The organism is Stenotrophomonas oahuensis (assembly GCF_031834595.1).
GTDB classification, from domain to species: Bacteria; Pseudomonadota; Gammaproteobacteria; order Xanthomonadales; family Xanthomonadaceae; genus Stenotrophomonas; species Stenotrophomonas oahuensis.
Window position 1 is genome coordinate 57429 of sequence record NZ_CP115541.1, and the last position, 55324, is coordinate 112752.

57 protein-coding genes and 2 tRNA genes (2 of these 59 only partly in view) are annotated in these 55324 nt (G+C 63.2%); 18 read left to right on the forward strand and 41 right to left on the reverse strand.

Going from position 1 to position 55324, the window contains the following annotated elements; all coding sequences use genetic code 11:
* Together PDM29_RS00245 and PDM29_RS00250 are read right to left on the reverse strand one after the other, a co-directional pair.
* On the reverse strand, window positions 1–2192 hold the 5' portion of the coding sequence (locus tag PDM29_RS00245; RefSeq protein WP_311193855.1) for a TonB-dependent receptor. Its footprint begins 85 nt before the window's first position; the window shows 2192 of its 2277 coding nt (coding positions 1–2192); the start codon lies at window positions 2190–2192; its stop codon lies off the left edge, out of view.
* A 311-nt stretch (window positions 2193–2503) separates the two neighbouring features.
* Complete coding sequence (locus PDM29_RS00250; RefSeq protein ID WP_311191923.1) at window positions 2504–5053, reverse strand: Cache 3/Cache 2 fusion domain-containing protein; 2550 nt, start codon at window positions 5051–5053, stop codon at window positions 2504–2506.
* Between the two features lie 364 nt (window positions 5054–5417).
* Between PDM29_RS00250 and PDM29_RS00255 the strand changes: the two genes are divergently transcribed.
* Window positions 5418–5493 (forward strand) — tRNA-Ala (locus PDM29_RS00255).
* A 322-nt stretch (window positions 5494–5815) separates the two neighbouring features.
* On the opposite strand, the gene PDM29_RS00260 is transcribed toward PDM29_RS00255, so the two are convergent.
* Entirely contained in the window at window positions 5816–6100 is a 285-nt protein-coding gene (locus tag PDM29_RS00260) for a type II toxin -antitoxin system TacA 1-like antitoxin (RefSeq protein WP_311191924.1), read from the reverse strand.
* A 536-nt stretch (window positions 6101–6636) separates the two neighbouring features.
* Window positions 6637–7752: an alpha/beta fold hydrolase gene (locus tag PDM29_RS00265; RefSeq protein WP_311191925.1), complete on the reverse strand. Its 1116-nt coding sequence runs from the start codon at window positions 7750–7752 to the stop codon at window positions 6637–6639.
* A gap of 176 nt (window positions 7753–7928) precedes the next feature.
* Between PDM29_RS00265 and PDM29_RS00270 the strand changes: the two genes are divergently transcribed.
* Window positions 7929–8069, forward strand: coding sequence for a hypothetical protein (locus PDM29_RS00270; RefSeq protein ID WP_311193866.1), 141 nt, complete (start codon window positions 7929–7931; stop codon window positions 8067–8069).
* Between the two features lie 87 nt (window positions 8070–8156).
* Here PDM29_RS00270 and PDM29_RS00275 read toward each other — a convergent pair whose 3' ends face one another.
* The 17 genes from PDM29_RS00275 to PDM29_RS00355 form a co-directional block, all read right to left on the reverse strand.
* A complete protein-coding gene (locus PDM29_RS00275) occupies window positions 8157–11534 on the reverse strand; it encodes an XVIPCD domain-containing protein (protein ID WP_311191926.1) in 3378 nt (1125 codons plus the stop codon).
* 26 nt (window positions 11535–11560) lie between these two features.
* Window positions 11561–12205, reverse strand: coding sequence for a DUF1629 domain-containing protein (locus tag PDM29_RS00280; protein ID WP_311191927.1), 645 nt, complete (start codon window positions 12203–12205; stop codon window positions 11561–11563).
* Between the two features lie 254 nt (window positions 12206–12459).
* Window positions 12460–13095, reverse strand: coding sequence for a DUF1629 domain-containing protein (locus PDM29_RS00285; RefSeq protein WP_311191928.1), 636 nt, complete (start codon window positions 13093–13095; stop codon window positions 12460–12462).
* Window positions 13096–13125: 30 nt separating this feature from the next.
* Complete coding sequence (locus PDM29_RS00290; RefSeq protein ID WP_311191929.1) at window positions 13126–13770, reverse strand: DUF1629 domain-containing protein; 645 nt, start codon at window positions 13768–13770, stop codon at window positions 13126–13128.
* A 228-nt stretch (window positions 13771–13998) separates the two neighbouring features.
* A complete protein-coding gene (locus PDM29_RS00295) occupies window positions 13999–14640 on the reverse strand; it encodes a DUF1629 domain-containing protein (RefSeq protein WP_311191930.1) in 642 nt (213 codons plus the stop codon).
* An 18-nt stretch (window positions 14641–14658) separates the two neighbouring features.
* Complete coding sequence (locus PDM29_RS00300) at window positions 14659–15294, reverse strand: DUF1629 domain-containing protein (protein ID WP_311191931.1); 636 nt, start codon at window positions 15292–15294, stop codon at window positions 14659–14661.
* A gap of 102 nt (window positions 15295–15396) precedes the next feature.
* Complete coding sequence (locus tag PDM29_RS00305; RefSeq protein WP_311193856.1) at window positions 15397–16035, reverse strand: DUF1629 domain-containing protein; 639 nt, start codon at window positions 16033–16035, stop codon at window positions 15397–15399.
* Between the two features lie 315 nt (window positions 16036–16350).
* Complete coding sequence (locus tag PDM29_RS00310; protein WP_311191932.1) at window positions 16351–16995, reverse strand: DUF1629 domain-containing protein; 645 nt, start codon at window positions 16993–16995, stop codon at window positions 16351–16353.
* A 75-nt stretch (window positions 16996–17070) separates the two neighbouring features.
* Window positions 17071–17703, reverse strand: a complete 633-nt coding sequence (locus tag PDM29_RS00315) for a DUF1629 domain-containing protein (RefSeq protein WP_311191933.1) — start codon at window positions 17701–17703, stop codon at window positions 17071–17073.
* Between the two features lie 113 nt (window positions 17704–17816).
* Entirely contained in the window at window positions 17817–18227 is a 411-nt protein-coding gene (locus PDM29_RS00320; protein WP_311191934.1) for a hypothetical protein, read from the reverse strand.
* A complete protein-coding gene (locus PDM29_RS00325; RefSeq protein WP_311191935.1) occupies window positions 18221–18565 on the reverse strand; it encodes a HigA family addiction module antitoxin in 345 nt (114 codons plus the stop codon). Before PDM29_RS00325 ends, PDM29_RS00320 begins: the two co-directional genes overlap by 7 nt.
* Window positions 18566–18783: 218 nt before the next feature.
* Window positions 18784–19092: a hypothetical protein gene (locus PDM29_RS00330; protein WP_311191936.1), complete on the reverse strand. Its 309-nt coding sequence runs from the start codon at window positions 19090–19092 to the stop codon at window positions 18784–18786.
* Window positions 19089–19439 carry a hypothetical protein gene (locus tag PDM29_RS00335; RefSeq protein WP_311191937.1) on the reverse strand — a complete coding sequence of 117 codons (351 nt, stop codon included), beginning with the start codon at window positions 19437–19439 and terminating at the stop codon, window positions 19089–19091. Before PDM29_RS00335 ends, PDM29_RS00330 begins: the two co-directional genes overlap by 4 nt.
* Window positions 19440–20057: 618 nt before the next feature.
* The gene (locus PDM29_RS00340; protein ID WP_311191938.1) at window positions 20058–20888 is read right to left on the reverse strand and encodes an alpha/beta fold hydrolase; all 831 of its coding nucleotides are present in this window, start codon (window positions 20886–20888) and stop codon (window positions 20058–20060) included.
* A 92-nt stretch (window positions 20889–20980) separates the two neighbouring features.
* A complete protein-coding gene (locus tag PDM29_RS00345) occupies window positions 20981–21343 on the reverse strand; it encodes a response regulator (protein WP_311191939.1) in 363 nt (120 codons plus the stop codon).
* A gap of 100 nt (window positions 21344–21443) precedes the next feature.
* A complete protein-coding gene (locus PDM29_RS00350; RefSeq protein WP_311191940.1) occupies window positions 21444–22067 on the reverse strand; it encodes a response regulator transcription factor in 624 nt (207 codons plus the stop codon).
* The gene (locus PDM29_RS00355) at window positions 22064–23506 is read right to left on the reverse strand and encodes a PAS domain-containing sensor histidine kinase (protein ID WP_311191941.1); all 1443 of its coding nucleotides are present in this window, start codon (window positions 23504–23506) and stop codon (window positions 22064–22066) included. Before PDM29_RS00355 ends, PDM29_RS00350 begins: the two co-directional genes overlap by 4 nt.
* Window positions 23507–23750: 244 nt before the next feature.
* Between PDM29_RS00355 and PDM29_RS00360 the strand changes: the two genes are divergently transcribed.
* The 4 genes from PDM29_RS00360 to PDM29_RS00375 are packed head-to-tail and all read left to right on the forward strand — an operon-like array spanning window position 23751 to window position 26464.
* Window positions 23751–24284: a Dps family protein gene (locus PDM29_RS00360; RefSeq protein ID WP_311191942.1), complete on the forward strand. Its 534-nt coding sequence runs from the start codon at window positions 23751–23753 to the stop codon at window positions 24282–24284.
* 31 nt (window positions 24285–24315) lie between these two features.
* Entirely contained in the window at window positions 24316–24912 is a 597-nt protein-coding gene (locus PDM29_RS00365) for a peroxiredoxin (RefSeq protein ID WP_311191943.1), read from the forward strand.
* On the forward strand, window positions 24909–25427 hold the full coding sequence (locus PDM29_RS00370; protein ID WP_311191944.1) for a DsbA family protein: 519 nt from the start codon (window positions 24909–24911) through the stop codon (window positions 25425–25427). Before PDM29_RS00365 ends, PDM29_RS00370 begins: the two co-directional genes overlap by 4 nt.
* Window positions 25427–26464, forward strand: coding sequence for a cupin domain-containing protein (locus tag PDM29_RS00375; RefSeq protein WP_311191945.1), 1038 nt, complete (start codon window positions 25427–25429; stop codon window positions 26462–26464). Before PDM29_RS00370 ends, PDM29_RS00375 begins: the two co-directional genes overlap by 1 nt.
* On the opposite strand, the gene PDM29_RS00380 is transcribed toward PDM29_RS00375, so the two are convergent.
* A complete protein-coding gene (locus PDM29_RS00380) occupies window positions 26367–27332 on the reverse strand; it encodes an AraC family transcriptional regulator (protein WP_311191946.1) in 966 nt (321 codons plus the stop codon). The two genes, PDM29_RS00375 and PDM29_RS00380, sit on opposite strands and share 98 nt — an antisense overlap.
* A gap of 73 nt (window positions 27333–27405) precedes the next feature.
* On the opposite strand from PDM29_RS00380, the gene PDM29_RS00385 reads away from it, so the two are divergent.
* On the forward strand, window positions 27406–28584 hold the full coding sequence (locus PDM29_RS00385) for a YbfB/YjiJ family MFS transporter (protein WP_311191947.1): 1179 nt from the start codon (window positions 27406–27408) through the stop codon (window positions 28582–28584).
* Window positions 28585–28765: 181 nt separating this feature from the next.
* Window positions 28766–28841 (forward strand) — tRNA-Phe (locus tag PDM29_RS00390).
* Window positions 28842–28986: 145 nt separating this feature from the next.
* Here the strand turns inward: PDM29_RS00390 and PDM29_RS00395 are convergent.
* Window positions 28987–29892, reverse strand: coding sequence for an ADP-ribosylglycohydrolase family protein (locus PDM29_RS00395; RefSeq protein WP_311191948.1), 906 nt, complete (start codon window positions 29890–29892; stop codon window positions 28987–28989).
* Window positions 29893–30555: 663 nt separating this feature from the next.
* Window positions 30556–30819: a DUF1902 domain-containing protein gene (locus PDM29_RS00400; protein ID WP_311191949.1), complete on the reverse strand. Its 264-nt coding sequence runs from the start codon at window positions 30817–30819 to the stop codon at window positions 30556–30558.
* Between the two features lie 206 nt (window positions 30820–31025).
* On the opposite strand from PDM29_RS00400, the gene PDM29_RS00405 reads away from it, so the two are divergent.
* The 5 genes from PDM29_RS00405 (at window position 31026) to dxs (ending at window position 36828) form a co-directional block, all read left to right on the forward strand.
* A complete protein-coding gene (locus tag PDM29_RS00405; RefSeq protein ID WP_311191950.1) occupies window positions 31026–31562 on the forward strand; it encodes a lipocalin family protein in 537 nt (178 codons plus the stop codon).
* Between the two features lie 135 nt (window positions 31563–31697).
* Window positions 31698–32183, forward strand: coding sequence for an LEA/WHy family protein (locus tag PDM29_RS00410; protein ID WP_311191951.1), 486 nt, complete (start codon window positions 31698–31700; stop codon window positions 32181–32183).
* 51 nt (window positions 32184–32234) lie between these two features.
* Window positions 32235–34025, forward strand: a complete 1791-nt coding sequence (locus tag PDM29_RS00415; protein WP_311191952.1) for an acyl-CoA dehydrogenase C-terminal domain-containing protein — start codon at window positions 32235–32237, stop codon at window positions 34023–34025.
* A 131-nt stretch (window positions 34026–34156) separates the two neighbouring features.
* Window positions 34157–34816, forward strand: a complete 660-nt coding sequence (locus PDM29_RS00420; RefSeq protein WP_125359521.1) for an HNH endonuclease — start codon at window positions 34157–34159, stop codon at window positions 34814–34816.
* Window positions 34817–34929: 113 nt separating this feature from the next.
* Window positions 34930–36828: a 1-deoxy-D-xylulose-5-phosphate synthase gene (dxs, locus tag PDM29_RS00425; protein WP_311191953.1), complete on the forward strand. Its 1899-nt coding sequence runs from the start codon at window positions 34930–34932 to the stop codon at window positions 36826–36828.
* Window positions 36829–36848: 20 nt separating this feature from the next.
* Here dxs and PDM29_RS00430 read toward each other — a convergent pair whose 3' ends face one another.
* The 6 genes from PDM29_RS00430 to PDM29_RS00455 all read right to left on the reverse strand — a co-directional run bounded on the left by PDM29_RS00430 (window position 36849) and on the right by PDM29_RS00455 (window position 41904).
* On the reverse strand, window positions 36849–37382 hold the full coding sequence (locus tag PDM29_RS00430; RefSeq protein WP_311191954.1) for a DUF3011 domain-containing protein: 534 nt from the start codon (window positions 37380–37382) through the stop codon (window positions 36849–36851).
* A 131-nt stretch (window positions 37383–37513) separates the two neighbouring features.
* The gene (locus PDM29_RS00435; RefSeq protein WP_311191955.1) at window positions 37514–37717 is read right to left on the reverse strand and encodes a hypothetical protein; all 204 of its coding nucleotides are present in this window, start codon (window positions 37715–37717) and stop codon (window positions 37514–37516) included.
* 293 nt (window positions 37718–38010) lie between these two features.
* Complete coding sequence (locus PDM29_RS00440; RefSeq protein ID WP_425508769.1) at window positions 38011–39063, reverse strand: linear amide C-N hydrolase; 1053 nt, start codon at window positions 39061–39063, stop codon at window positions 38011–38013.
* A 35-nt stretch (window positions 39064–39098) separates the two neighbouring features.
* The gene (locus PDM29_RS00445) at window positions 39099–39812 is read right to left on the reverse strand and encodes a hypothetical protein (protein WP_311191957.1); all 714 of its coding nucleotides are present in this window, start codon (window positions 39810–39812) and stop codon (window positions 39099–39101) included.
* Between the two features lie 83 nt (window positions 39813–39895).
* Window positions 39896–41233 (reverse strand): sensor histidine kinase, encoded by a 1338-nt coding sequence (locus PDM29_RS00450; RefSeq protein ID WP_311191958.1) that lies wholly within the window; start codon window positions 41231–41233, stop codon window positions 39896–39898.
* Window positions 41230–41904, reverse strand: a complete 675-nt coding sequence (locus tag PDM29_RS00455) for a response regulator transcription factor (RefSeq protein WP_311191959.1) — start codon at window positions 41902–41904, stop codon at window positions 41230–41232. Before PDM29_RS00455 ends, PDM29_RS00450 begins: the two co-directional genes overlap by 4 nt.
* Window positions 41905–42018: 114 nt before the next feature.
* Between PDM29_RS00455 and PDM29_RS00460 the strand changes: the two genes are divergently transcribed.
* The 3 genes from PDM29_RS00460 to PDM29_RS00470 are packed head-to-tail and all read left to right on the forward strand — an operon-like array spanning window position 42019 to window position 43468.
* A complete protein-coding gene (locus tag PDM29_RS00460) occupies window positions 42019–42795 on the forward strand; it encodes a MipA/OmpV family protein (protein ID WP_311191960.1) in 777 nt (258 codons plus the stop codon).
* A gap of 2 nt (window positions 42796–42797) precedes the next feature.
* Window positions 42798–43022: a hypothetical protein gene (locus tag PDM29_RS00465; protein WP_282298244.1), complete on the forward strand. Its 225-nt coding sequence runs from the start codon at window positions 42798–42800 to the stop codon at window positions 43020–43022.
* Between the two features lie 23 nt (window positions 43023–43045).
* On the forward strand, window positions 43046–43468 hold the full coding sequence (locus PDM29_RS00470) for a hypothetical protein (RefSeq protein ID WP_311191961.1): 423 nt from the start codon (window positions 43046–43048) through the stop codon (window positions 43466–43468).
* 35 nt (window positions 43469–43503) lie between these two features.
* On the opposite strand, the gene PDM29_RS00475 is transcribed toward PDM29_RS00470, so the two are convergent.
* The 3 genes from PDM29_RS00475 to PDM29_RS00485 all read right to left on the reverse strand — a co-directional run bounded on the left by PDM29_RS00475 (window position 43504) and on the right by PDM29_RS00485 (window position 45416).
* Window positions 43504–43677, reverse strand: a complete 174-nt coding sequence (locus tag PDM29_RS00475; RefSeq protein WP_311191962.1) for a DUF1328 family protein — start codon at window positions 43675–43677, stop codon at window positions 43504–43506.
* Window positions 43678–44013: 336 nt separating this feature from the next.
* Complete coding sequence (locus PDM29_RS00480; protein WP_311191963.1) at window positions 44014–44418, reverse strand: response regulator; 405 nt, start codon at window positions 44416–44418, stop codon at window positions 44014–44016.
* Window positions 44415–45416, reverse strand: a complete 1002-nt coding sequence (locus PDM29_RS00485; RefSeq protein WP_311191964.1) for an HWE histidine kinase domain-containing protein — start codon at window positions 45414–45416, stop codon at window positions 44415–44417. Before PDM29_RS00485 ends, PDM29_RS00480 begins: the two co-directional genes overlap by 4 nt.
* 149 nt (window positions 45417–45565) lie before the next feature.
* On the opposite strand from PDM29_RS00485, the gene PDM29_RS00490 reads away from it, so the two are divergent.
* The gene (locus tag PDM29_RS00490; protein ID WP_311191965.1) at window positions 45566–46039 is read left to right on the forward strand and encodes a DUF2442 domain-containing protein; all 474 of its coding nucleotides are present in this window, start codon (window positions 45566–45568) and stop codon (window positions 46037–46039) included.
* A gap of 25 nt (window positions 46040–46064) precedes the next feature.
* Here the strand turns inward: PDM29_RS00490 and PDM29_RS00495 are convergent, their stop codons facing one another.
* Together PDM29_RS00495 and PDM29_RS00500 are read right to left on the reverse strand one after the other, a co-directional pair.
* The gene (locus tag PDM29_RS00495; RefSeq protein ID WP_311191966.1) at window positions 46065–46397 is read right to left on the reverse strand and encodes a low molecular weight protein tyrosine phosphatase family protein; all 333 of its coding nucleotides are present in this window, start codon (window positions 46395–46397) and stop codon (window positions 46065–46067) included.
* Window positions 46394–46594, reverse strand: a complete 201-nt coding sequence (locus PDM29_RS00500) for a hypothetical protein (protein WP_311191967.1) — start codon at window positions 46592–46594, stop codon at window positions 46394–46396. The genes PDM29_RS00495 and PDM29_RS00500 overlap by 4 nt, the downstream gene beginning before the upstream one ends.
* A 182-nt stretch (window positions 46595–46776) precedes the next feature.
* On the opposite strand from PDM29_RS00500, the gene PDM29_RS00505 reads away from it, so the two are divergent.
* Window positions 46777–46965: a hypothetical protein gene (locus PDM29_RS00505; RefSeq protein WP_311191968.1), complete on the forward strand. Its 189-nt coding sequence runs from the start codon at window positions 46777–46779 to the stop codon at window positions 46963–46965.
* Window positions 46966–47101: 136 nt separating this feature from the next.
* Here PDM29_RS00505 and PDM29_RS00510 read toward each other — a convergent pair whose 3' ends face one another.
* The 6 genes from PDM29_RS00510 to PDM29_RS00535 all read right to left on the reverse strand — a co-directional run.
* Window positions 47102–47518 (reverse strand): hypothetical protein, encoded by a 417-nt coding sequence (locus PDM29_RS00510; protein WP_311191969.1) that lies wholly within the window; start codon window positions 47516–47518, stop codon window positions 47102–47104.
* A 1120-nt stretch (window positions 47519–48638) separates the two neighbouring features.
* On the reverse strand, window positions 48639–49937 hold the full coding sequence (locus tag PDM29_RS00515; RefSeq protein ID WP_311191970.1) for a PAS domain-containing sensor histidine kinase: 1299 nt from the start codon (window positions 49935–49937) through the stop codon (window positions 48639–48641).
* A 389-nt stretch (window positions 49938–50326) separates the two neighbouring features.
* Window positions 50327–51352, reverse strand: coding sequence for a hypothetical protein (locus PDM29_RS00520; RefSeq protein ID WP_311191971.1), 1026 nt, complete (start codon window positions 51350–51352; stop codon window positions 50327–50329).
* Window positions 51353–52142: 790 nt separating this feature from the next.
* A complete protein-coding gene (locus PDM29_RS00525; protein ID WP_311191972.1) occupies window positions 52143–52529 on the reverse strand; it encodes a hypothetical protein in 387 nt (128 codons plus the stop codon).
* Window positions 52530–52532: 3 nt separating this feature from the next.
* The gene (locus PDM29_RS00530; RefSeq protein ID WP_311191973.1) at window positions 52533–53525 is read right to left on the reverse strand and encodes a hypothetical protein; all 993 of its coding nucleotides are present in this window, start codon (window positions 53523–53525) and stop codon (window positions 52533–52535) included.
* Window positions 53522–55324: the final stretch of a hypothetical protein gene (locus tag PDM29_RS00535; protein ID WP_311191974.1), read on the reverse strand. Its footprint extends 1803 nt past the window's final position; only the last 1803 of its 3606 coding nucleotides appear in the window; the start codon falls outside the window, past its right edge; it ends in the stop codon at window positions 53522–53524. The genes PDM29_RS00530 and PDM29_RS00535 overlap by 4 nt, the downstream gene beginning before the upstream one ends.

Genomic DNA, 55324 nt, shown 5'->3' on the forward strand with positions numbered 1-55324 from the left:
TTCTTCTCGTTGGTGATGTTGCGCGCGAACGCCGCCACTTCCCAGGCACCGTAGTTGCCCGAATAGCCCAGCTTCAACCCACCTTCAAAGCTGCCCTTGGAATTGAACTCGGCCGAGTCATACAGCACGAAGCTGGTATAGCCCTGCTTGTTCCAGTCGGTGGACACGAAGAACACGTCGGCATCGTTCACCGGAATGTCGTAACGCGCGGCGAAGTTCAGGTTGTACTTCGGTGCATTCGGCAGCGGGTTGCCGTTGATCTGCGCAAAGGTGTTGGCCCCCACCTTGATGGTCGGGTCATACACATCGCACACCACGGCACCGTTCAGCGCACACACCTGGGCATACACGCGGTCGTCCTGGATTTCGCTGTGCAGCCAGCTGAAACCGGCGCTCAGGCTCAGGTTCGGAATCGGGCGCAGCTCCATGTCCGCTTCCACGCCGTAGGCCTTGGCCTTGTCCGCGTTGAACAGCACGCCGTTGCCGTTGGAATCGTTGCCGTTGAGCTGGATGTCGTTGACCGTGTAGGTGAACGCGGCGGCATTCAGACGCAGGCGGTTGTCCCACAGGCTGCTCTTCACGCCCGCTTCCCACGACAGGATGGTTTCCGAGTCGGCGGTGGTGAAGTCGGCATTGAACACGGCCGAACGGCCCTGGATGGTCGGGCCACGGAAGCCACGCGCGACCTTGGCGTACACGCTCACCTGCGGGTTGAACGCGTACATCGCGCTCACGTCCCAGCTGGGGGTGGTGTCGGCCATTTCCACGTCGGTGCGGCCACGGTAGGTCACCACGCCGGCAGCGGTGTCGGCGGTCTTCAGCAGACGGGTGCGCTTCTCGTCGCGGGTCTGGCGCAGGCCGGCGGTCAGGGTGAACTTGTCGGTCACGTCGTAGCTGACCTGACCAAAGCCGGCCCACGAGGTGTTGGTGTTGCGCAGGCGCACCCAGTTGTTCGGGTTGCGGGCGGTGCCCTGCAGGAACCACGCGCGCTGGTAGAAGTCGGTGGTATCGCGGCCGTCGAAGTAGAATGCGCCGACCTGCCACTTCAGGCGGTTGCTGTCGGCGTTGGCCAGGCGGATTTCCTGGGTCCACTGGTCGAGGTCACGAATCTGGCCCATCGACTGGCCGTAGCCATTGGCCACGCCATTGACCGGGAAGTCCGCCGCCGCGCCGCCGTCGGTGTCACCACGGCTGTAGCCGGAGGTGGTTTCGTAGGCGGTGATCGAGGTCAGCGAGATGTTGCCGAAGTCGTACACGGCCTTCACCGAACCGCCGTAGGTCTTGTACGCCTGCGGGTTGTTGTCGGCTTCGTCGTAAGCCACCGAATCGCGCGGCGCGTCGGTCTTGTTCGAGCCACGGGTCAGCGCGCCGCGCAGGAACAGGGTCGAGGTGCCGTCGTAGCCGCGGGCGTGGGCCGAGGCCAGCAGCGAGAAGTTGTCGCTGGGCTGCAGCAGCAGCTGGGCGCGCACGTTGCGGTCGTCGAAGCCGCCCATGGTGTTCTTGCGCGGGCTCACCGTGCCATCGGCGCTGGGGCCGGTGTAGGTGTTGTCCACGTAGTCGTCGCGGTGCTGGTACAGGGCCGACACGCGGAACGAGGCGATGTCGTTGATCGGGCCGCCGAAGCCGCCGTCCACCGCCACGCTGCCGTAGCTGCCGTAGCTGGCCTGCACGCGGCCGCTGTAGTCCTGGCTGGGCTTGATGGTGTCGAACTTGACGATGCCGGCGGTGGTGTTGCGGCCGAACAGCGTGCCCTGCGGGCCGCGCAGCACTTCAATCTGGTCCACGTCATAGACCGGGTTGGACTTCAGCACCACGTGTTCCAGCACCACGTCGTCCTGGATGATCGACACCGGCTGCGAGGCACCCAGGTAGAAGTCGATGTTGCCCAGGCCACGGATGTAGAAGCGCGGGAAGATGCGGCCGGTGGTGGTTTCCGCGTAGAAGCTGGGCACCTTGCCCGACAGCGCCAGCAGGGTGTCGTCGCCGCCGGCGGTGAAGTCACGGATCTTCTCGCCCTGCACCACGCCCACGGACACCGGCACTTCCTGCAGGTTGCGTTCGCGGTGGTCGGCGGTCACGGTGATCGCGTCCAGCGACGTGGGGGTGGCGTCCTGCGCCAGAGCGGTGCCGCTCAGGCCCAGCAGCGTGGTGCAGGCCAGCGCCAGCGCGTGCGGGCGCGGCGAATGGGTCATGCGGAAAGAGGCAATACGGGAGGTGTCGCGATGGGCAGACATGAAGGTCTCGGTCAGTGAACGGCGTAGAGCCGGGCTTGCCCGGCTGCACGTTGCGGCATCATGGAAAGTGGATGTTGCAGTTTGGTTTCTGCTGGCTGACGGCCGGGATCAATGGCGCGGATTATGCGCGCTCGCCACCCGTTGCGGAATGGCTGATTCTGTTCGTTCACCGAGGGTGATCACCAACGGTGATCACCTACCGGATTTGGCGACCTTAGATCCGGCGGTGGCGTCTGCAGCTCCCCAACCACAGACGCCACCGCACCCGATCAGGCCGCGACGCGCTCCTTGCGCGCGGGCTGCGCGTCGGCCAGGCGGAATTGCCCGACCGATTGCTGCAGCTCGGACGACTGCGCGTTGAGAGCACGCGCAGCGGCCGAAGCCTCCTCGACGAGGGCAGCGTTCTGCTGGGTCACACCATCCATCTGCACGATGCTCTGGTTGACCTGCTCGATCCCTGCCGCCTGTTCCTGGCTGGCGTTGGCGATCTCTTCGATCAGCCCACCCAGCTCGCTTACCGAGGCCACCACGCGCTGCAGGGTCTGCCCCGCCTGGCTGGCCAGTTCATTGCCGTCGGCCACCTGGGCCACCGAGGCCTCGATCAGCCCCTTGATTTCCTTGGCCGCGCTGGCCGAACGCTGCGCCAGCGCGCGCACTTCCGAGGCCACCACCGCAAAGCCGCGGCCTTCTTCGCCGGCACGCGCGGCTTCCACCGCTGCGTTCAGGGCCAGGATGTTGGTCTGGAAGGCAATGCCGTCGATCACTGCGGTGATGTCGGCGATGCGGTGCGAGGAGGCTTCGATACCCGCCATGGTCTGCACCACCTGCGCCACTGCGGCACCGCCCTGGGCGGCCACGTCGGAGGCTTCAGCAGCCAGACGATCCGCACGGCGGGCATGGTCGGCGTTCTGCTTCACCGCGCTGGTCAGTTCTTCCAGCGACGCCGCCGATTCTTCCAGGCTGGCGGCCTGCTGTTCGGTACGGCGCGACAGGTCGTCGTTGCCAGCCGCGATCTCGGCCGAGGCCGTGGCCACCGACACCGCCGCCTGCTGGATGCCGCCGACAATGCGGGTCAGCTGCGCGACGGTGGCATTGGCGTCGTCACGCATGGTGGCGAACACGCCCTGGAACTGCCCTTCGATGCGGCCGCGCAGGTCGCCCTCGGCCAGCGCCCGCAGCAGGCCTGACAGCGCGGCCAGGTTGCGGTCGGCGGTGATCATCAGGGTGTTCAGGCCCTGCACCATTTCCTTGAAATCGTGGCGGTACGCATCGACGTCGCCGCGCACGCTGAAGTCGCCGGCGGCCGCCGCATCGACCAGGCGCTTGATCTCGCCATTGATGTCCTGCAGGCGACCGCGCACGCCGTTCACGGCTTCTGTGATGCGGGCCTTCTCGCCCGGCAGCGGCTCCATCTTCTGCGACAGGTCGCCTTCGGCGTACTGCGCGATCAGCGCCACCACGCGCATCTTCACCGCGATGTGAGCATCCACCAGTTCGTTGGTGCCCTCGACCATGGTACGGAATTCACCGTCGAAGGCGCTGGCGTCGATGCGATGGCTGATGGTGCCTTCGGCGTGCAGCGCGCTCATTTCATTCTGTGCGGCGATGATCTCGCGCAGCTTGTCCTGCATCTGGCGCAGCGCGGTCATCAGCTGGCCCACTTCGTCCTGGCTCTTCACCGTGATGGTGCGATCCAGGCGGCCTGCAGCGACGTCGCGCGCCACCTGGCCCGCTGCTGCGAGCGGCACGGTCAGCATGCGACGCACAACAACGATGAGGGCGACGATGACGGCCAGCAGGCCCAGGCCGGAGACAAGTGCGGTCTGCAGCATCAGCTTGTTCAGCACGGCGGCCAGCACCGAGGTCGGCTCCAGGCCCAGCACGGTCCACTTCCACGGGCCGTAGGTCTGCGCGGTAACGAAGTAGGCCTGGGCCGGTGCGTCCTTGCTGGGGCGCAGGTGCAGGGTGGCCTGGCTGGCGGTACCGGCCAGCAGCGCTTCCAGCTGCGGCTTGTCCGCTTCGTCCACCAGCGCCGGCAGCTTTTCGCCTTCTCCATTGGAGGCGGCCACCAGGGTGCCGAAGTCGTCGCCCGCGCGGGTGTTCACGGCCAGGAAGTGACCTTCCTTGCCCAGCTTGGAGTCGCGCAGGCGGGCCTTCAGGGCGGCCAGGCCGTCGGTGTAGTTCTGCCCGATGAAGGCGATCGCGGTCACTTCACCGGCGGCATCCTTCAGCGGCATGTAATGGGTCATGTAGTCGACGCCGAACAGACGCGCCGGACCGGTGTAGGACTCGCCGGCGATCATCTTCGGGTAGGCCGGGCTGGCATGGTCCAGCACCGTGCCCATGGCGCGGTTGCCTTCGGCATTGCGCAGCGAGGTGGTGACGCGCACGAAGTCGTCGCCATCACGCACGAACACCGTGGCCACGCCGCCGGTGGCTTCAGCGAAGCGGTCCACCACGCCTTCCTGCAGGTTGAGGGTGTCCGTGCCCATCAACAAGCGGGGGGTGGCGCGTTCGCCGACGGTGACCGGCTTGGTCGCGTCCACGGTGATGTCGCCTGCCGGCAGCATCGCGCGGAAGGTGCCGGCCATGCGCTCGGTGCTTTCGCTGAGGCTGCGGTCGTACAGCTCGACCGAATCGCGCATCAGGTCGGTGGAGGACTGCAGACCTGCCTCGACGCGTTGCTGGTAGCTGGTGGCAGCCTGGCGATAGATCAGCACGGCCAGGATTACAAAGGCCAAGGTGGTGATCACGCCCATCAGCAGCGCAAGGCGCGCGCCGATGGAGGTTGAGAAAACGGTGGCGGCACGGGTCGTCATCGTCGGGACTCGAAAAAGTGGGTGTGAGAGATGCGTCACACTTCTTATCGGCACCACTTCGGTCCGCTTTACGTATTTTTCGCCAGAAATTAACGTATAGACACAAACGCTATCTTATTGATTTCATTGTATTTAGATCGATATCCGCGTTCACAAACCAACCCGGTCGTTCAGAAAAGTTCGGAAATAACTAAAGATCACACCCGTGCTGCCGCCTCCGGCGCTCCATCAATAAATTTATGGAAACGTTTTCTCATTTTTGAGGCATCGACCGCCTGCGTCACCCTGCCGCGCTTGGCAGGCGGGCCTTCACGGCGCTACACTCCAGTCATCGCAAGGCGGTGCCTGCGAAGCAGTACTTCGTGGGGCCATAGCTCAGCTGGGAGAGCGCGTCGTTCGCAATGACGAGGTCAGGAGTTCGATCCTCCTTGGCTCCACCACTATTCAAGCAGCCGGGCAAGCCCGGCTCTACAACAGAACGCCACCTTCGGGTGGCGTTCTGCTTTTGGGGATGGAGGTGCCGACGCCTGGGTTCGGAACACCTCCTTCGTTCAATGCTCCCGGTGCCCGAAATCTGCGATGCGCGCGGACGTGCACCGCTGCACGCGTTTGCACATGGATGCACGCGGATGCCCGCCTTGGTAGCGTCGGTCGCAAGACGACGGCCGATAACGGTGATCGGCACGGCGAACGCAGAAACCTCGCCGAAGCACATCGCCACCCCACCCTCGCATTGCCCGCCCCACCGGGCTGCTGCGCTGACTACGCCTTCTCTCGCGCTTTATCCCACACAGGGATAAGCCTGACCAACCGCTCAAGCCCGGGATTGCGCTCCAACGGCGCATCAAGGTGGTCGACAAATTGCTGGAACTCGTCACCCGACAAAGTGAAGCTCACTCGATCGATGGCGTCGCCCTCCTCCGCCAATCGCATCATGTGCACCTTTCCAATCCGTCCATCCTTGAAGGCACGCACCGCCTCCAACAGTTCTGCACCCAGGTCACGTTGACCATCGCGAATTGCCAATTCGTTTTCATTCTTCGGCATTGTCGAGCTCCTTCGCGTTGCGTAGCCAATGATTGCGGTATCCGCCGCTGAATCATCGCAGTTTCGGTCGGGTGTCGATTTCGACTGGCGCATGCTTCGCGCGCCATCGCGCCGCAGTTGCGACGTGACACCGAAGGCCAATGGCGACTTCCTTAAGCTTCTGTAGCTAACGACTCCGCTTGGTAGACGGATTCAACTGGCGGGAGACCGGGCCAGACGCGACGCCTGTGCACAGTTAGCCTCTCAGGATTCGCCATGGTTCAAGCAGCCGGGCAAGCCCGGCTCTACGTAACGTCACCAGCAAAACTTGCGTCGTGCGACGCTACTCGCCCCTGAAATGCGTGGCGTCGGCGGAAATTCGCCTTGGTAGCGTCGGTCGATAGACGACGGCCGATAACGGTGATCGGCGCGACGAACGCATCGGCGTGATCGAGATAAACGCAATTCCGTCCGGGTGCGCGACGTTAAAGCGCGGATCATTGGTATCGGTCGTCGTCTATCGACCAACGCTACCCAAGCAGCGCCAGCGAGCCGCGCTACGGCACATCCCCCGCCCGCTCGGCAATCGGCCTGACCTGCTGCACCAGCGTCAGCAGCGTCTTGCCGGGCTCTTCAATCATCAGCTCATGCGCGGACTGCTCGAACCACACCAGCTGCTTGGCCGGTGCCTCCACCTGCGTGAACCATTCGGCTGCCAGCTCGGACGACACGTTGTAGTCGTGACGACCGAGGAACAGGAACAAAGGCGTCTTCAGCTGGTGCACGCGGCTCATGTCCAGCGTCAGCACCTCGCTCAACAGATGCCGCGTCGAGAAGTCATTGGCCTTCCACACCTTGGCGAGGTCGTCGTCGGTGTACTCCGGTGACAAGCGGATGGCGGCGGCCTCAGCACTTCCCCCGGTCCGGTTGTGCACCATGCCGCCGTACTCGTTGAGCCACTTGCGCTGCTTGAACAGCTTCTCCAGCGGCACAGGTTCATTACCCTGCGCATATGGAGCCAGCGCCTCCAGCTCGGCGACCGCTTCGGCGTTGCCAGCGGCCTTGGCCTGCTGCAGGGTCCACACATAGCCGCGACGTTCGCTTTCCGGTGCGTTGGATATCTGGCCGATGCCTACATAGGCATGCAGCCATTCAGGGCGACGCTGCGCCAGTTCCAAACCCAGGTAGCTGCCCCAGGAATGGCCTACGACGAAGACCTTGTCCTTGCCGAACTCCTTGCGCAGCCAGGCCACCATCTCCTCGGTGTCGGCGATCATCCGTTCGCGGGTCATGGTCGGGGCGACGAGCGCTGGATCATTGGCTGCGTAAGTCTTGCCCGCACCGCGCTGGTCCCACTGCACTACCGTGAAGTATTCCTCCCAGCCGCGTTGGAAGTACCAGCTGGTCGGCATCGCCACCCAGCCGGGGCCGCCGTGGAGCATCAGCAGTACCGGATTGCGTGGGTCGTTGCCGCGAATGGAGACCCATTGGTCGATACCCCCGATGCGGACCGCTTCCAGACGTTCGATTCCGTTGTCGGCCACTACTTTGCGGATGTCGGCGACGATCTTCGTCGCCTCGGAGCGGCTGGTGGGTGCTGGTGCCTGTGCGTACGCGTTGGTGGACAGGGCCGCTGTGACGGCTAGAAACGCGACAAGAATCGGCTTGATCAACGTACTGCCCCTCAACAGTGTTGTTGAGGGGATTGTGGCATGGAGGGGTGATGGCGGGTCAGTGCGCCACTTGCGGTGAAGTAGATGCGTTCGCTGCGCTGATCACCGGTATAGGCAGTCGTCTGTCGACGACTCTACCGGGTGGGTTTGCTGGGGGGACGTTTGGTGTTGGCGTCATGAATCTGCTGGTCGGTCTGGGCGGGGCGGCTCTTGGCCACATCGTCCTGCTTGCGGTCCTGCTGGGATTCCTTGACGCCTTCCTGTTTGCCGGGTTGCTTTTCGGTGGTCATGGCCTGAAGCACTACGTTGGGGGTTGAGGGCAACGTAGCGCCTGCCGCGTCAGGCCTGGATGAACATCGACCTATTGCTCAAGAACCAGAGAACGCCTGATCCCAACATCTCCGTCATCCGCCACCACCACCGCCTCCGCCACCACCCATGACTATCGTTCTGACGTGCTCTTCATTGATCCGCTCCATATCCTGCTGGCGCTGCAAGGTGGCCTGCTGCTCCTGCTGGGCGTCGCGCTCCAGCAGCACATCCAACCGCTGCAAGGTTTCTTCGTGCGGCGTCTGCAACGCCTCTGCGGTGGGCATCGCTGCGCGGCGGTGGGCGGGGTTGTCCAATTCGCCCTGGACCACGAACACGTAGTATCCCGCCCCCTTGTCACCTACGGGGTTGCTCAGCACCACATGGTCCACGCGCTCCAGACCGCGCTCCTTCGCCAGCACCATCAGGCTCTCGGTCAGGCGTTCGCTGGTGTCGTCGTAGCCACGGCCCAAGCTTTCATCCAGTTTTTCCACTTGTTCGCGGACTTGGCGGTACAGGGGATGGGCGGGGTGCTGCGGGTCGCTGGGTTCCAGCCGAGCTGGAGCGGCAGGCTCTGCAGGTTCTGCCGGTGTTATCGGCTCTGCCGGTTCTGCTGTGACGGGGGCACGCTCAGCAGGTGATGCCTGCACCTCGCTCGCGCCGTGCACTGGCTGCGTTGGCGGCTGGATTTGCTGCTCCGGGGCTTCGAAGATCGGCAACTGGGATGCGAGCAGCATGGGGTGATCGTCGTTGCCCACACTGTCAGGTGCGTCTGGCACGATGGCAGGCGGCACAGCGTCGAGGATCCGCGCCTCCGGAAGCCCGCTCACCGGTGCGGCGGCCTGCGGGGTGGTGGCCTCGCTGGGATGGAGGATTGGGGCCGGAGCAGACTCTGAGCTTGGCTCGACCCTGCGTGATGGATCGGGGATCTCAGCGGGCGTAGGTGCACTCGGCTCGACTTGATGGCCGGCAACTGGCTCACGCTCGCTTGGGGGGTGCTGTACGGCGGCGGCTTCCTGCTGCGCGCGAGCTTCTTCTGCGCGAGCGTCGGTGTGTTCGCGCTGCTGGAGCTGATCTTGTGCGTTGTCGCGCGGGTCGGGGTTGTTCAGCCACGCAGGGCGTGGCTCTACGACCGGAATGGTTGGTGCTGGCAAAACTGGCTCAGGATTGGCCGTAGAGCCACGCCCTGCGTGGCTGAACTGCTCGGACACCTGAATCGCATCCGTATGCGCCCCCACCTCCCGGACATTCACCTGCACGGCGGCCAACATAGCCACCTGCTCCGCCTGCTCAAGCGACAGCCCCTGCCGGTTGGCTTCGCGCAGGGCCTGCTCATGCGCTTCCGCCTGCTGCGGCGTCAACGCCTTAATGCTCAACTCCGGCGCATTCTGGATCGGGCGCTCCTGCTGCGGCCCCTGCAGATCCTGATACGCCTTCTGCAGGTCCGCTGGGGTGGTCACCGCAACCTGACGCGCAATGCCATCCGCGCCGGTCTGGTAATGAATCATGCCAGCGCGGAAATCCAGCAGCCCCAGTTCGCTGCGCTGCGGCTCACCCACGGTGGGCCCGGAGATGCCATGGGCCTGCAGCGTGCGGGATGTTGCCAGCTCAATGGCCGGCAACCATTCCTGCGGCACGCGCACGTCGTAGGACTGGTAGCGATGCAAAATCTCGTTCTGGTTCTCCTGCGCGGCCGTCGGCGGCGGCAGCGCCTGCAGCTGCGCCAGCATCTGCTGGTCCTGCTCCATCACCGGCTGGCGCAGGGAACGAGTCAACTCCAGTTCCAGCGCCATATTGCCGGCCGCAAGCGCGCCCTCATGTGACCACACACCAGAAGCATCGCGGTAATACAGGTTGTTGTCCGAACCGCGAACGGCATCCGGTTGGGCGCGTGCCATCAGCACCGCGTCCGGATACTGCGGAACAAACCTGCCGGACCTCAGAGCGGCATGGTCCTGGATGTAAGCGGCCGCCACCGCCTCCCGGCCATTTGCGATGTTGCTTTCAATCCGGCCCAACGCTTCCTGGTTCAGTTCCCTAGCGCGCTCCAGCGAGGCGACTTCAGACGTGTAGACGCCTCGGTCATTGACTCCGGTTACACCGGTCTTGACCACCCGCACCCATTGCTCGCTATTGGGCTCCCGGTGCCAGTTGGGGTTGTCCAGGCCATGCTGGTCGCCGGCCTTGGCCGGCAGGCTGAACGGGTTCTGCGGCGCAGGCACCTTGCCCAGCGCCAGCTCCACCGCCTTGGCGCTGGCTTTAGCATTGAGCTCGCAAGCCTTTTCATAGCTGGCCCCGATCTTCTGCTCGACCGGATTGCCGATGCCGTCCGTGCGCCGCTCCAGCTCCCCGTCGCGCACCCAGTTGCGGCCGTTGAACTCCCACGCCACACCGTCCTTGTCCTTCTGATGAAAAACGGCGCGGTTATCCAGCAGATCCGCGCCATGCTCGAAGGACTTGGCCACGAACAACGCATCCAACGCCACCAGCGTGACCGGCGCAAAGCCGGAGGTGCCGACCAGTGCGGCCATGCCGGCACCCCCCAGCCAGCCGCCGCCATTGCGGGCGACCGCATGATTGAACTCGGACTGGGCCGCTGCCGCGTTGCCCTCTCCCAACAGTTCGCCGGCGCGTCGAGCGGTGATGATGGCGTCGGCACCGGTGCCGGCTAGCCCACCTACCCGCGCCAGGCGGCCGACGGAGGCCTCGCCGAGGAGCATGTCCATGGTGGCGAAGCCTTGCTGGCTGCGGGGGACGCGCAGGCGGTAGCCGGCCTCTTCGCCGAGGGTGCGCTCGACCGTGCGAATGCCCTCCTCGGAAAGAACCATGCGCCCGTCGTGATGCGCATTGCTGATAGCAAGAGATAGCCCGGTACGCTGACGTTGAAGGTCCCCGCCCTTGGTCAAGTTTCGATCCGAACCGTCCAGGTACTCCAGTGTTGTAACCACTCGCGGCTCGTTTTTAACAATAGCGAGCCAGCCATGATCAATTTCAGCTAGTCCCTGGTGAGCCAACATCTGCGGAGACGAGTGAGGACTGTACTCCGCAGAATGCAAGAAGAAGCTCTGTGTGACCGGCCTGATGTCGTTTGCAACAAGTCCCAGCGGAGCGTTTGTGTACAAATCGCCGTTGACCAGGCCAATCTTCATGGTGTCGCGCAGATGATTCACTTGCTGTGCGATACGCCCTAGGGCTTCAGGGTCACCAGCCAACGCCGCTCGACCATCGCGCGTAGCTGACAATTTCCTCAGGTGCAAATCAACCCCTTGGAAGTAGTCCTTTATGGGACCGCCGCTATGGGGAGAAACCCCCAGCTTCTCCGCCAGAGCTTTGTCGTACGGCATGAAGATGCGGTTCCCGAACGCATCCTTATCAATCAGCTTCGCTTTCACCAGCGCACGCAGAAGCGGTCTATCGAATGTCTGCTGTTCGATAACGTGGTGATCCTGAAAAAGGGGTCCCTTCGGTGACATTACTTCCCTGATCCTTCCATGTCTGGTCAGATGTCCGCTGCGTCGGTTAGCCAAACACCTCGAGAACGGCCCTCAACACCCATCCCGGCTGCTATGACCGCATCGCGAAGCGCACGATCACAGATCACGAGGTCGCCCGAGTATGGAAGGATGAAGACGTGGGAATCGTCCACCACGTCCTTACGGAACCTGAGACTCGCGCCGCCAAGCAAGTTGTAGAACTTTCCTTCGGGGAATTCATCACTATGCTCAACGGTCAACCTGGACGCGCTTTCGTCGAGCGCATCCAAAGTGCGGACTACGTCACATAGGTGGTAGCGCGGGCCCTCACTTCCGTCAGGCAATCTGTACTCGCACTCCACGAACTCAAACCCGCTGGGATCCACGGATTGGAAAACCTGTTTAAGGCGGTCAGACACGAGCCAGTAGCCGCTCATACCATCCTCCATATCCTCTGGAGCGTGGCCAAGCTTCGGCACATACTGAAGGATCGGCGTCTCGTGCATCGGGGGGAACCCTCCCCCCTCAGGTCTCAAGATCAGCCTAGGAGGAGTACGAAGACGGTCCTCGTTGACAAATTCAACCCCTAAGCCCTTTCCACCTCGGGTGACGTCTGGCCTAAGCAGGTAGTACTCACCCGGCTGACCCGCTTGCAACTTATGATCTGACATGAATGTGGCACCTCAATTCCGTTTGTGCAAAAGTATCAACTACGATGGAGGCAAGGATAGCGGTACCTGTATGGAGCTCAAGTACCACCACCGTGCCATGCTCCATACCCACTGACTATCAGATTGATCCGAGATCCAGGCTCAACTCAAAATTCCCTGAGCATGCGCCTCGCAGTTTTTCCTTCTGGATCAACCATGAACCACAGTTCGAGACCTGCTCGAGCCATCAGATGCCGGCGGAGTCGCATCGCCAGTCAGAAGTTCACAAGATCCTCGAACCACAGTCCGTTCGACAGAGCACCATCGATGATGCCGGCCCTCTCCACTGCGGACTTGAATCTCGCATCACAGAAGACCAGGCCACTAAAGGGAAGCCTGAACACGTGAGCATCTCCAAGAACCTCCTTCCTGAAGGAAAGTTGGATGTTTCCAAGCAGGTTGTAGTACTTCCCCCCAACGAACTCATCGCTGCGTTCAATCTCGAGCGTTGACGCTTCCTCATCGAGCGCATCCAGTTCCCGAACGAAGTCGCACAGGAAACGCCGCTCGCCAACCGATCCGTCAGCCAGGCGATAGTCAGCTTCCACGAACTCGAACGCGCTGGCATCCACCGCCATCATGACATTGCGCAGCCTTTCCGAGACGAGCCAATACCCGCTGAATCCGCCTTCCAGGTCTTGGGGAAGCGCTCCTTGCTTCGGGCTGTAGACCAGTCGAGGAGTTTGGGCAAGTTCTGGAAAGCCGCCAGCGTCAGGCCTTAGAATCCGACGCGGTGGAGTCAGAAGCTCCTTGCGATTCTCAAAGACGACGCCGTGTCCGGCACCGCCTCGACGGGCATCAGGTTGAAGCATGAAGTACTGCCCGGCTGCGGGTGCATTCTTTGAATCCATACTGGGTTGCTCCTTTGAGACGCTGGCGCCTCAACTACTCACGGCGTCAGAGAACCAAAGCCCACCTGATGAGTCGGGCCCAGATATCCCTGCCGCTTCTACAGCATCCTTGAACGTCCGGTCGCAAAACACCGCACCATTGAAAGGAAGCTTGAAGACATGGGCCGACCCGAGAGCGTCCTTCCTGAATGCCAATTTGGCACCTCCGGCCAGGTCGTAGTACTTGCCAGCCTCAAAGTCATCGCTGACCTCAATGAGCACTTCAGATGCCATCTCATCTAGCGCATCGACGGTTCTAACAACATCACACAGAAACATTGCAGGCCCTATCGATCCATCCGCCAAACGGTAGTCCGTTTCAGTAAACGCAAACGCATCCGGGTCAACGCTCTGCATCACATGCTTGAGTCGCTCCGAAACCAGCCAGTACCCGCTGAAGCCACCTTCCAAATCCTCAGGGAGCGGCCCATTTGCAGGTACATGGACAAGTCTTGGAACACTTGGGAGAGATGGGAACCCGCCTCCTTTCGGCCGCAAAGAGAGACGCGGAGGCGCAACTAGATCCTGCTCATTCTCAAAGAGCACACCATGACCTGGGCCTCGGCACCTGGCATCAGGCCGCAGCCTGAAAAATTGACCCGGCTTGGCTTTTGACTCTGAGAAGGCCCCTGACATGAGTGCTACACCCCAACTCCGTTTGCGCAAAGGAACATCCATCCCAAGGTAAGGATAGCGCCACCTCATCCGAGTTCAAATAGGACATAGGCTGCCATCCAATCAATAACGGGACTATCGGAAAAGTCCGAATTGGCACCGGCGGCCGCCCTCATGCGCCAGGGACCCCGGGTCAGTGCCCAGCGCCATTGAGCAACCTCAGAGGACCGAACCCTGCATCTGAAACCATCAGAGATCATCAACAGCCGTGAACCACAGACCCCGAGAATCCTTGGGACTTCCAATACCTGCCGCCCGCACCGCATCTCTGAAACGCCGGGAACAGAACACCAAGTCTCCGGAAAATGGAGTCCGGAAGACCAGTGCGTCTCCCACAACATCATTCTTGAAAACCAGACTCGCACCGCCCGTGAGTCGGTAGTGCTTTCCAGCGGAATACTCATCCCCAACCAGCACATTGAGCTTCGACGCACTCTCGTCCACGGCATCAACCGTGCGCACCACGTCGCACAAGTAGTAGCGAGGTCCTTCGGTACCATCGGCAAGGTAGAAGTCGCATTCTACGAACTCGAAAGCGTCTGGATCTGTACCGATCATGACGCTCTTGAGTCGCTCAGAAACCAACCAGTACCCGCTCATGCCCCCTTCAAGATCTTGAGGAGTGACTCCCCTCCCTGGCTCGTAGACCAACTTCGGCTTGGCAGAAAGCGCGGGGAATCCACCATCCTTTGGTCGAAGCACCAAGCGCGGACCACCCCGAAGTTCCTTGAGGTTCTCAAAGGCAACACCGTGCCCTTTTCCGCCGCGCGTTGAATCGGGCAGCAACAGGTAGAACTGATTCTGTTGCGTCTCGCTCTGCGTCTGCGTCATGAAGTCACCGTCCCCATCTCATATGTCCGCAGCATCCGTAAACCACAGCCCATTTGATCGCAGTCCTCCGCAAATTCCCGCCTTCACAACCGCATCGCGCAGAACTTGATCGCAAACAACGAGATCCCCCGAGTACGGCGTTCTAAAGACATGCGCTTCGCCGACAACTTCATTCAGGAATACCAAGCTCGACCCACCAGTCAAGTCATAGAACCTTCCAGCAGGGAACTCTTCACTCACTTCAACCGTGAGCATTGACGACCCTTCGTCAACGGCATCTAGGACCCTAACCACGTCGCACAGGAAGTAATGAGGTCCAGCAGAACCATCCTCCAAGCGATAATCGCAAGCGGCAAACTCGAACCCCTCTGGGTCAACCCTTTCGAACACGTTCTTCAACCGCTCGGAAACCAGCCAGTAGCCGCTCATGCCGCCCTCCAGGTCTTGCGGCGGATCACCTTTCTTCTCCGAGTACACGAGAAGAGGGGTTTCCGACATCTTCGGAAATCCTCCTTCGCGGGGACGCAGAATCAGCCTCGCCTGCGTCCGGAGCTTCTGGACATTCTCAAACACCACGCCGTGCCCCCTACCACCTCTGGTGCTATCAGGCTCAAGCAGGAAGAACTTTTCTGGATGCTGGATGTATCTCGACATGCTTAGAACTCATCAACTCCGTTTTCGCAAGGAAACGCCTAACCCATAAGCACCAATGACTGCTTCTGCTTTCCTAAAACAATGTCCAGTGTCTTCAGCCTGTCAGTAGTCCGAGGCGTCTTCAAACCACACGCCACTTGACGCCGATCCTTGCCCCATACCAGCGCCAATCACTGCGGCCCTAAGCTTCGCGTCAGAGAACACCACGTTCCCCGAGTATGGCGTACGAAACACGTGCGCATCACCAACAGCCTCTGGTCGGAATGCCAAGCTGACACCACCGCCAAGGTTGTAGTACTTGCCTCCCGGATACTCATCACTTCGCTTGATGTTCAGCTTCGACACCCCCTCATCAAGGGCATCAATCTTTCGAGTGATATCGCACAGAAAGTAGCGCGGACCAACGGATCCATCCTGCAAGATGTACTCGCATTCGACGAACTCGAAGCCATCCGGATCGACGCTTTCAAAGCCATCCTTGAGGCGCTCGGACACCAGCCAATAGCCGCTCATTCCGCCTTCGAGGTCCTCAGGCGGATCCCCAACGCCCGGCTCGAGCCTCAACTGCGGCTTCTCTGTGAGCACAGGAAATCCGCCCTCGGCCGGGCGAAGAATGCGGCGAGGGGGGTGAAGCAACCGTTCTACGTTCGAGAACACAACCCCGTGCCCACGGCCGCCTCGGCGGGTGTCTGGCATGAGTACAAAGTACTCACCCCGTCTGGCTTCACTCTTCTCGGTCATACCACTTGGCTCCTTGGCAACTGCAAAAAATTGAGATTCATCGCTGCGGGCATGAAAATCTTCCATGAGCCAATGTCCACCGTGTCCAGGGTGATTCTAAAGCCTTGGTCGTCAAAGAGAACGCTCCATCAGCTGACCCTCAATCGTCTATGAGCAGACATGGCTTGCCCCCCCCGGACGAAGATGAGAAAAACCTGAAGTGCAAACGTCCCCTTTCGAGGTCGACAGCGGTCCGACCTGAGCTCGGCACTACACCGCCAACACCTCATCGCCCATACTGGGGCGTGGCGCCGCTTCGCCTCCTGGCGTGTATCCTCAGACATCGCTTGCGTCGATGAAGGAGATGCCGCTCTCCTCGGGGTCGTCAGAAACCCCAGTTCCATGGACTGCATCCATGAACAATCGGTCACAAACAACGAAGTAGCTGTACGGGGTCATGAAAACATGCACACCAGCTAACGCATCTGTTCTAAACGTGAGCCTTGCCCCGCCGCCAAGCGAGTAGAACTTACCATTGACGAACTCCTCATCGACCTCAATGCCCAGGGTTGAACCGGCCTCGTCGAGCGCATCGAGCACCCGCACGACATCACACAAGTAGTACCGAGGTGCCTTGGTTCCATCGGCGAAACGAGTGTCACATTCGACGAATTCGAACGCCGAGGGATCCGCTTCGAGCATGACATCCTTCAGGCGCTCAGACACGAGCCAGTAGCCACTGAACCCGCCTTCCAAATCTCGAGGCATATTACCTAGCCGGAAATCAACAGTGAGTTGTGGCTGCTCAGCAAGCGGCGGGAAACCGCCTAGTTCAGGACGAAGCACTAGACGAGGCGAGCTCAGCAAACGACTAAGGTTATCAAATGCCACGCCGGACGTGGTTCTGCCACTTTCCATCTCCGGACCGAACAGGTAGAACTCACCCGGCCGGGGCGTGGACTGTGTGAAGGTTCCTGACATGTGCACTAAACCCCAACTCCGTTTGCGTAATGGAACATCTACCCTAAGGTGAAGACAAGGTCACCTATGCCAAGCTCAAATGTCATATGCATCCGTCAACCATACGCCACGCGACGCAGACTCTAGCCCCATGCCCGCATCCAGGATGGCATCGCGCATGATTCTGTCGCAGAACACAAACTGACCTGAGTACGGCGTCCTGAAGACATGAGCATTGGCTAATCGATCCTCGTGAAACGCCACGCTTGCTCCGATCAGGTTGTAGTACTTACCCTCTGGGAACTCATCGCTTATCTCAACGTGGACCTGCGACGCCTCCTCGTTCAGCGCATCCAACGTCCTGACAACGTCGCACAAACTGTACGCGGGCCCCGTTCTTCCATCGGCAAGTCTGTAATCGCACGCCTGGAAGGCGAATCCGGTCGGATCAACGGCTGTCAGGACGGACTTCAGTCGATCCGAGACCAACCAATACCCACTCATTCCGCCTTCCAAGTCCTCCGGCGGCACACCCAACTTCGAGTCATGCCTCAGAAGAGGAACCTCCGCCAAGGGTGGGAAGCCACCCGCTCGTGGCCGGAGAATCAGACGAGGCGGCGTCAGAAGACGCTTCTCGTTCACGAACTCGACGCCATGCCCCTTGCCGCTACGGGTAGCATCCGGCCTCAAGATGTAGAACTCACCGGGCTGTGGCTTGCGCTGATCCATGCAATCGGAACTCCGTCTCCGCTGGGCCGGACGAGCCAGCCCCACAATGGCAATAGCCTGTCAGGAGTGCTCGGATTTGGCTATCGGAAAAGTCTGAATCGACGCGCATCTCCTTACGTCCGAGGCCCAACCTCCGCCCTGAACCACGCGGCAAACACCTCATCGCCCATCCACGCATTCTTCCGGTTCACCTTGAACATCACCGCCTCTACCTCCTCGGCCCGCGCCAGCCGCTCCGGGTCACCGCTGCAGCGAGCGGCATCCAGCTCGTGCTGCGCCTCGGCCAGGAAGCGGGACAGGCGGTCATCGATGGCCCATACCGCCATTTCGATGCGCGGCCGGCGCGTTGTGCGGGCCACGCTGACGCCGTGCAGAGCTAACTGTAGTCGCTCGATGTGCTCCGGGTAGTCCTTCAACTGTGAGCGCAGGCTGCGGGGGATGGGTGGAAGCGTGCTGCGCTTCTGAGGCGGGGCTGGTGCCCTGGGGTACCCGGGCAGCAGGCGGCGGAGGTAGGTTGTCACCATGCGCCCCACTCCTTTACCTCAACAGCGGACGGCACTTCCGGGTCCAGGAAGTGCGGCAGCGGGACGATGCGTTCGGTTGGGGCGGGCGTCTGCTGTTCCGCCGTTTCCAGGTCGAAGCGCACCTGCAGGTTCATCCAGAACCACGGCGAGGTGTTGAAGTAGTGGCCCAGGCGGATGGCGGTGTCGATGGTGATGGCAGCGGTGCCACGGGTGATGCTGACGATGCGGGTGTTGGAGACATGCAGGGCGTCGGCGAGTGCGCGGCGGGTGAGGCGATTGGGTTGCATGAAGTCTTCCAGCAGGATGGTGCCGGGGTGTAGCGGTGGTGTTGGAGTCATGGCGCTGTCTTCGATGTCGGGAACAGGTAGGGTCGATCGATAGACGACCGCCGATAAAGATTCCCGGTGCTGTAACGCATGACCTTTGAGCGATGAAGCGCCTCTACGTTCAGGGTCATGCCCCACAGCACGTATCACCGCTATCGGCGGTCGTCTGTCGAGCGACCCCACCGAAGCGGGCATGGCGCGAGAGTCGGCCATTTGCGTGTCCATACGCTTCAGTCGCGGCCGAAGCCGGGGCTGGCCCAGCCCTCTCTGCGCGCTCGCTGCACTTCGTCTTCCTCGCCATAAGGCGGTTCTTCCTGGCCGATGCAGATCTCGGCGGCCACATCATTCGATGCGTCGCTGATGACATTGCTCCACAGGGTGAGGTCCACCGTGTTCCGGTTCTCACTCAGCTCCACCACGCGTTCCATGAACATGCGGATGGCTTCTGCCGGCGCGTAGTGTTCCTGCCACACCGCGCCCTTGAAGCGGCAACGCAGATCGTCTTCCACCTTGGTGCGTACCCAGACCGGCTTTCTCATCGGCGCGCCCTCCGCTGGCGGCGCGGCCATGGATGGTGGCGGTACTCGCGCACCTGCGTGTAGTGCACTTCGCGCAGCACTTCGGTGGGGATATGCAGCATGCGGAAGCCCGGTGGAAAGACCGGTGTGGAGATGATCCGTTCGCCGTCGAACTCAACTCTGAACCACGTGCCCTTGCCCAGCCCCATGTAACGCAGCCAGCGGCCGCGCATCATCATGTATTCGACGCCGCCGAGGCCTTCGTCGTAAGGCGGTGGCGGTGTGGGCGGGGTGGCACCGCATGTGGCACAGCGCGGTGCGGGGGCTTCGAACGTCTCTTCGGGAATGTGCGACCTCTGCGACTGCATGGCAAACCTCCTGTGAGATGCGACCCCTGCCGGAATGGCAAGGGGTCGGGAGGTTAGAAACCGTCAGAACTTCAGAAAAACACCGGCGGGCGTATTTCCCTTTGCAGGGTCTTGTATTAGCCACCCTCCCGACGCTGGACACGAACAACTCCGACGCAGGACACCTTCTGAAGCTCTGAGGAGTTTCTACGCTCCGGGGGCCATCCTGCAGCACGCGCACTGCTAAAAAAACAGGCAATTGCGAAAGAATCGTGGCGGATTTTTGACGCGCTCGCAAATGGTGCGACGCAATTGGCGCGTTGTGGTTGTGGGAGGTTTGCGGGCTGTTGAGTTGCGTTCCAGTACTGGGTGTCGGTATTGCCCAGGTGCTGGTGAGCGAAAATTTGATTTGCGACGGATGTCCAAGCCACCAGTGTGGGTGGTCATCGAAAAATCGGGGCGAGTGCGTCACGGGATCACGCGGAGAGCGTGTTTCGGTCCGGGGTTCATGCGTTAAAGAACGCGGGTTGTTTCACGGCGATCGTCTGTCGACCGATCCCACCGGATCCACCAATCCCACCGGGTCCACACGCGGGTTGCCGGCGCGAGCAATTCCACGCCGGCAACCGTGCGGGCGAATCAGCCCTGGATGAACTTCAGCAGTTCGGCGTTGATGTCGTCGGCGTGCGTGGTGCACATGCCGTGCGGGTAGCCCTTGAACACCTTCAGCGTGCCGTGCTTGAGCAGCTTGATGCTCAGTTCGCTGGCGTCGGCAATCGGCACGATCTGGTCGTCGTCACCGTGCAGCAGCAGGGTCGGCACGTTGATCGCCTTCAGGTCTTCAGTGAAGTCGGTTTCCGAGAACGCCTTGATGCCCTCGTAGTGCGCCTGCGCGCTGCCGGTCATGCCCTGGCGCCACCAGTTGTCGATCACGCCCTGCGACACCTTGGCACCCTCACGGTTGAAGCCGTAGAACGGGCCGCTGGCCACGTCCACGTAGAACTGCGCGCGGTTTGCCGCCAGCGCCGAACGGAAGCCGTCGAACACCTCGATCGGCAGGCCGCCCGGGTTCTTGTCCGACTTCACCATGATCGGCGGCACCGCACTGATCAGCACCGCCTTGGCCACACGGCTCGCCGCAGCGCGCGCCGCGTAGCGTGCCACCTGGCCGCCACCGGTGGAGTGGCCGATATGCACCGCGTTCTTCAGGTCCAGGTGATCGAACACCGCCGTGGCATCGGCTACGTAGTGGTCCATGTCGTGGCCTTCGCTGCCCTGCGACGAGCGGCCATGACCGCGACGGTCATGCGCGATCACGCGGTAGCCCTTGCCCAGGAAGAACAGCATCTGGTTGTCCCAGTCGTCGCTGGACAGCGGCCAGCCATGATGGAACACGATCGGCTGGGCGTCCTTCGGGCCCCAGTCCTTGTAGAAGATTTCAACGCCGTCGGAAGTGGTGATGGTGCTCATGGAACAGTCTCCGGAAAGGGGGTTGGGAATTACCGGACCACAGTAAGCAATGCAGGGTTAAAACACCTTCATACCTGTGTATGACGTCGCGCTCATTCCAATGCCTGGGCCAGATAGCAGGACAGCGTGTCCGCATCGACCGGCTTGGCCAGGAACGCCAGCGCCCCACGCGCCATCACCCGCTCGCGGATCGCATCGGTGGGGAACGCACTCATGAAGATCATCGGGAACGTGCAACCACGCGCCAGCAGCTCCTGCTGCAGCACATCGCCATTCATCTGCGGCATCTGGATGTCGGTCAGCAGGCAGTCGGGGGGATCCTGCAAGGCCGCCAGAAACGCACTGGCAGAGGCGAAGGTACGCGCCTCATAGCCCAGCGAGCGCAGCAGGCTGGACAGCGACTGGCGCACGCCGTCGTCATCATCAACGATTGCAACACGGTACATCGGGTTCATCTGCTACATCCTGGGGCCACGGGCCGGCCTCGGCCGACGCTGCCTTTATGCCCCAGGGCGGCGGGCAGCGGAACCATACACAGGTTTGTAGCCGGGCGGTTCAGCGCCCCGTGACGTGCACGCCCAGGGCCTCGGCATGGCGCACCAGGTCGGCAAGCGAGCGCACGCCCATCTTGCGCATCACGTTGCCCCGATGGATCTTCACGGTGATCTCGCTCAGGTTCAGCACCCCGGCCACCTGCTTGTTCATCAGCCCGGCCACCACGTGCGCCATCACCTCCCGCTCGCGCGGGGTCAGGGTGGCGTAGCGGCTGTCCAGGCTGTCCCGCGCCGCGCTTTCCTGGCGGCGCTGCCGATCACGCTCGATGGCCGCGCTGACCGCATCCAGCATGTCCTGGTCGCGGAAGGGCTTGGACAGGAAGTCCACCGCCCCCGCTTTCATCGCCCGCACGGTCATCGGAATGTCGCCGTGCCCGGTCATGAACACGATGGGCAGGTGAATGCCCTGTGCCGCCAGCTGGTCCTGCAGATCCAGCCCGCTGATCCCCGGCAGGCGCACGTCCAGCACGATGCACCCGGGAAGATCCGGAAGCGCCGCCTGCAGCAGTTCGGCCGGTGAGCCCAGCACCTGCGTCTGCAGCCCGATGGAGCGCAGCAGGCTGTCCAGTGCGTCACGCACGGACGGGTCGTCGTCCACCACGACCGCGAGCGCGGGGTTGTTCATGCGGCATCTCCTGCAAGGCCGAGTACCAGCCGGAAGGTGGCTCCCTGCCCCGGCGCGCTGTGCACGGAAAGCTGGCCGCCGTGGGCTTCGGCGGTGGACCGGCAGATCGCCAGGCCCATGCCCATGCCATGCGGCTTGGTGGTGAAGAAGGGTTTGAACAGCGTCTCCAGGTGCGCTGCGTCGATGCCCGGGCCGTTATCGCGGATGCTGATGACCACCGCGCCCTGCTCGCCACGCTGCGCGTCCACGTGCAGCTCGCGCGCGTGCGGCTGCCCGGCCATGGCCTGGCTGGCGTTGATCATCAGGTTCACCAGCACCTGCTGCAGCTGTATGGCGTCACCGTGCACCGACGGCAGGCCGGAACCTACCTCCACGCGCAGCTGCACCGCGTCACGGTTCAGATCGTGCTGGACCAGGCGCACCGACTCATGGATCAGCGCCGGCACCGCCAGGGCTTCGCGCACCGTAGTGCTCTTGGCCAGGAACGCGCGCACGCGCTTGACGATTTCACTGGCGCGGCGTGCTTCGGCCACGCTGCGGGTGATGGCCGCATCCACTTCCTGCAGGTCGGGCTGTGCACGATGCAGCCAGCGCAGGCCGGCTTCACCATTGGTTACCACCGCCATCAGCGGCTGGTTCACTTCGTGCGCCAGGGTGGCGGTGAGTTCGCCCAGCGTGGCCACGCGCATGGCGTGCGCCAGCTCGGATTGCGCGCGCATGGCCGCGTCCTGGGCGCGCCGGCGCTCGGTGACGTCGGTATGGGTTTCCAGCACGCCGGTGATCCGCCCACGCGAATCGCGCTGCACCACCCAGCGGCTGTCCAGCACCCGCCACTCGCCTTCACGGGTGCGTTGCTCCAGCGTGCCTTCCCAGCTGCCCAGCGACAGCAGGGTCGATTCCACCGACTCGCGCGCCTGCGGGTAGCGGGTGGACAGCAAGGTGTCGGCCACGCAGCCGACGGCCTGCTCGGACGACCAACCGTACACCTGCTCGGCGGTGCGGTTCCAGAAAGTGATCACACCGAAGCGGTCACGCACGAAGATCATGTCGTGCGACAGATCCAGCAGCCGCGCCTGCGCGCCCAGGCGCTGCATCGCATTCTGGTGCTGCAGCGCGAGGATGGCGGTGATGCCGATGGCGGCCAGGCTGACCACGGCACGGAAGGTCTGCGCCCCGACGTGGTTCAGCCCGTGCGAATCGACGTAGGCCAGCACGGTCAGCACAATGCCGGCCAGCGCCGTGGTCATGATGTCGCCACGCCGGCCGGTGCGTGCCACCAGCAGCACGCTCACCACGTACAGCACGGCCACCGCCCCTTCCAGGGTGGAGAGCACGTCGATCAGGAAAATGCCCAGGGTGAGCAGCGCCGCTGCCACGCGGAACGCGGTGCGGCGGGGTTTGCCAAGGGCAACGGCAATTGCGGGGGATGTGGGGAACACGGTCCTTGCCTCCGGGCGGGCCAACCGCCACCCGTGCGGCAGTCGCAGGGCAGTATCCCTCGCGGGCGCGGCGGACTGATCCCTCCATCGGGTGATTCTCCGCTGCACCGGGCCGGGCCGATACACACTTTGGTATGAGGCGGAGAAACGATGGCGCAATGTTGCGCGGGGTCGCGGCTGACTAGTCTGGCGATGTCGGCGCTGCCTGCCAGCGCTCCCTCCCCCGCTTTCCCGGAGCCTACCCATGAACAGCCTCGCCAACACCCCCGATTCGCCACTTGCCCGCCAGCGCGCTGCGCTGAATACGCCCACCGACCTGGGGGCCAAGGCCACCAAGGACATCGCAGCCGCCCTGACCGTGCTGCTGGCCGACGTGTTCGCGCTGTACCTGAAGACCAAGAACTTCCATTGGCATCTGTCCGGCCCGCATTTCCGCGACTACCACCTGATGCTGGATGAACAGGGCGAGCAGATCTTCGCCACCACCGACGCCATCGCCGAACGTGCCCGCAAGGTCGGTGGCACCACGCTGCGCTCGATCGGCCAGATCCACCGCATCCAGCGCCTGCTGGACAACGATGCGGACTACGTGACCGCTGAGGACATGCTGGCCGAACTGGCCGACGACAACCGCCGCCTGACCGGCTTCCTGCGCGGCACCCACGGCGTGTGCAGCGAATACAACGACGTGGCCACCGCCAGCCTGATCGAGAACTGGATCGACGAAGCCGAGCGTCGCAGCTGGTTCCTGTTTGAAACCACCCGCAGCCGTCGCTGATTTCTCACCTCCTCCCCCACGGAGCTGTGCCATGAGTGCCACCCGTCTTCCCGTTCCGCCCGGCAGTGCAGCGCCCGCGTTCTCGCTGCCGGCCACGGCCGACCAGCGCCTGAGCCTGATGGAACTGCGCGGTCATCCGGTGATCCTGTCGTTTTATCCTGCCGACTGGAGCCCGGTGTGTGGCGACCAGCTCGCGCTGTACAACCAGCTGCTGCCCGAGTTCCGCCGCTACGGCGCGCAGCTGGTCGGCATTTCGGTGGATGGGGTGTGGTGCCATGCGGCGTTTGCCGAGACGCGGCATCTGCATTTTCCACTGCTGGCCGATTTCCAGCCCAAGGGCGAAGTGGCGCGCCGCTATGGCGTGTATCGCGAGCAGGACGGCGTGTGTGAGCGTGCGCTGTTCGTGATTGATGCGGAGGGCATTGTGCGCTGGAGCTATGTGTCGCCGCTGGGGATCAATCCTGGGGCGGACGGGATTCTCGAAGCGCTGGAGGCGCTGCGTGGCAACGTGCACACCGATGCGATCGATCCTGCTGTTGTAGAGCGGGGCTCTGCCCCGCTGACGCGCACGGATACCCTCAGCGGGGCAGAGCCCCGCTCTACAAATGCCACCGAAGCCCTCTCATGAGCCGCCTGCTCGTTCCCGTCAGCAGCTTCGACCACATCCAGGGCCCGGAAGATGCGGCCATCACCCTGGTGGAGTACGGCGACTATGAATGCCCGTACTGCGGCGAAGCCTACCCGGTGATCAAGGAAGTGCAGCGCATGCTCGGCAACCGCATGCGCTTCGTGTTCCGCAACTTCCCGATCAGCGAAATTCATCCCAACGCATTGCCAGCGGCGCGCTTCGCCGAGGCCGCGGCGATCGCCGGCCGCTTCTGGGAAGCACACGACCTGCTCTACCAGAACCAGCAGGCGCTGGAGACCGGTGACCTGCTGCGTTACGCAGCACAACTGAAGGTGGATCACACCCTGCTGCAGGCAGCGGCCGAGGGCAACTTCGATCCGCGTATCGAGCGCGACTTCATGGGCGGGGTCCGCAGCGGCGTGAACGGCACCCCTTCGCTGTTCATCAACGGCCGGCGCTATGACGGTCCGCGCGACGTGGAAAGCCTGATCGATGCCCTGGGCGTGGTGGCGTGATGAACGCCGCCTCCCGCCATGTGCGCTCCCTATGGAGTGCGACGCCGGTACATGACGATGCGCTGGGCACCATCCGCCGGCTCACCGCTGATGAACTGCCATTGCTGGAGCGGTTGTCGATCAAACGCCTGCTGCTGGCACCCGGCAGAATCCGCGAGCCGCACTGGCACGCCAACGCCAATGAACTGGGCTACGTGCTGGCCGGCAGCGTGTTGATCACGATTGTGGACAACGCAGATGCAATCAGCACGGTAGGGGTGACTGCCGGGCAGATGTTCCACATCAACAGCGGTGCCTTGCATGCCATCGAGAACGTGGGTGATGGTGAGGCGGAACTGATCATCGTGTTCAGCCATGAACGCCCGCAGGACTTCTCGCTGCATGCGGCGTTCGGGGCGATGTCGAACGCGGTGCTGGGCAACACCTACGATCTGGCCTCGGACGCCTTCGCCCACCTCACGCGCGACACCACGTCACCGTATCTGGTGCAGCGCACGGGGCCGGCCGTGGTGCCGGACGGTGCCGACCGCGCCGACCCGCATCGCTTCGACATCGAAGCGCAATCGCCGCCGGTCGACTTCGCCTATGGCCAGGCGCGGGTATCGCGTACCCAGTTCTGGCCGGCGCTGCGTAATCTGTCCATGTATTCGCTGCGGATTGCCGACGACGGCATGCGCGAGCCGCACTGGCACCCGGACACCGCTGAACTGGGCTATGTGCATCGTGGGCATGCGCGGATGAGCATTCTGGATCCGGACGGTTCGGTGGATACCTATCTGCTGCAGCCCGGGGATGTGTATTTCATACCGCGCGCGTATCCGCACCAGATCGAAGCGCTGGGCGAGGACATTCATTTCCTGGTGTTCTTTGATCAGCCCACGCCGGGTGACGTGGGTTACCGGCTGGCTGCGTCGGCGTTTGCGCCGGGGGTGCTGGCGGCTACGTTCGGGGTGGAGGCAGCGGACCTTCCGACGTTTCCGAAGGTGGTGGAGGATCCGTTGATTGTGAAGCGAAGAAATCCTGTGGACGCCGCGTAGGGACACGCCATGCGTGTCCATGTGAACCCAACATCGCGCGGACACGCATGGCGTGTCCATACACCCGCGCCTTACGCCACTGCAACGGACTCATACCGGTCTCCACCCGGAACATGTAATTGAACGCCGACGCCGACGCATACCCCAGCTCGTGCGCAATCACCGTCGGCGAGCGCCCCTGCGCCAGCCACTCGATCGCCCGCAGCAACCGCAACCGCGTCCGCCACGCACGCAGGTTCATGCCGGTCTCGCGTTCGAACTGGCGCGCCAGCGTGCGCGCCGAGGCCCCCAGCTGCCGCGCCCAGTCGTCCACCCCACGCGCATCCGCCGGCTGGTCGTACAGCGCCTGACACCAGCGCTGCAGGCGCGCGTCCTGCGGCCAGGGCAGATGCCGGGTGTGCTGCGGCTGCCGGCGCAGCTGCGCGATCACCAGCGTGCACAACTGCAGGTAATAGGCGACATCGTGGTCCGGCTGCACCTGGCCCAGCTCCACGATCAACTCGCGCAGCAGCGGCGACACCTCCAGCACCACGCATTCGGTCGGCATGCCCGGTGCCGCTTCGTCACCGATGTACAGATTGCGGAACGCCGCCGCCCCCAGGGCACCGGTGTGGTGCACGGTGCCGGTGGGCACCCATAGCGCCTGCTGCGGCGAGATCACATGGCGGGCGTGCGCGGCCGTAACCTGCAACACGCCTTCGGTCGCGAACACCAGCTGGTTCCAGGCATGCACATGCGGGGGAAAGCGCTCCCCGGCCGCCAGTTCCTGGCTGCGCGCCACCACCGGCCACGACAGCGCCTCCTGAGCGGGAACAGGTACCTCCCGCCAGGTAGGGGAATGGGCGGCGGCGTGGCGACTGATCGACATGATAGGTCATTCTATCGAAAGACAGCCGACCCGACCTGCCCGAGCATGGCCGGACCCTTCCATGGAACCGACCATGTCCGCTCCCCCCGCCCTGCGCCCCTGGCAGGTGATCTGCGCCGGCATCAGCGCGCTGGTGCTCAGCGTGGGCATTGCCCGCTTTGCCTACACGCCGCTGCTGCCGTTGATGCGGGTGGATGCCGGGCTGAGCCCGGCGATGGGCGGCTGGTTGGCCACCTTCAACTACGTGGGCTACCTGCTGGGGGCCCTGCTGGTGGCCCGGGTGGGCGACATGCAGTTGAAGTTCCGCTTCTACCGGGTCGGCCTGCTGCTTGCGGTGGCCAGCACCGCGCTGATGGCAGTGACCACGACGCCCGCAGTGTGGAGCGCGCTGCGCCTGGTGGCCGGGCTGTCCAGCACCGCCGGCCTGCTGCTGGCCTCGGGGCTGGTGCTGAACTGGCTGCTGGCGCACGGGCACCGGCCACGGCTGGGCCTGCACTTCGCCGGGCTGGGGCTGGGCATCGTGGTGTCGGGTGTGGCGACCGGGCTGCTGGCCGGGCATGCCACCTCCAGCGCGCAATGGGGCTGGCTGGGCGCGGTGGGCGCGCTGTTCCTGATTCCGGCGTGGGCGTGGATGCCCGCACCTGCACCCGCTTCGTCCTCCCAGGCGGCCACCGCCCCTGCCCCACCCAGCCGGCGCTGGCGGCAGCTGCTGATTGCCGCGTACTTCTGCGCCGGTATCGGGTTCGTGGTCAGCGCCACCTTCATCGTGGCGATTCTGGAGCAGACCCCGGCCTTCCGCGGGCACGGCAGCGCGGTGTGGATCCTGGTCGGGCTGGCAGCGGTGCCGTCGACGTTCGCCTGGGACCGGGTGGCGTCGGCGATGGGCCTGATTCGTGCCCTGATGCTGGCCTTTGCCCTGCAGGCGGCGTCGTTCGTGCTGCCGCTGCTGGACGACGGGCTGTGGGCCGGGCTGGGCAGCGCCCTGCTGTTCGGGCTGACCTTCGCCGGCATCGTCAGTCTCACCCTCACCGTGATCGGCCGGCATTACCCGCAGAATCCCGCCAAGGCGATGGCAACGCTCACCCTGAGCTACGGCGTGGCGCAGATCCTGGCCCCGGCGATTGCCGGCACCCTGGCACGCAGCAGCGGTTCATACCAGGCGTCGCTGCTGCTGGCAGCGATTGCGATGACGGTGGGCATCTTCCTGCTGGCGGTGATGCCGGACGATGCGCGTGACCATGCTTCGCACTGACTACGCACGCGGCGTTCAATGAATAGCGGTTCATGCGTGCGCCCGACGAACGATCAAACACTTACCCGCGTTCGCACCGTGCCCAGCCATCAATGTGAAATTTTTTTTGCGAAATGCTTGCCCAAATCCGCAGACCTCCGTATAGTTCGCCTCCTCGCCAGCGGCAACGCAGCGATGAAGTGGCCGAGTAGCTCAGTTGGTAGAGCAGGGGATTGAAAATCCCCGTGTCGGCGGTTCGATTCCGTCCTCGGCCACCATAATTTTGAAGGGCTCGCAGAAATGCGAGCCCTTTTTCGTTTTCAGATGAGTTCGCGCTCGATCTGGTACGGAAGATTTCGTAGAGCCGGGCTTGCCCGGCTGCTTTTCATCGAGAGAGCCAAGAGCAGCCGGGCAAGCCCGGCTCTACGGTGTTTCACCTGCCGCCACGTGCAGCGCATCGGCCAGTTGTTCGATGTCCGCACGTTGATGCAGGCGTTCGAGCCAGTGCGCCGGCAATCCGGAAGCACCGTAGAACGCACCTGCCACCTGCCCCACTACAGCCGCCGTGGTATCGGCATCATCACCAAGGTTGGCAGCGGCGAGTACCGCATCGGCAAACGTGTCGGTGGTAGCGAAACACCACAACGCAGCTTCAAGACTCTGCACGACGTAGCCGGTGCCGTGGATCTGATCGCGGGTCTTGGTGCGGTAGCTGCCTTCGGCAATGCCACGAAGACCTTCGCTGCTCACGTCGATCGTTCCCAGATTCAACACGTCATCCTTGCACTGCCCGTGCAGCGCGCGTGCCAGCGCAGTGGCGAACAGACGGCAGGCATCCAGGCACTCTGTGGCGGCATGGGTAGTGCGTGAGCTGAGGACTGCCATTTCCAGCAGATCGGACGCATCCAGGTAGCGCAGCACCACCGGAGCCAGCCGCATGATCGAGCCATTGCCGGCGCTGCGAGAATCATCATTACCGGCGAGCGGTTCGCCGGTGGTCAGGAAATTGTGCAGCGCCCCACGTGTTGCGTTGCCGATATCGAAGCAGGTGCCCGTCGAGCTCCAGTACCCATGCTGGTACCAGTTGACGTAGCGGTTCATCTGGTCGCGCGCGTCGAAGCCACCACGCCGCACCAGACTCTCCGCCAGGCACATCGCCATCGAGGTATCGTCTGTCCACTGCCCGGCTTTGAGTCCGAACGGACCGCCGCCGACCATGTCGGTCAGTGGAGTGAAGCTGCCGCGTGGGCTGAACTCCACGGTAGTGCCGACGGCGTCGCCGCAGGCCAGGCCGAGGAGTGCGCCGCGATATCTGTCTTGAATGTCCATGAGGCATTCTAGGACCGAACGGCGCTTGGATCTGTAGAGCCGGGCTTGCCCGGCTGCTGTTGGCGCTGATCAACGGCGGTGTCGATTTGGGGTCATGCGTTACCGGATGTTGGATATTTCACGGCCGTCGTCTGTCGACCGACGCTACCAGGCTCCGTGGCCATCGGCTGATCGCCAAGAGCTATCGGCACTGTGCGCTAGTTGAATCACCAGAGGTAGGGTTTGGTGTGGGCTTCCGATTTCGCTTGGACTTGCTTCGAACCCGCGCTCTCCGCGCTCTCCCCTGTGATTTCATGCCCTTCTCCTCTCACCATTTCGCCCACCTGCGCCCAAAGATTGTGTATCCCCTCGGAATGCGCCTCGAGAATGGTGTTCCGATGCGCCTTCCTGGCCTCGGTCGGCATGAGTTCGAATACCGAGCGAAACCCTCTGAAGAATGAGCTTCCGCTCCTGTTGACCGACATCACCGACCTCCTATTGCCCTTGTCAGACTGACTGAGAGAGTCTCTCTGCGGCTTCTTCTCGTCCAGAGTGAAAGACGACATGATTCGTGCGCAACGGTGTCAATTCGGGGTCATGCGTTACCGGATGTTGCGCATTTCAAGGCCGTCGTCTGTCGACCGATGCTACTGGGCTTACGTGCCGTTTATTGTTCGTAGTGGCTTACAGACTGCGCTCAAAGTCAGTGGGCGCGCCGCGCCGACAGACACCCACCGCCTTCAGCATGTCGGGGACCCGCATCGTTGCCTCACGCGCGGCGTCCTCGTACGTAGCCGCTTCAACCTTCAACCCGGGAAGATCGGTACTGGTACCTACGTATACGTTGGTTTCTTCGTTGTGCGTGATGTCCAGGCGGATGGTTGTGGGGAAACCACAGCGTGCGAGGAAATGGCCAAACGGCCAACCCAACCGGTAATGCAGATTCATTTCGGCCTCCTGCTGCAGCGAAACGATCGCTGCTCCCTGCTGAAATGGTAGGTAGAGGCTGCGGGCATCACGATTGGGGATCGCGACACGTGTTGGCGGAATTGGCCCGGTGTTGGTGAAGCAGCGGGGCAAGCCCCGCTCTACAAAACTTTTACATCCTGCACCACCCTGCCCCCTAAGCTCTGGCCTCCTGCCGGGAGACCTGTATGCGCCTTCGCCCTGCCCTGCTGTCCTTCAGCCTTCTGTTGACGGCATTTGCCGCCACCGCCGTTGAACCAGTGCGCTCAGTGCCGGCGCTGGACATGGGCCGCTATGCCGGGCAGTGGCATGAGATCGCGCACCTGCCGGTGTCGTTCCAGAAGAAGTGCCTGGGCGACATCACCGCGACCTATGCGCTGCGCGGGGATGGGCGGATCAGTGTGTACAACGCCTGCCGCACCGCCGAGGGCCGGATTGCCGCCGAAGGGGTGGCGCGGCCGGTGGAAGGGGAGCCCGGGCAGCTGCAGGTGCGCTTCGCGCCGGACTGGCTGTCGTGGGTGCCGTTCGTGTGGGCGGACTACTGGGTGATCGCGTTGGATCCGGACTACCAGTGGGTGGTGGTCGGGGATCCGGGGCATAAATATCTTTGGATTCTGTCGCGGTCGCCGTCGATGGATGCGCGCCTGTTTGCCGAGTTGAAGGGCAAGGCCGAGGCGATGGGGTATGACCTGGGGCCGTTGAAGGTGATGGCACCGGTGGAGTAGGAGCAGCCGGGCAAGCCCGGCTCTACGGGGATGGTGAACGTCATGGGGCCGCCCTAGGATGGGCCGGGTGTCGTACACCCCCACAACCACCATACGCCGTAGTATGCTCTTCATCCTGCACGAGGATTCGCGCCCATGTTCCACCGCCTTCGCCCCCTGCTGACCCTGGCCCTGCTGGCCGCCACCGCCGTGGCACTGACCGCCTGCAACAAGTCCGTCAAGCGCGTGTCGCCGCCGGCCGCCAGCGTGCAGCAGCTGACCGTACAGGCCGATGGCAGCTGGACCGTGGCGCTGCGCCTGCAGAACTTCAGCTCGATGCCGATGACCTTCGACAGCGTGAACCTGCAGATGCAGGTTGGCGACCAGGAGGCCGGCACGCTCGCCGCCAGCCCCGGCATCTCGATCGGTGGGGTATCGGCCGATGTAATCAACGTTCAACTCAAGCCCAGCTCGGCCGCGCGCATCGTGGTCGCCGACGCGCTGGCGGGCAACCGCACCCTGAGCTACAGCCTCAAGGGCACCGTGGCGGCCACGCCGGAAGAAAAGAAACAACGCAGCTTCGATATCACCGGCCGCAGCACCCTCAACCAGGCTCCAGGCCTGCCAGGCGTGCTGCGCTGACCGACGGCCCTCGCCGCCCCACCCTTTCCAGCATCTGATCGAGACCCAACGATGAGCAGCTACACCGCCCCGCTTTCCGATATCCGTTTCGCCCTGCACGACGTGCTCAAGGCCGAGTCGCTGTTCGCGCGACTGGGCTTTGCCGATGCCACCACCGATGTGGTCGACGCCGTGCTGGAAGAAGCCGGGCGCTTCAGCGCCGGCGTGCTGGCACCGCTGAACAGCGTGGGCGATGAGATCGGCTGCGTGCTGGACCAGGCCAGCGGTGAAGTGACCACCCCGCCGGGCTTCAAGCAGGCCTACGACCAGTTCGTGGAAGGCGGCTGGACCGGCCTGACCGCCGCCCCGGAACTGGGCGGCCAGGGCCTGCCGCACACCCTGGGCGTGCCGCTGAACGAAATGATCAACGCCGCCAACCTGGCCTGGGGCAACTTCCCGCTGCTCTCGCACGGCGCGATTGAAGCGCTGAAGCAGCACGGCGAGGCATGGCAGCAGGACGCGTTCCTGAAGCCGCTGATCGAAGGCCGCTGGACCGGCACCATGTGCCTGACCGAACCGCATTGCGGCACCGACCTGGGGCTGCTGAAGACCAAGGCCGAGCCGAACGCCGATGGCAGCTACGCGATCACCGGCACCAAGATCTTCATCACCGCCGGCGAGCACGACCTCACCGACAACATCGTGCACCTGGTGCTGGCCAAGCTGCCGGACGCACCGGCCGGGGCCAAGGGCATTTCGCTGTTCGTCACCCCGAAGTTCAAGGTGGACCGCAGCGGCAACGTGGGCGAACGCAACGCGCTGCGCTGCGGCTCGATCGAGCACAAGATGGGCATCAAGGGGTCGGTGACCTGCGTGATGAACTTCGACGGTGCCGAAGGTTACCTGGTGGGCCAGCCGCACAAGGGCCTGCAGGCGATGTTTACGATGATGAACACCGCGCGCCTGGGCGTGGGTCTGCAGGGCATCGGCCTGTCCGAGCGTGCGTATCAGAACGCACTGAAGTACGCCCGGGAGCGCCTGCAGTCGCGTTCGCTGGGCGGCCCGAAGAATCCGGACAAGCCGGCCGACCCGATCCTGGTGCACCCGGATGTGCGCCGCATGCTGCTGTCGATCAAATCGCTGGTGGAAGGCAGCCGCCTGCTGGCGCTGCACGCAGCGACCCTGATCGACGTGGCCCACCACGCTGAAGATGCGGGCGAGCGCGAGCGCGCGGAAACGCTGGTGAGTTTCCTCACCCCGATTTCCAAGGCCTGCCAGACCGAGTGGGGCATCGAGAACACCTACAACGCCCTGCAGTGCTTCGGCGGCCACGGCTACATCCGCGAGCACGGCATGGAGCAGCTGGCACGCGATGCCCGCATCACCACGCTGTATGAAGGCACCACCGGGATCCAGGCACTGGACCTGATCGGTCGCAAAACCGCCGCCAGCCAGGGCGCGGGCCTGAAGCTGATGCTGGCCGAGATCGAGGCGTTCGCGAAGGCCAATGAAGGCAACGAGGCGCTGGCCGAGTTCATTGCCCCGCTGCGCGCCAAGGCGCAGGAATGGGGCCAGCTGACCATGGCCACCCTGCAGCGCGCGGCCGCCAACCCGGAAGAACTGGGCGCAGCCAGCTACGACTACCTGTTCTATTCCGGCTACGTGGTGCTGGCCTACTGGTGGGCGCGCAGCGTGGCCGCTGCGGATGCTTCCAGCCAGAGCGATGGGTTCAAGCAGGCCAAGCGGGAAACCGCGCGGTTCTACTTCAGCCGCATGCTGCCACGCACGCTCAGCCACGCCGCCGCCATCCAGGCCGGTGCCGAGCCGTTGATGGCAATGGAAGACGCACGTTTCGGGGCGTAATGGTTGCCTGTGCCGACCAACGGTCGGCACCTACCGGTCCCCCGCAGGGAGCGGACCGGAACGGTGACAGTTTGCGTAGAGGCATCGCCTCTACACAAACTGTCACCGTTCCGGTATAAGCTGTTTTCCCGATGGAGACAGACACTACACGCCTAGGTCTGATCGATACCGGAGCGTCTTCCGCGCCGGTCGCCGAAGCTTCGCCGTCGCCCACCCTGTACCGCCCTGGCACCGTGCGCCTGTTGTCGCTGGACGCCCACGGCCGGGTGCTGGACTGGATCACCTGGCAGGACGCCGCCTGCCTGTATGCCCGCGAGGCCGTGGCCTGGACCCTGGGCGACCCCTGCCTGCACATCCATGGCGGCACCTGCCGCACCACCGGGCTGCGCAGTGGCATGGACCTGCACCCGATCATCGCCGCGCGCGGCCATGCGCGCTCGCGGGCGCTGGACCCCACCCCGAACCTGACCAACCAAGCGCTGTTCGCGCGTGATGCCCACCTGTGCCTGTACTGCGGCCAGCAGTTCAACCGGCCGCAGCTGACCCGCGACCACGTCATGCCCATTTCCAAGGGCGGGCGCGATGTGTGGGAAAACGTGGTCAGCGCCTGCTTCCACTGCAACTCGCGCAAAAGCGACCGGACCCCGCAGCAGGCCAGCATGCCGCTGCTGGCGGTGCCGTACCGGCCCAGCTGGATCGAACACATGATCCTGTCCAACCGCAACATCCTGGCCGACCAGATGGCGTTCCTGAAGGCGCAGCTGCCCAAACGCTCGAAACTGTCGGCCTGACCTGCGTCAGGTTGTCGCAGGCATCGTCACCGCGCACTCACCGGAATGGCGGTTTGCTTGCTCCACCCCGGTTTGGGGGCGAAAATAGGCGCTTGAGAAGAAGCGCAGAAAACATGATCGATTCCGCCCGCTATCCCCGCCTGTCGCGCATCCAGAATCCGGATGACCTGCGTCGGTTTGAAGAGTCCGAACTGTCCGCCATCGCGGACGAACTGCGTGCCTACCTGATCGAATCGGTCGGCAAGAGCGGGGGCCACTTCGGGGCCGGCCTGGGCGTGATCGAACTCACCGTGGCCCTGCACTACCTGTACCAGACCCCCACCGACCAGCTGGTGTGGGACGTGGGTCACCAGACCTACCCGCACAAGATCCTCACCGGCCGCCGCGACGAGATCCACACGGTCAAGCAGAAGGACGGCGTGGCTCCGTTCCCGAAGCGCGAGGAAAGCGTGTTCGACACCTTCGGGGTGGGCCATTCGTCAACCTCGATCTCGGCCGCGCTGGGCATGGCCATTGCCCGCCAGCGCGAGGGCGATGACCGCCGCGTGGTCGCGGTGATCGGTGACGGCGCGATGACCGCCGGCATGGCCTATGAAGCCCTGAACCATGCCGGTGGCATGGACCAGGAGCCGAACCTGCTGGTGATCCTCAACGACAACAACATGTCCATCTCCGAAGCGGTGGGCGGGTTGACCAAGATTCTGGGCCGCGCCACCGGCAGCCGCACGCTCAATGCGCTGCGCGAAGGCGGCAAGCGGATTCTGGGCGACAAGAAGAAGTCGCCGCCGGCGCGCTTCGTCAAGCGCTGGGAAGAACACTGGAAGGGCATGTTCGTGCCGTCCACGTTCTTCGAGGAAATGGGCTTCCACTACACCGGCCCCATCGACGGCCACGACCTGCCGGCACTGGTGTCCACGCTGAAAACGCTGAAGGGCCTGAAAGGCCTGAAGCTGCTGCATGTGATGACGACCAAGGGCAAGGGTTACGAGCGTGCCGAGGGCGACCAGATCGGCTACCACGCCGTGGGGCCGTTCGACCCGGACAAGGGCCTGGTGTCCAAGGGCGGAGTGAAGAAGCCGACCTACACCGATGTGTTCAGCGACTGGCTGTGCGACGCCGCCGCCGATGAGCCGCGCCTGCTGGGCATTACCCCGGCGATGCGCGAAGGCTCAGGCCTGGTGCGCTTCAGCAAGGAAAACCCGGAGCGCTACTACGACGTCGCCATTGCCGAACAGCATGCGGTGACGCTGGCGGCCGGCATGGCCACCCAGGGGGCCAAGCCGGTGGTGGCGATCTACTCCACCTTCCTGCAGCGCGCGTATGACCAGCTGGTGCACGACGTGGCGATCCAGAAGCTGGACGTACTGTTCGCCATCGACCGCGCCGGCGTGGTCGGCCCGGACGGGGCCACGCATGCAGGCAACCTGGATTTGAGCTTCCTGCGCTGCGTGCCGCACATGGTGGTGATGGCCCCGGCCGACGAGGCCGAATGCCGACAGATGCTGACCACGGGCCTGCGTTATGAAGGCCCGGCGGCGGTGCGTTACCCGCGCGGCAGTGGTACCGGCGTGGCCGCGGGCACTGATCTTTCGACGCTGGAGATCGGCAAGGCCGACGTACGCGTGCAGGGCAGCCGAATTGCCCTGCTGGCCTTTGGCAGCACGGTGCCGGCCGCAGAAGCGGTGGGCCGCGAGCTGGGCCTGACCGTGGTCAACATGCGCTTCATCAAGCCGCTGGATCGTGCCCTGCTGCTGCAGTTGGCCGGCACCCACGAAGGCTTTGTCACCGTGGAAGACAACGTGGTGGCCGGTGGTGCGGGTTCGGGTGTGGCCGAGCTGTTGAACAATGAGGACGTGCTGCGCCCGTTCCTGCATCTGGGCCTGCCGGACAGCTTCCAGCATCACGCCAGCCGTGAGGATCTGCTGGCGGAAGCTGGCATTGATGCCGCGGGGATTCGTGCGGCGGTATTGAAGCGCTGGCCGAAGCTGGGCGAGCGTACCGAGGTGGCGTAAACCACCCCGGGAATGGCCGTTTAGCGCACCTCGAAATCGGCACGGCAACCGCGGTTGACCCACACGCCATCGCGGTCCCAGCCCCAGGTCTGTCCTTCAATGCAGGCCGTATTGGAACGCTGGCGGATCATGCGTGCATCACGGCGGATACTGACGTTGCAGCGGCGCATGCGGTTGTCGTTGGAATCGCAGCCGATGATTTCGCCGCGCCCGCCTCTGTTCCCGCCGTTGCCGCCCCAGCCATGGCCACCGCCGTGTGAGGGACGCCCGCGTTCGGCAACGAATTCAGCGCGGCAGCCACGGGTTACCCAGATGCCGCCGCGGCTTTGACCCCAGGTATCGCCCTCGATGCAGGGTGAGCCGGAGAGCTGGCGCACCAGGCGCGCCCGGCCCTCGAAGGGGCACTGCGCGGTGCGGTTCTTGTTTGATTCACAGCGCACCGGGCCATCGTTGTAGTAGCCGTCGTCATAGCGCTGCGCCTGGGCGTTGCCCGCCAGGGCCAGTACCGCCACCGGCAGCAAACCCCACAGCCAGTTCTGCTTTCCGTGCGTCATGCGATGCTCCTCGTGCCGGTTGGATGAATGGGCACAGCATCTGCGAAACGCGGGCGTTCGCCTATAGGCCGGATGGCCTGATTTCAGGGGCGATTCAAGTAACCGACGTGGCGCTGACCGCCCTGCCCGGCTCAGCCGTAATGCACGGCGTCGACGAAAGCGTTTTCAACGGCCACCCGGACACGGCTGCTGCGGCCGGTCTCCGCATGGTGTTCGCGGGCCAGGGTATCGGCGAAGTCGAAGGCGACGGTGCCGTCGGCAAAGGTCACGGCGTCTTCACTGCCCGGCGGCAGTACCTGCCAGCGGTGGTCGTGGTGCTGCACGGTGATCAACATCGGCGCATCTCCGGGTGGATGAGTGGACAGTACGTCTGCCACGGCCGGCGAACTATCAGAATTTTCTGAGTTTGGTGTCAGATACGCCGTAGAGCCACGCCCTGCGTGGCTGCGATCTGGTCAGGGACCGCGAAGCCACGCAGGGCGGATGTACGTGCACAGGATCATGGCTTTGACACGCATGGCGTGTCACTACGATCCTTGGTCGCCCGGAATGGGGGTCGACCGGTGGGGGTTGGTCGGGCGACCTGTAGTGACACGCCATGCGTGTCAACGTGGTGCCAGGCCATCCGTTAGTCATCGGTGCCCAGGAACGCAAACGGCTGGGACGGCGTGAACTGGTCCAACGCATTGCCGGCAAACACATTGCGCTGGTCCTTGCCCAGGTCCAGCTTCAGCACCTTGCCGGTCTCCTGGTTGAAATCCACCTTGTTCAGATCCACCCAGAACGTATTCGGGGTCAGCGCGCTCTCAAAGAAATACAGCTTGCGCTTGTGATCGGCCACGGTGCGCCAGCGCGTGGAGGAAATGTTCGGCTCCTCCGGCGTGGTGATGCCGAACGGCACCGACACATTACGGATCACACTGAACACGCTCGCCAGCGCCTCGACCGGGTCCTCGGCCTTCGGAATGGCATTGATGTAGAACTTGGCCCGCGCGAAACGGTCCGACGCACGGTTGGTGCCAGGCAGCATCACCGTGCCGCCGATCTGCTGCCAGTAGGTATTGAGCGCCAGCTGATGGTCGAACTTCGGCGAGTTGGTCATCACCTGGTATTGGCGTCCGTGATGGATCACCTGCTTGCCCCCGATGTACTCGACAATCGCACTGTCGCCGCTGGCATCGGACATCGACAGATGCAACGTGGCGGTTCGCTCCGTTCCCGGCAGCTTGTCCGTCACCAGCGTGTAGGGCTCACGCTCCAGCGCCTTCACCGCTTCATCCACCGTGGCAAAGTTGTCCAGCACATACTGCGCCCATAGCGAGATGGCGAGTCCCGGCTTGCCGTTGCCGCGTTGCGGATACTCCGACTCCACCAGCCACAGTACGTTGGCCGAAAGGCCCTTTTCGTTGAGGCCATCGGTCGTGGAAATGTCGTAGCCACTGGCAATCACACTGCCGTATTTCGCGGTCCACTCGATGGAATTGCGCCCGGCCTGGCCATCACGCTGCATGCCGCGTGGAAACACCCACAGGTTGGTGGCGACGTCTTCTTTCCAATCCATCGAACGGGCGGTGATCACATCGTCATTCGCGCCCAGGTACACCACGCGTGTGCAGGCATCGGCCTGACCGGCCAGCAGAGACAACGAAAACGCCAGCAACGCCGGCCGCAACGACCACATCGAACGCATGGCAACACCTCCATTGACGGGAAAACTCAGTAGCGCCACTCCACGCCCAGACCCGGACCGGCCAGGGTGAGATCCAGATCCACGCCGGGGCTGATCTCGCGCAACGACAGCGAGCGGTAGCCCAGCCGCAGCCAGCTGTGCTCGGTCATTCGCAGGCCGTAACTGGCCATCAGGTCCCAGCTGACCTCGTCACCTGCACTGCCCAGCGCCCACACCGTGATGCCCTGGCGCTCAGTGAACACCCAGGCCATGCGCACACCGAGCACGGGATCCACCCAATCGCGCGAAACGGATGCATCGCGGCCCAGCGCGGGAAAGTCGACGTCGCCACGCAGTTGCCAGTAGCGCGCGCCAGCGATGGCGTCCATCCGGAACACAGGGTAGTCAATGAAGCGGTACTGGCCCATCAGCGAGCCGGTCACGATGCGCGTCTGCAACTCAGCGTCCAGGCCCACACGTGGCACTTGTGCGGTTTCGCTGGTATCCACCCAGGTCAGATCGGACAGCAGTCCCCAGCAACCACGACGCACGTCGATAATCGCCATGGCGGCCATGTCCAGATGTTCGAGGGTGTCACTGAAGGATTGGTGCACCGATACAGGCGGCAGCGGCCCCAGCTGTGCGTCGCCTTCCAGCCTGGCTCCCCACACGTAGGGAACGACGCTGACGCGCCATGCATCCTCCTGTGCGAACGCCGCCGAAGGCAGCAGCAACCACGGCAGCAATCCATACCGGCGCATCAGCGGTCCTCGGGGGGAAGGAACGAAGGCAGTGCCGGATCATCACAACGCATGCACGGTGATGGGAGGGTGAACCGTGGGTATCAGCGCTCCACCGGCAGCGTCACCACAAAGCGTGCGCCACCACCTGCAGCCTCCTCCACCGCAATGCTGCCTGCGTGACGCAGCATGATTTCCCGCGCCAGATACAGCCCCAGGCCACTGCCGCTGCCACTGGGCCGCAGCCGATGGAACGGTTCGAAGATGGATTGCCGTGCCTGTTCGGGCACACCGTCGCCTTCGTCACTGACCGACAATACCCCGCCCGGTTGCAGCGCCACCGCTACCAACCCGTGGCCACCGCCATGCGCGATGGCGTTCTGCAGCAGGCCGCTGATCACGCGATGCAGCGCATCGGGATCGCCGCGCACCCAGACCGGTGCCTCCGGTGCGTCCACTTCGAATTCATAACCGGCATCCACGACCAGCGGCGCGACATCGGCGGCCACTTCGCGGGTCAGCGCGGCCAGATCGATGCGCTGCTGCTGGCTGCGGTGGTGATCCAGCCGCTGCAGATCGAGCAGCTGTTCGGCAATATTGCTCAGCCGACCGAGGTCACGCTGCAGGCGTGCACGCACGGTGCCCGGCGGCAGGTCACCAATGCGCGTGGCCAGAATCGCAATCGGCATGCGCAGCTCGTGCGCGGCACCGACCAGGAAGCGGTCCTGCGCGTCGTAGCTTTCACCGATGCGGCGCACGGCAGCGTTGAAGGCATCCACGAGCGGCACGATCTCACGCGGCACCGCGTGCGTATCCAATCCACGCCCGCGCTCGCTGATCTCGATGGCCGCCGCCTGCGCGGCGACCCGGTTCACGCCGCGCAGCGAGCGGTGGATGGCCCACGGAGCCACCACCAGGGTGATGGCCATCAGCGGCAGCGTGATCCAGCCACCGAGGTAGCCGATGATCACCAGCAACTGCCGCCAGAAGCCACGTTGCGGCAGGCCGCCCACCATCACGTGCACGCGACCTTCGTCGCGGTCGGACACCCAAACGCGCATCGCCAGATCCATGCCGCGACTGCGGGTGCGTACGTCGGTCGGCTCCACGTGTGCCAACTGCTGCACCAGTGGCCGGTACACTGAAGGAACCGTGCCGTGTTCCAGATAGTGCCCCTGCTCATCGGCAGCGGCGAACCAGAACGTGGCGGGACGGTCCGGTGCGGCCTCGTCGATGGCGGTCCAGTCCACCTGCAAGCCATTGTTGCCGAGCACGATGGCGTCAGCCACCTGCTCGCTGGTCTTCCAGTCAATGTAGGCGGTGCTGCGGTCGCCGTAGACCAGGGCGATGCCGGTCAGCGCGATGATCACCATCGCCACCTGGATCAGGCAGATCTTCCAGGCCAGGCTGAAACTCAGCGAACCGGGTTTGAGGAATTTCATGGCACGTCCTTGAGCAGATAACCGATGCCGCGCATCACATGGATTTCCACCCGCGCATCGGCTTCGGCCAGCGCCTTGCGCAGCTTTGAAACGTGCGCGTCGAGCGCGTTGGATTGAATGGCGTCATCGAAACCGTACACGGCTTCCTGCAGCGCTTCGCGCGCCACCGTGCGCCCCTGCCGCAATGCCAGTGCTTCCAGCACCAATAACTGGCGGCGCGGCAGCACCAGCAGCGTGCCATCCACGGTGGCCTCGCGCGCCACGAAATCAAACTGCAGCCGGCCCAGGGTCAACGTGGGCAAGGCGATCTGCGAGGGCCGCCGCGAGATCGCACGAATGCGCGCCAGCAGTTCTTCCACCGCAAAGGGTTTGGTCAGGTAATCGTCCGCCCCCACATCCAGCCCGACCACACGGTCGGCCACCGAATCCCGCGCGGTGAGCATGATCACCGGCAGGTTGGGCACGTGGCTGCGCGCCACGCGCACGAAGTTGGCTCCATCGCCATCCGGCAGCTGCCGGTCGAGCAGCAGGATCTGGTGCACATTGGCCTTCAACGCCTCGGCGGCGTGCGCCATGGAGGTCACCAGGTCCACCACCATGCCGTGCCGGCCCAGGCTGGCCTGGATGGCGCTGGCCAGTTCGGGGTCGTCTTCAAGCAGCAGGATGCGCATGGGGCAGAGGGTACAGGGGGCATGGGCGCGAATGGTAGCGCGGCCGGCGGCGCAACGTTCCCACAATGTCCGGCCGGCAGGATGGGCGCTTGGCATTCTTACAGTGGCAGGTACATGCGCGTTCAACCCCTTCTTTCCCCCGCCCTGGGCGTGGCCATTGCGGTCCTGTTCGCCAGCACCACCGCCCAGGCGCAGGTCGCCCCCGGTGCCAAGCCGCGCAGCAGCGTCGGGCTGGCCGTGGCCGCACAGAAGTCGCCGTACGCCGGCTATGACACCGACGTGCTGCCGATTCCGGTGGTGAACTACGAAGGCAAGTCGTTCCACCTGCGCGGTGGCAGCCTCGGCTGGAAGCTGTTCAACAGCGACAGCACCGAGGTTTCCCTGCTGGCCTCGCCCTACATGATGCGTTTCAAGCACAAGGACACCGACGACGTGCAGTTGCGCCAGCTGTCCAACCGCAGCCTGTCGGCGATGGCCGGCGTCGCCGTGCGGCACACCGCGCCGTGGGGCATCGTGCAGGCCAATGTGCAGGCGGAAGTGAGCGGCCACGGCGGTGGCTTCGCGGCCGATGCCAAGTACGCCTACCCGATTCCGGCCGGCAAGGTCACGTTGATTCCGGGGATCGGGGCCGGTTATGCCAGCGCCGACCTCAATGACTACTACTTTGGCGTGAGCGCACGCGAATCCGCGCGCAGCGGACTGGCGATGTACAAGGCCGGCAGCGGTGTTTCGCCTTACATCGACCTGACCGCGATCATGCCGCTGGGCGCGCACTGGGTGGCCACCGGGTCGCTGCGGCGCACCCGGTTGTCGGACGCGATCACCGACAGCCCGATGACCGAAGGCAAGCACATGGACAGTGCCCTGATCGCACTGAGCTACGGGTTCTGAGCATGCGCCGGGGAATTGTACGCCGCGTCGCGGAACTGGCCCTACAGATAGAGCCGGACCGCCAGCGCGTACTGCAATGGATTGTGTATACCCGGCTGCCGGTTCGAGGCGGCAAGACCACCTTCGAACTGGCCTGCAACGGCCAGGGCGAACGCGTGCTGATGCTGCTGCACGGGCTGCTGGCACAGCCCGGACAGCGCCCCGCCCAGCTGCCCGCGATGCATTGAGCCCTTTACCTCAGGAGACCCCCATGCCCCGCCCCTTCCCCTTGTTGCGCATTGCCGAAGCGGCGAATGACCCCGCGCTGGACGTGGCGCTGGTCGACTTTGATCATGCCGTTGAAGTGCTGATGGGGTTGGATCCGGATCCGCATGGACGCTTTTCGCGTGCCTATGTCACGGCAATCTTCCGCGCCTGCCTGGCCCCGCGCCTGCCCGGCCCGGATGCGCCGGGTGGCCGGCCGGATCCGCAGATCGCGCAGGTGTTGAAGGCGTGGATTATTGAGAAGCTGGAGCAGTTTCCCGAGGAGCGGCGGGATCACCGGATGACGGCCGCGCGCCGCGCCGCGCATGGGTTCTGGCTGCAGTCGCTGGCGTATCCACTGGACGATGATGGCGGTCCACGGGCCGAGCGCCTGCTGGAAGGGTTGCTGGCGCTTACGCGCCCCGCGTAGGGACACGCCATGCGTGTCCCAGGAGACGCCTGAACTCAGGTGACCTTCTTGGCCACCGTCATGCCCAGCAGGAACAGCACCACGGCAATGATGATGCCGGCCCAGAACAGGAACTTGGCGATGCCGATGGCCCCGCCGGCAATGCCGCCGAAGCCCAGCGCACCGGCAATCAGGCCGATGATGGCGAAAATGATGGCCCACTTGATCATGCTGAAACCTTTCCCTCTGCGGGGAGTAAGAAGTGACCGTTACCGTAGCGAGTGGCCTGTGCGGCCCCGGTGAGACGGTCGCCAGCAGCATGTGAAGAAAGTCATGTAGGAATTTTCCGACAAACGGTAAGGCGACCTTCATCGAGCGCCGGAATTAAGTATTTGAATTCCATTGACTTTTGGTGAAATACGTCATCATTTCACTGAATGTGTGACCGTTGCCTCAGTTTCACCCCATGGTCACAATGATGACGTCCCACACAACAGCAAGACCGCCATGCGCGCTTTCGTTGCCAAGCAGCACCCCGCCCTGCTGAAGGTCTATTTCCTGGCCTGCTACATCATCCTGATCGAGGAAGTGGTGCGGGCGCTGACCTGAGGGCCCATCTCGGCGAGCTGGTGCTCCAGAGCCTCCAGGGTGCGTTTCAGGTCCACCACACGGAATGGCTTCTGCAGGCACACGTGGCCGCGGAACGCTTCATCCACTCCTTGCTGCCCGTACCCTGTCGCAAACGCGAACGGTATGCCGCGCGCCTCCAGTTCATGGCCCACCGGCGCTGACGATGTGCCGGCCAGATTGACGTCCAGCAATGCCATGTCGACAATCTGATCGCGCAGGATCAGCATGGCCGCCTCCACACCCGGCGCGGTATGGACCACGTAACCCAGGTCAACCAGCTGATCCTCGATCAGCATCATGATCAACGCTTCGTCCTCAACCACCAGTACGTTCCTGCTCATGTCAGCTGTCCCTCCTCCAGGTTCGGCTGCGGCATCCACAGGTGGCAACGAACGCCGTCCGGTGCAAATGCCAGTTCGACCCCACCGCCGAGGTCATGTTTGAGTCCCCGTTCCAGCAGGCGCGAGCCGAAGCCACGTTGCGCCGGCTCGTGCACGGCGGGGCCACCGTACTCCTGCCACACCACTTCAATGCGTGGATCGCCGTCCAGATCGGTGCTGGACCACTGCAGGCACACCCGCCCCTCGCGGGAGGAAAGCGCGCCGTACTTGGCCGCGTTGGTACCCAGCTCATGCAGCGCCATCGCCAGGGCCAGCGCACGGCGCGGATCCAGCCGGCAGCTGTCGCCCGCCAGCTGGAACTGACCGGGGGTGCCGTAAGCGTCCATCGTGGACTGAGCCAGGTCGCGGATATCGGCGCTGTGCCAGTTTTCGCGAGTCAGGATGTCGTGCGCGCTGGCCAGCGCGACCAGGCGCTCCTCGATCTTGGCGTTCGCATCCTCCAGCCCGGCCGCACTGCGCAGGGTCTGCCGCGCAATCGACTGCACGGTGGCCAAGGTGTTCTTGACCCGGTGATTGAGCTCGTTGATCAGCAGTTGCTGGTGCTGCTCATGACGCTTGCGCTCGGTGACGTCGCGGGTGCTGCCGGCAATGGCCTCGACCTGTCCGTCGGGCCCGATCACCGGGGTAAAGATGTAGTCGTAGATGCGCACGCCCAGCGTGGCATGCGGGAACGGTACATCACCGCGGATCGGCTGGCGGGTGGCGATCACCTGTTCGATCTCGCGGTCATGCATGGCCGCATGCCACGGCTCATACCCGATCTCCAGGCAGGTCTTGCCGATCGCCTCGTCCCAGCTCATCCCCCACATCGTCAGCAGGGCCTTGTTGGCGTAAATGAACCGGTGTTGCAGATCGAACACGTACGACAGATCGGGCGTCGCCTGCAGCAGCGTCTCGTAGATGCGCCAGGTTGGAGTGTCCTGTTCCGGCTGGAGCACGTGCTCGGTCCCCTTGGATGGGCCGAATCTAGAGCGGTGGCTGTGAACGGGGCATCAGGGTTCGGAGGAGACTTTTCCGAAAGTGCAATGGTTGCACTGGTGTAACCATTGCACCATGATCTTGATCACAGGACGGCGGAGGGAACTCCATGAAGCAGCCGCATTTCGTCATCATCAAAGTCAGCTCAATGCGGCCCGGACGACTGGCGATTCAGTTTGCTGATGGATGGTCGGGTGAAGTCGATCTCAGCGACGTCATTGAGAAGCACCCCACCCTGCAGCGATTGAAGCAGCCGGAAGTTGTTTCCAACGTCACTGTCGACGAATGGAGCCGTGGTGTGATGTTCGCCGGCGACGATGACTTGACCTTGGCCAGTGACAACCTTCGCGCTTTGGCCATCGAGCAGGCTGGCGATTTTTCCTACCAGCAACTCATCGGCTGGATGCATCACCGTGACCTGTCGTTAGAGACCGCGGCGCAGGCGCTGGGGATCAGCCGCCGCATGCTTGCCTATTACCGCAGCGGAGAACGGCCAATCCCAAGAACGGTGGGGTTGGCCATGCTGGGCTGGGAGGCGATGGAGAGCGGCCATCATCTGAACGAGTACGGCTGTTTGGCCTGAGCTGTCACAGCAAAAGGAACTGCGCTCAGACGGCCTGTGCAAGGGCAGTACTCACCCTCTCATCCAACAGCGCCATCAGCTCCGGATCCATGAAGCGATAGTCGTCCGGAATGCCCAGACAGTGCGGCTGTTTGTAGACAAGCAACCGAGGGAAGGCCGCGAGCAGGCGATGCACGTGCTTGTCCTCCATCACGAAGATCACATCGGCCCAGCGGATATCCGCCGGGCCGATGGGTCTGCGCGCATGCGGACTTGTACCCGCCGAGCGTGCGTCGAATCCGTCGCGTTGACCCCACATTGCCTCGGCGGTGGGGCTACGCAACTGGTTGCGGCTGCAGACGAACAGCAGGTTGATCATTGCTGCTCCAGCAGTTTACGCGTGGTCACGATCGGATAGTCGAAGCCCAACTGCTGTGCCCGCACGCACTTGGTGCGACGGCCATACATCATCTTCCACTTCTTTTCGGGCTTGTAGGTCGTCGACTTTGCGACGCGATCTCCGCCCGTTTGACGCGCGCGGAAGCGCCGCCAAGCGCGATCTCTCTTAAGTTCCATGAGTCTGCTCTCGTGAGTACCGGGTTCAGCAGCCGCGGTAGTACGAGTGCGCGCATGGTAGAGCGCAGCGACGGGAGGGTCAACCGCAGCGCCGACCGGTCGGGTCGGCAGAACAGATGCTTGACGGCCGCCAGCACGGCCCTGATGATCGCCCTATTCATCCACGTGTGCCAGGACGGACCATGTCGGGACTCATCGGCGAGCTGATCGAAGGAATAGTGGACTTCGTCACCGACGTATGGGTGGCACGCCGGCTGCGGGCGAATCGCGGACGACCGGAACGCTCGCTCGGCGACGACGCCGCGAAGGTAGCCGTGCTGATCTGCAGATGCTGGGACTGGGCCTGCTCGCCCTGGTCTGCGGTGCGGTGATGGTGCTCGCGCTGCGACTGCCAATCTGGGTTGGCGTGCTGCCTGCGGTCGCCGCGGTGGCCTACGGCGTATACCGATGGATGCGGATGGTGCGGGAGTAGTACCTGATCGTACGAGGCAAATCGCAGTTGGAGCGCTATGTCAGGGCTTCGGTCTCTTGTGCCTTGCCGAACCAGAAGTCGTTCGATGGCAGATGCAGCAGTCCCAGCGCCGCGAGCTTGATCGCGCCTACGCACCAGTCGAGAACGTCGAGCTGATCAAGGTTCGGAATGTAGGAAAACAAACCCAGGATCGCGACGGCGGTGTACACCGTACGTGCCCAGCGTTTTCCCAACAGAATCAGAGCCAGCCAGGCAAACACCAGCAGGTAGATGACAGCAAGCGCGGTGTAAGGCAGCCAAAGCGCTACCCCCAACGTGTTGGAAACGTCGGCCAGTTGCCAAATGGCGATCGCATGTGTTGCTACCAGCAATGCAATTGACAGCATCAAGGCGCGGGGAACTCGACGGTCCATTTTTTCACCCGCCGGAAAGTGAATCCGGGAAACAGTCATGCTGCCCGAACGGGCGGTGGTGGTCTACGGTGCGTACCGCTGCTTGTGAGGATTTCCCGACCCAACGAAAAAGGGCTCGAACGCGAGGTTCAAGCCCTTGATCTTCACCAACAATGGTCGGGACGGCCGGATTTGAACCGACGACCCTCTGCCCCCCAGGCATCGCTCCTGACAACCTTAAGCGCTTGTCTGCTCAGTGTTTTTTGATCAAATTGCCTCTACCGAACATGGCAATTGGTGTCTTGTTAGATCAATGGGTTACACCGCATTAGGGTGAGCCCGTTGGTCTTGACGCCGACCTCGGGGCGTTACCTCAGTAGAAAGCCGCTTCGTCCGGATCCGCAGGTAGCAGCCCCCGCTGCATTTCTTGTGACCTGTCCGAGCGACTTCTAGAGGCAACATTCAGCTCCTGCTGGGTTGTCCATCTAACTCAGACTCAACGAATTACGTGGGTCGCCTGCCGCGTGTCCCCTGCCTCGTTTCAGTCACCTGCGAATCCGGCTTGCATTCTGAACTCTGAGAAGTGGCGGACATCCCATCGCTCAACAATTGGGGTCACCATGCCCGATTCTTGGTGAAGGACCAGCGAATTCCCAACTGGGAGATGTTCAGGGGACGCAACAAGTTCACAAAAGAACCCCCGCCGCCCGCTATGGCGGTAGCGAAGCGACGGAGAAAAGCTACTGCCGGATTACGGAAAGACCCGCAATGAGGGGCTCAATGCAGGTATAAGAAAGCCTGGCCCCAGATGCGAGGCGGGCTGAGGGAGCAGCCGCCGGAGAGTCACCCCGCACCTGGGATTCCGCCAGGGTGCGAGCCACCGATGTCTCCCCGCACTAAGTTGAAATCTGCTATCGATGTAGTGAAGGCTACGCGAAAATCGCAAAGCGGCGATACGGACCTATACGAGCCGCGCCTGTCGGTCGTCCCACGACTTGACGATGAGCTCGCCAGCGAGCTTGCTGCCCTGCCCTCCACCTATCGTGTATCCGATCTGTAGCGGCACCTTATTGAAGCCAGTGCGAAGGGTAAAAGTTGCTCTTGCGACTCAACAAACCTGATGGCGCAAGACAAAAGCATAATCCTTTGACCCGCGCATGCAGCGCTCTCGGATGAAGCTTTACGCGACCCGAGGCAAGGCGAGTTCAAACGTGGTTCCTTTCCCAACTCGGGAAGTTACCGTCACAAATCCCCCGGCTTGGGTCACGGCGCTATGCACCTGGGGCAGCCCCAAGCCTGATCCTTCTCCTACGCGCTTGGTGGTGAAATAAACTTCAAAGATGCGCGACAGCACCTCCTCGCTCATCCCCGCGCCTGTGTCAGACACCGTCAACGTGAGATAGCGCCCGGCAGAACGCGAGCCGTTTGATTCCTCAGGAGCAACTACTCGATAGCCGGTCCGAACATAGATGACGTCTTCAGGTCCACAAGCATCGCGAGCGTTCACGACGAGATTCAGCAGCGCCCTCTCGATGGTGTTACGGTCAACCATAGCGCAACAGGTAGCTTCGCCAGGCTCTATGACCAAGTGTGCCCTAGAGCCCACCGCTTGGGTCAAAAGGACTTCCATTGCCGTCACCAACTGATGCAGATCAACCGATTCAGGAAGATATGGATGCTCTCTCGCAAAGCCCACCAGGCGCTGAGACATTTCAGCCCCCTGCTGCAGCGCAAGTTCCGCAGCCTTTAGCAGCCTAAGGTTGTTTTCCGTCAATTCACCGCTATCCACTACCAAGTCGACAGCAGTGGTTGCCGAATGGAGAAAGTTGTTTAGATCATGAACGACGCCAGCCAGCATCTGACCTACAGCCTCTCCTTTTTGAGCGTCCAATAGGATTAACTCAGCGGCTCGTTGCGCGGCCACTGCGAAGTCTCGCAACCGAGTCGCCTCAAAATGACGGACCTCAAGCTGCTGATATGCCAAGTTGGTGGCCAGCAATCGGGCTTCGCTGGACTTTAGATTGTCCACGAGTGCCCGCTCTCGGCGCATTGCCGATTCAAGTTCAAGCCTCCCGACATCTGGGCCTCTATCGAAACTCTCAACAAGAAGAGCTGACGCCCGGCTCGCCTCCTCCAAGGAGGTGAAGTCCGTACTGACGGCGAGAATGGATTCGACTCGCCCTTGCTCTGTTATCGGACGAACCTTGACACGCCAAACCCGGCGTACACCATTGAAGTCCGGGCAGGCTGCCTCGAACTCGGAGTTCACACCTTCTGACGCTTTTCTAAGGGCTTCATCAATCAAACTTCTCTCGGAAGCAGGCCAAAGATCTCTCCAGTGCTTTCCTACCACCTGTGATGCGTGTTGGGCACCCAAGAGTTTTAATCCCCGACCATTCACGGCGGCGACTACTCCATCAAGGTCTATTTCCTTGATGCAGTCATCCAGCATCTCCAAGATTTGCCGATACCTGTTCATGAAGTCCTAAAGCTGAACGCGTTTGGGTACTGGCTATTCTCGCAGCCTTCACGCGGCCTACACCAAACAAATTTGTCGACGACAAGCCTGAATACGCTGAACGGTTCACCTTTGGCACTAGATCAAACGCGTCTGTTGCACCTCTATTGCTCATTGGATACGACTTTTATATCTCAACCTCCAATAGAGGCAGATTCGGCGCGGCTTCTATCATTCGCCCATCTCGTACCCAAGCGTTGTATGGAATCGCTTGGCTGAGTTGGCCGACTACGCGCATCTGCGCGCCATCGTACGTGGTGAGGCTGCTGGTGCCGTCCGCATTGTGCGCAGTGACCGTCCCAAGCAGTCGCGCCTGACCGCCCAGCAACCCATTGAAGTTGTCCCACAGTTCAGTCCGCATCGGTGTAGTGCCTCTCCAGGGTGATGGTCTGCTCGATCACGACGGCCTTATCGTTGGTTCGCGCCTCGGTCCGTGCGGCGATACAGAGGCCGTGCCACGTGCCCTCTTGCCCAACCACCTCCACCAGGTCGAGCGGCTTCACTCGCCCCACCTCACCAGGCCGGAGCGGTCCGCCGAACAGCGGGATGACAAGCTCGACCAACGCCTGCTCGCCCCTGTCCGACAGAATGTTGCGACCGCGCTCGGTGCCGGCCGCCGCCGTGCTGATGAGGGGACTGCTGGCCTGCGGCGCGAACAGCTGCCCCGCCTCACCACTGCGGCGCACTTTACAGGTGACGCCCTTTCCGGCCAGCTCGCCGGTGACCACCACAGCGTCGTAGAGCGGCGCGCTGCGCATCTGCAGGCTTTCGTTGCTGACCACGTCCTCATAGACCACGTGGTCAGGCGTGCGCTCCTTCCAGTGCCAGGGACTTTCGGGGTAACGCGCGCGCACCTGAAGCGCCTGGGCAGCCGGATCTGACTGCACTACCCCGCCACTGGCCTCGGCGAGGCGGCTGATGGCATCCAGCGCGGTGGTCGCGTCATAGAACCAGGCTCCGGCCGGCACCACCCAATCCACCGTGTCATAGGACGCGGTGAACCCGGTATCTGCCAGTTCCTCGGTGACCAACTGGGCCACGGACCTGTCTTCTGTGGTCACCTTCACCCTGCCCGGGGCGTAGGGCGCGGCCAACAGTGCTGTGCGGGACCGGCCGGTCAGATTGATGCCACTGCCGCCCCACTCGCGACGGGTGCTGTAGCTCTCCACCAGCGCCGTCCAGACATAGCCATTGAGGGTGACCTCCACCTGGCGCGGGCCGTCCGCTGACGGCTTGAGCAGGGACAGCTGCGAGGTGTCGGCCAGCTCGAAGTCGAAGGTGGAACCCCAGGCATCGCAGCTGGTGTTAATGGAGACTCCGGCCATCTCGATAGGCAGGCGGTCCGGCAGGCGGACCACTGAGATACTGTTGATCACGACGTATGTCCTTTGATGAGGGCGCACCACGTAGCACGCAGCGACGCCCAGGTTCAGGGCGGCCAGGCCGCGTGTGCGAAGCGGCAGGCAGCTGAGGTTGAGTCCCACGCGCGCACCAGGCGTGCTGTAGGGCGGCGGCTCCGGCTCAGGCTCCGGCGGCGTAACCGGCGGCCGCACGATCCAAGGGAGGGGCTTCGCAGGCCCCCAAGGCAGGTCCCGCTTGCTCTCCCAACGAGACGCCACCTGCCAGGGCAGCTGACTCCTTCGGGACGTGATGGAGGCACTCCCCCATCGCATCAGCAGCTGCTGCGCCGTGGCGCGCAGCGTTCGGTATGGGAGGCGCACCGCCTGCCGCACCCGGCCACTCGAGCGCCATGCGAACCCGACCGCCGCATGGTGCCGGTCCATGGCTTGCCAGGGGACCGACACCGCCGTGCGCTGCTGTTCCATCCGGGCGGCCCAGCGAAGTCCGGTGACGCCAGCAGAAGAAGGGGCGAACGTCCAAGCCAACGACACGGACGATCGTGCCGACGGCTGCTGCGGCCGCCAGCCGACCGAAGCCGAAGCGCGGCCTGAGCCGGCCTGCGACCATGCAACGGTGGCAATCCGGCCCATGCTGAGGCCGGGTTGCCAATACAGACCGACCGCCCGACGCAAGGTAGCGTCGGGCTGCTCGGGCGGATCCACGCTGCTCCACTCCACGCCGAGGTTGAGTGCGACGTGTGAGCCGGCGGCCAGCGAGAGCGGCCCAAGGTTGAGGGAGACGCGCCTCCCGTCCGTGGCCACCGCGCTACTCCTCGACGGCTGGGAGCACCCAGTCCTGGATGGCCGCGTTCTGCATCCCCGTATCGTCGTAGCCAATCACCGTCATGGGCAGATTCGGGTCAAGGCGGTCAATCCGCCAGGTGCCGTCAGTATTGCTCATCGTGCTGGCGATACAGATACCGGTACTCCGCTCCAGCACGTGGATCCGACCACGAGCCGGCTGATTCAGAATCCGGAAGCGCCCGTCGATCTCATCCGGATCGTTCCCCGCCGGTCCCTCGCCCGCAAGAAACCCCGGCCCGGCAAACAGCTGGCGTGTCGATGGGCGCATGCCCATCCGCACGGCAAGGCTCGCCGGCACCAAACGGACGAGCGATGCCCTGAAGCCCATTCTTGCTGCGGAAATCGGCATGAGTTACCACTCGCTAGAGATGTCGATAAGCACCTGACCCATGTACGACTCGTTTGGGGACACCTGTTCAGACTGATACGTCTTAGCCAGCAACTCCGTCCCAGGCGCAAAGCCCGCTACGTCCCTCAGCACGGACATGTCAGGGAACGGACGCCTATGAAGTGGGGCATACAACCCGGGCATGAAGCCGCGGGGCATCATCGCGGCTTCTAGCAGTACCACTGGCGCGTACAGAAGCCCGTTGTTCACCGGGTAAGGATATGGCGGGAAATTGTTATCCATGCCAAACCCGCGAGTCAGCGTTTGTCCGTCTGCATACAGATTGCAGCGCAACGAGCCAGGCACGCCTTGCGAGGTTCGAGCCAGGAAGCAGTACGTCGTCGTGTCGGAAGACGGATTACTGTTCATGGTGGACACGCAGCGGAGACCGTAGCCAATGGTGTTGGACGCCTCCGTATCCGATCCTTTGTAGGAAACCACGAAATTGTGACGGTCGCCGGGCTTGAGTGAGGAGATATCGCCTGCATAGTGCGGATGCATAGACGCAGCCGCGTAGCTGGCAAATGCGTTGTACGTATCAATGAAGAGGTAGAAGAACTTCTCATTGCCCACCGCGACCCATGCACGCCCTTCGCTGCTGGCAACGAAGGATTTTTCCCATCGCGATCCCGCCGCCTTGAGCGCCACCGACGGCGTCGCATCCGTACCCGTATCAATGTCGGTCATGGAAGAGTAGCCGCGCACCAGCGCCGAACGCTGCGCGGTGTCGTCCACGCGCAGGTAGTAGCCCGTCCCATTGAGCACGGAATTACGGTACGCCCTCACATTCGTGCCGGTGAACGCCTTGGTCCATCCCATCCCGGGCTTGCGATTGGTCCCGCTGCCGTACCCATCCACCAGCAGCAGGTCCAGCAACGCCACCAGCGCACCGGGGTCACCGGACAGCAGCGGTGCGCCCGGGTCAGAACTCTTGTAAACAGTAGGGGTCAAGCTCATGCGTTATCTCCGGAAACGTTGCCTACTACGAGGAAGCGGGTGGAATCCACAACGCCCTCGGGAGCGCCTGGAAGGGTCGTGCGGACCAGCCACACCGGGGCCAGGCCGCCGATGGTGTTGAACCGCACGACGTTGTTGGTGGACCAGCCCGCACCCCAGCCCTGCCGGCGGATCGTGAAGTAAGGACGGTTGGTGCGCGGGTTGATGGGGGCGCAATCCACGCTGATGCTGCCGGTGGCAATCGTGCCCACCGTCTCGCCGATCACTTCAAAGCTGGTTGCATTGGTGAAACGGATTGCCCAGCGTTCCGTGATGGCGTCGCTGTTGGTCAGCACCAGCGGGAAGTCGGTGTCGTTGTAGGTGCCGGGCGCGGAGCTGCCCGCCGGCAGGTCGCTCCACGTGTTGCTCCACGCGGCCTGGTCGAACAGGTTGACGACGCGGGCCTGCAGATCCAACGAACCATTGGCCTCACCCAGTCGCAAGGCTGTGCTGATCATGGCCTCGCCGGCCGGATAGTCGTGACTGAGTCCGTTGTTCAGCTCGATTTCGCCGGTGATCTGCGGCTGCACCACCAGGCGACGGTCTTCAATGCGCTCTGACACAACGATGGGCAGCTGGTAGGCGGAGAGGTTCAGCGGACTACTGAAGGTCAACCGCCCCTGCTCGAGGTCGTAGGTGTACCAGGCGCTGTCTACCGGGACGCCCAGGGCGTCCACAACCTCCACGGCCGCGACGCGCGTGCGGCCGAAGGCCACAACCTGATTCGCCTGCGGCGAGGCGATGCTGTGCTTTACGGTGTGATGGACCAGCACCGTCTGCCCCGCCTTGAAGGCAGGCACGCGGCCATCGGCGGGCAGTCGGACCGACTCCAATCCGATCACCACGGCGGAGAGCGGGATCGAGCGAAACACCACCGCACCGATGAAGATGGTGCCGGGGAGCACCAAAGTGGGCTTCCAGACCTGATCGCCCACCACGGTCGCCGGATCATACCAAGGCTGACCTTCGTTGCCGGCGGCGGGCACCATCTGCCCGAAGGAGACCTTGGCTACACCGGTCTCCCAGTCAACCGTACCGGTGATCTGCCCCCCGTTGATGTTGCCGTTGACATCGGTCGTGGCAATGAGCTGCTGCCCATCGACGGTGACCGCCCGCATCGTGAATACCCCCGCCCGCAGCGGCGAGCCGGGGGCGCGGAAGTACACACTGGCCGTGCCCGGATCGGCTACGCGCGTAAGCAGCGACTGGATGACCACCGTATTGGCACCGCCGGCCGACCACTGGGTGAGGTTCACCGCCCCTGCGGCATAGTCAATGGAGCCACCGTACGTGCCCGCCCCGGACACCGGATCGATGTTGTAGTACAGGCCGCCATTGCGGTCGACATAGGTCCGCCCCTTGTAGGTGAAGCGGACGCTGCCGGGCACGATGCTGTCGCTGATCGTTGGCGTGAGCAGCAGCTGCACCGGCGGCAGCGGGAGCGCCTCGGTGGAGGTAGTCTGGGTTTCACCCGCGACCATCCAGCCCAGCGAGATCAGAGTGCCCGCCGAGAAGATCGCCTCCACGTCCTTGCGGTGGTAGCCGATGACCTTCAGGCCGCGACCGGTCACCACCTCATAGATCGGTATCGAGACAGCATGCACGGTGAACTTGCCGGCCTGCAGGTTCAGCGCACCGGTGGCGTAGTTGATCGAGCCGAGCGTCGCCGTCAGGGACTGCCCATCAATCTCAACCCCGACGACATTGCCCTGCCCGTCGTCGCGTGCCGTGACACGCATGACCTGGGGCGCACCGGGAAG

What these genes read in the sequence shown, in the direction of transcription:
- PDM29_RS00315 (WP_311191933.1), bottom strand. Translation starts at nt 17,703, where the DNA reads ATGGATCAGCGCAAGCCACAGCCCGGTGAGTTCTACATCTTGAGGCCG.
- PDM29_RS00320 (WP_311191934.1), bottom strand. Translation starts at nt 18,227, where the DNA reads ATGGTGACAACCTACCTCCGCCGCCTGCTGCCCGGGTACCCCAGGGCA.
- PDM29_RS00395 (WP_311191948.1), bottom strand. Translation starts at nt 29,892, where the DNA reads ATGGACATTCAAGACAGATATCGCGGCGCACTCCTCGGCCTGGCCTGC.
- dxs (WP_311191953.1), top strand. Translation starts at nt 34,930, where the DNA reads ATGATCGATTCCGCCCGCTATCCCCGCCTGTCGCGCATCCAGAATCCG.
- PDM29_RS00380 (WP_311191946.1), bottom strand. Translation starts at nt 27,332, where the DNA reads ATGTCGATCAGTCGCCACGCCGCCGCCCATTCCCCTACCTGGCGGGAG.
- PDM29_RS00325 (WP_311191935.1), bottom strand. Translation starts at nt 18,565, where the DNA reads ATGACTCCAACACCACCGCTACACCCCGGCACCATCCTGCTGGAAGAC.
- PDM29_RS00310 (WP_311191932.1), bottom strand. Translation starts at nt 16,995, where the DNA reads ATGTCAGGAACCTTCACACAGTCCACGCCCCGGCCGGGTGAGTTCTAC.
- PDM29_RS00335 (WP_311191937.1), bottom strand. Translation starts at nt 19,439, where the DNA reads ATGCAGTCGCAGAGGTCGCACATTCCCGAAGAGACGTTCGAAGCCCCC.
- PDM29_RS00290 (WP_311191929.1), bottom strand. Translation starts at nt 13,770, where the DNA reads ATGTCAGGGGCCTTCTCAGAGTCAAAAGCCAAGCCGGGTCAATTTTTC.
- PDM29_RS00470 (WP_311191961.1), top strand. Translation starts at nt 43,046, where the DNA reads ATGCCCCGCCCCTTCCCCTTGTTGCGCATTGCCGAAGCGGCGAATGAC.
- PDM29_RS00515 (WP_311191970.1), bottom strand. Translation starts at nt 49,937, where the DNA reads ATGAACAGGTATCGGCAAATCTTGGAGATGCTGGATGACTGCATCAAG.
- PDM29_RS00345 (WP_311191939.1), bottom strand. Translation starts at nt 21,343, where the DNA reads ATGAACCCGATGTACCGTGTTGCAATCGTTGATGATGACGACGGCGTG.
- PDM29_RS00460 (WP_311191960.1), top strand. Translation starts at nt 42,019, where the DNA reads ATGCGCGTTCAACCCCTTCTTTCCCCCGCCCTGGGCGTGGCCATTGCG.
- PDM29_RS00250 (WP_311191923.1), bottom strand. Translation starts at nt 5,053, where the DNA reads ATGACGACCCGTGCCGCCACCGTTTTCTCAACCTCCATCGGCGCGCGC.
- PDM29_RS00420 (WP_125359521.1), top strand. Translation starts at nt 34,157, where the DNA reads ATGGAGACAGACACTACACGCCTAGGTCTGATCGATACCGGAGCGTCT.
- PDM29_RS00280 (WP_311191927.1), bottom strand. Translation starts at nt 12,205, where the DNA reads ATGTCAGATCATAAGTTGCAAGCGGGTCAGCCGGGTGAGTACTACCTG.
- PDM29_RS00495 (WP_311191966.1), bottom strand. Translation starts at nt 46,397, where the DNA reads ATGATCAACCTGCTGTTCGTCTGCAGCCGCAACCAGTTGCGTAGCCCC.
- PDM29_RS00405 (WP_311191950.1), top strand. Translation starts at nt 31,026, where the DNA reads ATGCGCCTTCGCCCTGCCCTGCTGTCCTTCAGCCTTCTGTTGACGGCA.
- PDM29_RS00360 (WP_311191942.1), top strand. Translation starts at nt 23,751, where the DNA reads ATGAACAGCCTCGCCAACACCCCCGATTCGCCACTTGCCCGCCAGCGC.
- PDM29_RS00430 (WP_311191954.1), bottom strand. Translation starts at nt 37,382, where the DNA reads ATGACGCACGGAAAGCAGAACTGGCTGTGGGGTTTGCTGCCGGTGGCG.
- PDM29_RS00330 (WP_311191936.1), bottom strand. Translation starts at nt 19,092, where the DNA reads ATGAGAAAGCCGGTCTGGGTACGCACCAAGGTGGAAGACGATCTGCGT.
- PDM29_RS00370 (WP_311191944.1), top strand. Translation starts at nt 24,909, where the DNA reads ATGAGCCGCCTGCTCGTTCCCGTCAGCAGCTTCGACCACATCCAGGGC.
- PDM29_RS00440 (WP_425508769.1), bottom strand. Translation starts at nt 39,063, where the DNA reads ATGTGGTCGTTGCGGCCGGCGTTGCTGGCGTTTTCGTTGTCTCTGCTG.
- PDM29_RS00365 (WP_311191943.1), top strand. Translation starts at nt 24,316, where the DNA reads ATGAGTGCCACCCGTCTTCCCGTTCCGCCCGGCAGTGCAGCGCCCGCG.
- PDM29_RS00410 (WP_311191951.1), top strand. Translation starts at nt 31,698, where the DNA reads ATGTTCCACCGCCTTCGCCCCCTGCTGACCCTGGCCCTGCTGGCCGCC.
- PDM29_RS00285 (WP_311191928.1), bottom strand. Translation starts at nt 13,095, where the DNA reads ATGGATTCAAAGAATGCACCCGCAGCCGGGCAGTACTTCATGCTTCAA.
- PDM29_RS00445 (WP_311191957.1), bottom strand. Translation starts at nt 39,812, where the DNA reads ATGCGCCGGTATGGATTGCTGCCGTGGTTGCTGCTGCCTTCGGCGGCG.
- PDM29_RS00375 (WP_311191945.1), top strand. Translation starts at nt 25,427, where the DNA reads ATGAACGCCGCCTCCCGCCATGTGCGCTCCCTATGGAGTGCGACGCCG.
- PDM29_RS00300 (WP_311191931.1), bottom strand. Translation starts at nt 15,294, where the DNA reads ATGTCGAGATACATCCAGCATCCAGAAAAGTTCTTCCTGCTTGAGCCT.
- PDM29_RS00305 (WP_311193856.1), bottom strand. Translation starts at nt 16,035, where the DNA reads ATGACCGAGAAGAGTGAAGCCAGACGGGGTGAGTACTTTGTACTCATG.
- PDM29_RS00525 (WP_311191972.1), bottom strand. Translation starts at nt 52,529, where the DNA reads ATGCCGATTTCCGCAGCAAGAATGGGCTTCAGGGCATCGCTCGTCCGT.
- PDM29_RS00450 (WP_311191958.1), bottom strand. Translation starts at nt 41,233, where the DNA reads ATGAAATTCCTCAAACCCGGTTCGCTGAGTTTCAGCCTGGCCTGGAAG.
- PDM29_RS00400 (WP_311191949.1), bottom strand. Translation starts at nt 30,819, where the DNA reads ATGAATCTGCATTACCGGTTGGGTTGGCCGTTTGGCCATTTCCTCGCA.
- PDM29_RS00505 (WP_311191968.1), top strand. Translation starts at nt 46,777, where the DNA reads ATGTCGGGACTCATCGGCGAGCTGATCGAAGGAATAGTGGACTTCGTC.
- PDM29_RS00350 (WP_311191940.1), bottom strand. Translation starts at nt 22,067, where the DNA reads ATGAACAACCCCGCGCTCGCGGTCGTGGTGGACGACGACCCGTCCGTG.
- PDM29_RS00530 (WP_311191973.1), bottom strand. Translation starts at nt 53,525, where the DNA reads ATGAGCTTGACCCCTACTGTTTACAAGAGTTCTGACCCGGGCGCACCG.
- PDM29_RS00435 (WP_311191955.1), bottom strand. Translation starts at nt 37,717, where the DNA reads ATGTTGATCACCGTGCAGCACCACGACCACCGCTGGCAGGTACTGCCG.
- PDM29_RS00475 (WP_311191962.1), bottom strand. Translation starts at nt 43,677, where the DNA reads ATGATCAAGTGGGCCATCATTTTCGCCATCATCGGCCTGATTGCCGGT.
- PDM29_RS00415 (WP_311191952.1), top strand. Translation starts at nt 32,235, where the DNA reads ATGAGCAGCTACACCGCCCCGCTTTCCGATATCCGTTTCGCCCTGCAC.
- PDM29_RS00295 (WP_311191930.1), bottom strand. Translation starts at nt 14,640, where the DNA reads ATGACGCAGACGCAGAGCGAGACGCAACAGAATCAGTTCTACCTGTTG.
- PDM29_RS00385 (WP_311191947.1), top strand. Translation starts at nt 27,406, where the DNA reads ATGTCCGCTCCCCCCGCCCTGCGCCCCTGGCAGGTGATCTGCGCCGGC.
- PDM29_RS00340 (WP_311191938.1), bottom strand. Translation starts at nt 20,888, where the DNA reads ATGAGCACCATCACCACTTCCGACGGCGTTGAAATCTTCTACAAGGAC.
- PDM29_RS00270 (WP_311193866.1), top strand. Translation starts at nt 7,929, where the DNA reads ATGAATCTGCTGGTCGGTCTGGGCGGGGCGGCTCTTGGCCACATCGTC.
- PDM29_RS00275 (WP_311191926.1), bottom strand. Translation starts at nt 11,534, where the DNA reads ATGTCACCGAAGGGACCCCTTTTTCAGGATCACCACGTTATCGAACAG.
- PDM29_RS00490 (WP_311191965.1), top strand. Translation starts at nt 45,566, where the DNA reads ATGAAGCAGCCGCATTTCGTCATCATCAAAGTCAGCTCAATGCGGCCC.
- PDM29_RS00260 (WP_311191924.1), bottom strand. Translation starts at nt 6,100, where the DNA reads ATGCCGAAGAATGAAAACGAATTGGCAATTCGCGATGGTCAACGTGAC.
- PDM29_RS00510 (WP_311191969.1), bottom strand. Translation starts at nt 47,518, where the DNA reads ATGACTGTTTCCCGGATTCACTTTCCGGCGGGTGAAAAAATGGACCGT.
- PDM29_RS00480 (WP_311191963.1), bottom strand. Translation starts at nt 44,418, where the DNA reads ATGAGCAGGAACGTACTGGTGGTTGAGGACGAAGCGTTGATCATGATG.
- PDM29_RS00500 (WP_311191967.1), bottom strand. Translation starts at nt 46,594, where the DNA reads ATGGAACTTAAGAGAGATCGCGCTTGGCGGCGCTTCCGCGCGCGTCAA.
- PDM29_RS00465 (WP_282298244.1), top strand. Translation starts at nt 42,798, where the DNA reads ATGCGCCGGGGAATTGTACGCCGCGTCGCGGAACTGGCCCTACAGATA.
- PDM29_RS00455 (WP_311191959.1), bottom strand. Translation starts at nt 41,904, where the DNA reads ATGCGCATCCTGCTGCTTGAAGACGACCCCGAACTGGCCAGCGCCATC.